The organism is Budvicia aquatica DSM 5075 = ATCC 35567, assembly GCF_000427805.1.
Lineage (GTDB): Bacteria > Pseudomonadota > Gammaproteobacteria > Enterobacterales > Enterobacteriaceae > Budvicia > Budvicia aquatica.
The window spans coordinates 115,343-173,013 of record NZ_KE386585.1; the positions used below are offsets into that span (position 1 = coordinate 115,343).

Here is a 57,671-nt window from a genome sequence, read left to right on the forward strand (position 1 = left end):
CAGCGGCGGCTTTAACCCGCTTCTCAATCACATCCCATGGGGTTAATAAGTCGCTCAGGCTGATATGACAGAAGTCATGCATTAGCGGAGCCCCTAGCAGAGCCGCGGCGGCAATGCTGGCCGTAACGCCAGATACCAGTCGCACCTCAACGTTGCGCTTTTGCTTAGTCACAATCTCTAAGATCAACCCGGCCATGCCGTAAATACCGGCGTCACCGCTGCATACCATGGCGACGTTCTTACCCTGTTCGGCTAAATCGATGGCCAAATGGCAGCGCTCAATCTCTTTACACATGCCGGTTTTAATCACTTCTTTATCGCCGACCAACGGTTTAACCAGATGGGTATAGGTTTTATACCCCACCACTACATCGGCCTCTTTTAACGCAGCAATGGCATCCTGAGTCATCATTGCTTCACTGCCGGGGCCAATACCAATCACTGTTAACATTACGCCAATACTCCTAAAGTCATGGTGACACCCTGTTGTTTCAGGGTATGTCCGGTAATATTCCCGCCGCTCAACAGCCAGGCAACCGGTTGAGAAACACAGCCGGCTCCTACCGTTTGACGGACAAAATCAGAAACCGGAAAAAGATGTTCAAGCTCAGAAAGGGCACTCACGGGGAATAGCTGAAACGGAACGCCGCTGGACCGAGCCAGTTGGTTCAGCGCGGGCTCATCTCGTTTTAAATCCACGCTGCCAATCGCTTTTAACGCCAGAGGATCAAGATCATTGTCAGCCAGATGTGCCGACAACATTTGCGCGACCAAAACGGGGTCAACGCCGCGACGACAGCCAATCCCGACAACTACCCGACGCGGCACCAGCTTGAACGTTGGCACGTTTAGCCTCAGCATTTCCCGGTGGTAGCTGATATACACCAGCCCGTCGAGTTCAGGTAAAGCGGCCAAGTCCTCTACCGGTACAAAACCGCGGGTATCAACACGCTCTTTTTGCGCAACTAATGCCGGGTGCCACCAGATGCCGACTTTTTTGCCGCTCACCAACATTTGGTTTACCGTCTTTACGCTGTCACGAAAGTTGTCTATCCGGCCGTCGATCTCTCCTGCCAGTTGGTCAAGAGCGGCCATGTTATTGACGTCAGTAGCCGTAGTAATCACCGCCTGCCCGCCGAGAATATCGGCAAGCTGCCGGGCCAGTTGATTAGCACCGCCAACGTGGCCGGACAATAAGCTAATAGCAAATTGGCCTTGTTCATCGAGTACCACAACGGCCGGATCGGTCAGTTTGTCGTGAAGTACCGGCGCCAGCACCCGAACGGTAACGCCGGTGGCCCCGATCACAATCAGTCGGTCATACTGGCCAAATGCCTGACGAAGTGCGTTGGCAAACCCGCCATCAAACGGAATAAAACCGGGTTCTATCAGCGCCGGGCTGGTAAAACAGCTCATCTTCAGATGCGGTCGTAGCCGCCGGGCCAGCGCAACGCCGCCCGGCGTCAGACAAAACAGCGCAATGGATAAATCAGGCCTGACGGTACTCATGGCTGAATCCCGCATCATAAAGTTTTGAATAGTGATACTCATCACCGAGGAACGGCCCCACCAGAATCAGCGCCGTCTTACAAATACCGGAAGCTTTTACCCGTTCAGCGATATCCGCTAAGGTAGCGCGCACAATCTGGCAGTCTTCCCATGTCGCTTTGTAAACTACCGCAACCGGTGTTTCTGGCGGATAACCGCCCGATGTGAGCTGCTTAACGACTCCGGTAATATCCTGAACCGACAGAAAAATCGCCATCGATGTTTGATGGGCAGCAAAGGATTCCAGACTCTCCTTGGGGGGCATCGGCGTTCGACCTTCAATACGCGTAATAATCAGGCTTTGCGAAACCTCCGGTACGGTATATTCCACCCCAAGCTGAGAAGCCGCCCCCAAAAATGAGCTTACCCCCGGTACAGAAACGAATGAGATTCCGTGTTCCGACAGCACTTCCCCCTGCTCACGAATAGAGCCATACAGGGATAAATCACCGGTTTGCAGACGAACCACGAGCTTGCCGGCCTTAACTCCGCCGATCATCAGGTCCGTAATTTGGTGTAACGTCAGGCTGGCACTGTCATGACATTCTGCGTCTGCAGGGCAATACTCCAACAGTTCAGTATTAATCAGCGAGCCGGCATAGATAACCACCTGAGCCTGTTGTAACAGACGGTAGCCTTTTAAGGTGATCAGGGTTTTATCCCCCGGTCCGGCGCCAACAAACCATACTTTGCTGGTATCAAAATCAAAACGTTCAGGCACGACACTCCTCCTTCAGACAGGAAATAAGATAAGCGGGATTATTCGGTTTGAAATAGTGCCCCTGCCCCAGTGAAGTCAACGCACCTATCTGAAGTTCGCAGCAGTCAAGCTGTGTCACCCGGCAGGTTTGGAGATACGCCAGTGCTTTGGTCAGGTTTTCGAGCAGAATAAAGGTCATCACCAGGCGACCGCCTGACGGTAAATGTTGCAGCGACCAGTCAACTAACTCCGTCAGTTGACCACCGGTTCCGCCAATAAAAATGGCATCAGCCGTTTCCGCAATATCGACCGGAGCCATGCCGGAGATAATCCGGATATTGTGGCAATCAAAATGCCGACAGTTTTCAGCGATCAGACTCAACGCAGACTCATTGCGCTCAATGGCAATCACGTCCAGATTCGGGTAGCGTAAAGCGGCTTCAATAGAAATACTTCCGGTGCCGGCGCCGATATCAATCAATCGCCGTGCATGGCGTAAATCCAGCCGTTCCAACGCCAGCAGCCTTACCGGCTCTTTAGTCATTGGCACCCGGTGCCCGCGCAGAAATAGTTCATCGTTCATTGAGAATCACCACTACGTTGATGTCATAGTCAGACCCAACTTCGTCGGGTTTAAGATAGGTAATTCGCTGACTTTGCTGAGATAAGTTCTCGCCAATCACCATAAATCGCTGCTGACCGCGCGCTAAAATCTGATCGGCAATTTCACGCGGACCGATGATTTTATCGGTCACCATGCCAATTTTGGGATGAGATAAAAGCCAGTCGAAATCGGGCCTGCGCCCGTGGCTGCTGGTGAGATAGATGTCATTCATATCCAGATGAATCAGCGAGCACAGATACTGAACCGCACTGATGCCGGGAAGAATGCGGATATTCTCAGGTCTGAAATATTCGGCGATCCGTTTGCCGATGCCATAGAACAGCGGATCGCCGGAAGCCAGTACCACGACGTTTTTCTGCTGGTGCAGCTCAAGCCATTTCATCAGAGAATAGATATCTGAACTAAGCCGTTTGGTCTCACCGTTAAAATGGGGAAATATCGCTAAATGGCGTTCTCCGCCGACCAGAATATCGGCCCGTGCGACGGCGTTCAGTAATGCCTGAGTGTGATGGTCCGGCGCTCCCGGGCCAACGCCGACAACGGTAATCATCGGAAGTCCTCCACGATCTCACTCACCGGGCGATTGCTGCCCAAGACCTGATTTTCAAAAGAAAACATTACCGCGTCGCACTTCGGTTTATCACTAGAGAACCGCAGCATTTGGTCGACACGGAAACAGATCTTTCGGGCTATTTGGTGATAAACCGCTTGCCAGCCGCGTTCAGCAATCAGCTCAATCGCCGCCTCGGTGGTGTCGCACCGATCTACCGCCTGAAGCAGTTCAACAGGTGCCCCCATCAGAGCCAAATGTGAGATCAAGGTTTCCATGCGACCATCAGCAATATGACTGTGGGTATGGAAAATTCCGGCGGCAATCTTCACCAGCTTACCGGGGTGCCCCACTAAAACCACATGGCGGAAACCCAGCCGGACCGTTTCCTGTAACATGTAGCCGACAAAATTGCTCATAGTGACGACATAATCGCCATCGATAGACATTTGCTGACTGACAAAGCGTTCGCCGTGGTTACCGGGCACCAAAATGATTTTCTCTAGCCCGTTGGCTCGCTTCATTTCCAGTTCAATAGACAAAGAGCGTTTCCAGCTCTCTTCTGACATAGGCGTTACAATGCCGCTGGTACCGATAATTGAAATACCGCCTTTAATACCCAGCCTGTCGTTATAGGTTTTCTTTGCCCGTTCTTCGCCTTCCGGCGCAAAAATCACAATCTCAGCCCCGCGATTAGGGCCAATAACATCGCGTACCGCCTGCTCAATGGTTTGCCGAGGGGTTTTATTAATTGCCGCACAGCCGACGGGTAAGCCGACGCCGTTGCGCGTAACCCGCCCAACGCCCTCTCCGCCTTCAAGCCGTATAACGCCGCCATCGTTGAGTGACACTCTGGCGTAAATCAGCATGCCGTGAGTCGCATCAATATCATCGCCGCCGTCTTTACGAATAGCTGCTGAGGCCTGCTGACCTTCAATCAGCGGCTGTTCAACGTTTAAAAACAGCGCGACGCCTGACGGGGTCACAATGGAAACTTGATTAATCACCTGCTGGCGTAACACCATCAGCGCCGCGACTCGCGCGGCCGCCGTTGCGCAGGAACCGGTGGTATACCCTTTGCGCAGCGCTTTGCCTTTATGCCAGACCACGCCGAGATTGGCACTGCTGTCCGGCGGGCTTATCTGATTCATACCGCCTCCGGCATCCGGTACAGGATGGCGTTAATAATGGCGGCCGCCACGTTACTCCCGCCTTTTCGTCCTTTGGCGGCAATGTAGTTTAAGTCACTGTCAATCAGCGCATCCTTTGACTCTTCGGCCCCGACAAAGCCAACCGGCACGCCCACAACGGCAGCCGGGCTGACCCGATGCTCCATCAGTCGAAACAGCGCAGTCGGCGCATTGCCGAAAACAAATATCTTTTCTTCCGGCTCCTGCAGGGCAATATCCACCGCCGCCATCGAGCGGGTAATCTGTTGGTCTTTTGCCATCTGGACCACCCGCGGGTCACTGATATAGCAACGGCACTGGCTGCCATACTGGGCAAGGCGGGTTTTATTGATACCCGAAAGCGCCATAGTGGTATCGGTATACAGGGTACAGCCGCGCTGAATAGCCTGACGGATAGTCGCGATAACATCGGGGGAGAAATGAAGAATATCCAGCCAGTCAAAGTCTGCGGTGGTATGGATAACCCGCTTAATGACCGCTTCCCGATCTTGATCGGCAAAGCGATATTCCGGCCGCGCTTCATGAATAATGTCACTGATAATACAAAAACTGTTTTCTTCTATTTGTGCGGGTTTTTGAATGTAATTCATGAAGCTGCGATCCTTATATCATCAGGTTAAACAGGCTATATAACAGCGCAAACAGCAGCAGAGCCATCACCGATGCAACCTTCATCAGCTGCGTCGTTTTAGTCATATCATCAAGGGTGATTTCACGCCGTTCGTCGCCTATCCATGGTTTTTCAACCCGTTGGTTAAAATAGGTATTTGGCCCGCCAAGGCGTACGCCTAAGGCTCCTGCTACCGTGGCTTCTGACCATCCGCTATTCGGGCTTTTGTGCTGATAGCGATCCCGCCAGCCAATATGCAACGCCTGACGGTAATCCAGCTTTAGCCACCAGGCGGCCAGTGCCAATAGCAGCCAACCGAGGCGGGCCGGGATCCAGTTAGCCACATCGTCGGCCCGGGCTGAGAACATGCCGATAGCCTGAAATTTTGGCGTTTTGTACCCCACCATCGAGTCCAGCGTATTAACCGCTTTATATGCCATCGCTAACGGAGCCCCGCCCAGCATCAGGAAAAACAGCGGGGCTATAACGCCGTCAACGGTGTTTTCTGCCACGGTTTCCGTTACCGCTCTGGCTATTTGTGGTGGCGCTAACTCAGCGGTATCTCGACCCACGATCCACGAAAGCTTCTCGCGGCTTTCTGCCAGATCGCCCTTTTTCAGCGCCTGATAAACCTGATCGGCGGCATCGCTCAGGCTTCGGGTCGCCAGAGTGGTATAAATCATCCACACTTCTACGGCGCATCCCAGCCAAAACTGGATACCAAAAGCCAGTCTGAGTACCCAATAACTGGCCAGCCAGGCCGCTCCCACCACCACCAGCCAAAGTACAATGCCGCCCAGTTGCAGGCCCGACTCCGTTTTACAGCGGCTGCGAATCATCGCTTCCGTTTTACTAATAAGTTCGCCAATCCAGCGCACCGGATGCGGCCAGCTTTGGGGGTCTCCCAATTTCAGATCTAATAGAAAAGCAATAAACCAGGTGAAAATACTCATAGATGTTCCCGCGCGATTTCAAGCCAACGGTGGAGTAAACCAGGCCGTTGAGCAAAGTGGACGTGTAAATAACTGGCCAGCGTATTACCATTTTGGTATCCGCCCTGCCAGCATTTTTCAATCACGCCATCTCGCCGTTTAGTGATATCGAAGACCGGATCAAGATCTGAGTTAAAATCGGAATAGTGAAATTCATGCCCGCGCAGGGTTTCACCTTTAGCTATCAGAGTGGTGTCGCGGTTAGCTTTAGCTTCACAATAGCCAAAGCGGGTCAGCCGCTTTTCCATATGGCTTTGGCCGGCAATCAGCCCGACCATCGTATGGCGAACGCCTTGTGCATCGGTCAGCGTTTCACCTAAATACATCAGCCCGCCGCACTCGGCGTAAATAGGAATCCCTTTCAGGTGTGCCTGTCGCAATGACTGATACATTGAGCCGTTAGCGGCCAGTTGCTCGGCATACAGTTCGGGGTATCCGCCGCCGATATACACCATCTGACATTCCGGTAGCTGGCTGTCGTAAAGCGGACTAAAGCGCTTTATCACCACGCCGGACTTTTCCAGCAATGCCAGATTGTCGGGGTAATAGAAGTTAAAGGCTGAATCTTCAGCTAAAGCCAGCGTTAACCCGTGGCCCAGTTGAGGGTCAATAAGCCCCTCAACGCTGCCGATGGGTGGTTCATTAAGCCGGACCAAATCAAGCAGCTTGTCCAGCTCAACCGTCGCTTCTATTTGTTGTGCCAGAACCTGCCAGCGCTGTTGTTGTAAGCCTTGCTCAGGTAAGCATTGCGCTGATAAGGATTGCGCTGATAAGGATTGTTCACGGGCAGGATTAAGGCCAAGATAGCGTGAAGGCAGTTCAATATCAGGCATTACCGGCATGCGTCCCAATACGGGGATGCCACAATGTTGTTCAATAGCCTGTTTGAGTAGTTGGTAATGGCTGTCACTGTTAACCCGATTGACCAGCACGCCGGCGATATTGACCGAAGGGTCAAAGTGCTGAAAGCCCATGACCGTTGCGGCTATTGAGGTGGATACTCCTTTGCCATCAACTAATAAAATAACCGGGCATCCCAGTTGTTTAGCCATGGCCGCGGTGCTGCAATAGTTCAGGCCGGTACCGTAGCCGTCATAAAGCCCCATAACGCCTTCGATCACCGCAATATCTTTATCGACTAAACATTGGTTAAACAGGCCATTAAGAATTGAGGCCGGTAGCATAAAAGCATCAAGATTACGGCTGGCAACGCCGGTAACCGCGGTATGCCAACCGCTATCGAGATAATCTGGTCCGATTTTGAAAGGTTGTATACGCATCTGGCGAGCCATTAAGGCGCGCATCACGCCAAGCGTTATGGTGGTTTTACCACAACCACTGGCAGTACCTGCAATCACAAACGCGTATTTTTGTTGCTGATGCATAACCTTTCCTAAAAATGCCAGAACCTTGTTATCAGACAAAATGAAAAACCCTGTATTCAATTAGGCAATACACAGTCCGCATACGGAAAATTTATTTTATATAACGTTTCATTAACCCAAATATATATAACAATAAATGTATCAATATTGTTATTACATTGTGAGCTTATATTTTAAATCGGCAAAAAATAAAGATCGTCTTCTTCATTTTTAAAATACACAACTTAACTTATATAAACACACTACCATTCATTTTTTGTGACAACACTCATAATTATTATTGATTAATTATATTTCCGTACAAAAAACACCCTCACATTTATAAAAAAACAAAAGAATAAATAGTAACACGCATTTTAATATATTTTTCCAAAGTCTTCATTCTTGTAAAAATTCAAATCAAAATCACATTTTATTGATTTTTAACGATATTAATTTACCAAAAATAGGAAATTTAATTCATTACATATTTTAAAGAGGTCATTCCGTAAAATGATTAAATAATGAGATCGAAGTCAAATTTATTATTATTTTATTAATGGATAATGCGACGGATTTTAAATTAGCGATAAAAGTTACTTATATAAAAATCACCAGCTACTCATTCAGAATAAATAGCAGTTAAATAGTCATATATCTTCTCAGTCATATAGGTAATCTAATGAACAAAGGAAAAGTATGGTTAGTTGGAGCGGGTCCCGGAGATCCCTCTTTGATTACAGTAAAAGGATTACACTGTATTCGGGAAGCTACAGTTATTGTTCACGATCGCTTAGTTAATCCTAAACTTATCGCTCAGGCTCCGGATACTTGCCAGATTATAAACGTCGGAAAAACGCCTAATCACCATCCGGTCCCTCAGGAACAAATTAATCAAATATTGATTGACCATGCACTGGCAGGAAAAAATGTCGTACGCCTGAAAGGCGGTGACCCGTACGTTTTTGGCCGTGGTGGTGAAGAAGCCGAAAGCCTGTCCCGACATAAAATTGCCTTTGAGATTATCCCCGGCATCAGCTCTTCAATTGGTGGCTTAGCCTATGCAGGAATTCCGGTTACCCATCGAGATTACTCTTCCAGCTTTCATGTCGTCACCGGGCATTTATGTCAGGGTAATGAGCCACAAAACTGGCATGCGTTGGCAAAAACAGAAGGCACACTGATTATTCTGATGGGAATGACCCGCCAGGAAGAGATCTGTAAGCTATTAATTGAGGGCGGAAAATCACCCGATACGCCAGCTGCGGCAGTAATGTATGCCAGTCAACCACGCCAAAAAATCGCTAAAGGCACCCTGTCTACCTTAAAACAAGAGATTGAAAATCAAAAATTACATGCCCCGGCACTAATTGTGATTGGCAACGTGGTCAATTTAAGCGAAATTCTCTCTTTCGCATCGACTCAGGTCGATATTAGCCATGAGTCTCTCCAGCTAGTAGAGGCAATGTAACAACCGAAATACAGGAAAAAACAATGAGTGAACACGGTGGAAATACGGTCGAAGTTGCCCAAAAAATGGGGATCTCTGCTGACTCATTGATTGATTTCAGTGCCAATATTAACCCGCTCGGCGCCCCCGAGCGGGTTAAAGCAGTGATTAAAAATAACCTCAGCCGTATCGAAAAATATCCGGATGTGGAATACCGCCATTTGCATCAGGTTTTGGCTAATGCCCATCAGTGTGAAAGCGCATCCGTTATGGCCGGTAACGGAGCAACTGAGTTAATTTATGCGGTAGTCCGTTATTTAAAACCCAAGCGGGCGCTGTTATTAACCCCGGGCTTTGCCGAATATCGTCGAGCACTACAGGCATTTTCTAATGGCCAAGTAGAAATAGTTGATTATCCTTTGCGGGAAGAACAAGGATTTCAGCCCGATATGCACTTGCTTGAAACGCTGGCAGAGGTTCAGCCAGACTGCCTGTTTATTGCCACGCCAAACAATCCAACCGGATTAATGCCCGACCAACTATTCTTGCAGGCGCTGGTTGATTACTGCGAACAACAGGCTATTGCCCTAATCGTCGATGAAGCATTTATTGACTTCTTACCTCAGTCTGAAAGTTTAATTGCTCGAATAAACACCACCCGCCACCTGTATATTCTACGTTCCCTGACCAAGTTCTTCGCGATTCCCGGATTACGCCTTGGTTACATGGTGAGCGGCGATAGCCATGGAATAGCCCGGATGAAGAGCCAGCAAGAGCCCTGGTCAATTAATGCCTTTGCCGCACTAGCCGGTGAAGTCCTGCTGGATGACCATCAGTATATTGCTGATACTCATCGCTGGTTAAAACAACAACAGCAGTATTTATGGACTCAGCTTTCAGCCTTTGATGCCTTGACCGTTTGGCCGCCAACGGTTAATTACCTGTTCTTTCGCTGCAACCGCCAAGGTTTTAACCTGCAGCAGGCTCTGCTGGAGCATCGAATTCTGATACGCCATTGCAAAAATTATCCCGGCCTGAATGAAAACTACTATCGGGTAGCCGTGCGCAGTAACGCAGAAAATCAGACGCTGATTAACGCGCTGCATAAGGTATTTTCTCATGGCTGATGCCCGTTGCCCGGCCTCATGCGGCGAACTGATTCAGGGCTGGATACTGGGCAGTGAAAAGCTGATCTCTTGCCCGATAGATTGGTACAGCCAAGTGTCCGTCACCGAAGGTACACCGCAACAGGATGAACGCCCGCGCATGCGCCAGATGGCCGAACGGGTACTGAATTACTTCGGTGAGCCCCCGGAGCTCTCCGCCAATTTATGCATTGAGTTTGAATCAACGATTCCGGTAGCTAAAGGCATGGCCAGCAGCACCGCAGACATTGCGGCAACGGCTAAAGCGACGGCAAAGCTGCTTGGCCAGTCACTGGATAACGATGCCATTGCCCGTTTATGCGTTCAACTCGAACCGACAGACAGCACTATTTTTGACCGGCTGACCCTGTTCGATCACCAGACGGCCCTAACGCGCATCTCTTTTTCATGGGTACCTGAGATCGATATTTTACTGCTGGAAAGCCCGCTCAGCCTGCTGACTGAAGATTACCATCGTCTTAATCGCCATCAATTACTGCTTAATCAGGCAGGCGAACTGGAAAAGTCCTGGCAACAATTTCGCTTAGCCGATGAAAAACAAGACTGCTTTCGGCTGGGTGAAGCAACAACCCTAAGTGCAGTTGCCAGCCAATCCATTTTACCCAAGCCACAGTTCCAGCAATTAATGGAGCTGGTTGAACAAAGCGGTATTTATGGTCTGAATGTCGCCCACAGTGGCAGCGTTGTCGGACTGTTACTGGACAGCAGCCGGCATGACGTTGATTACCTTAGGTGGTCACTCAGCCAAAAACAGATAATCAAGCACTACCCCCACCTTCACCTGGTCAAAATGACCTCGGGCGGCGTGCGCTAATTGAAAGGGAAACAAAAATGGATTTCATGCCTATCTTCTGTGACCTGAAAGAGAAGCTGTGCCTTGTGGTGGGAGGCGGTCAAATTGCCAGCCATAAAGCAGAATTACTATCAAGGGCACAGGCCAGACTGACTATTGTTGCTCCGACCTTTAACCATCGGCTACTGGAGTTGGGGAAGAACGCCAACGTCAGCTTAGTGCAGGAAGCCTTTAGTGAGCACTGGCTGACCGGATGCTGGCTGGTGATTGCCGCAACGGATGATCCGGTAATCAATCAGTCGATATACCACTGCGCGACTCAACGACAGATTTTCTGTAATGTCGTTGATGACCCGCTACAGACTTCGTTTATTACTCCGGCATTGATTGACCACTCTCCGATTATTATCGCCCTTTCTACCGGCGGCAACGCACCAACGCTCAGTGGGTTATTACGCCAAGAGATAGAGTCTCACCTTTCAACCGCATCGCTGGACCCGCTGTCAACGCTGGCAACCTTAGCGGGCAGCCTGCGGCAAAGGGTAAAAAACTATTTTCCGGCCGTTCATATTAAGCATCAGTTCTGGCTGAAATTTTTCACCGACAAAATGCTGATTAACGCCGTTGAACATCATGACACCTTAGCGATTAATGTGCATATCCAGCGTTTACTGACCGAGTCTGGTGCGGTATCACTTAATGAGAACCGTTCAAATTAGCTAATAACCCTATATAGCCGACGATACAAATAATAATAACTGACCAGGCAATGAAATTTCTTAAATTAAATTTACCTGAATCACTAATTGAGGAAAATAAACTCATACCACAGAAAATAATAAAACATGGCCCAGCTCACAAAATATTTTAAAAGCATAATTACTACATAGATCACAATATTTGAAAAAATAAATAACCCGGCAATTGTTAATATAATGTTTAATTAAATAAATATGATTAAAAATAAAATAACATACTGATAAATAAAGAATTAATAAAAACAAAAGCCTCAAGTTTACTTTAGGATATTTAATTAAATCATTTTTCAAGATGTCCTGAAAATATATCAATTGTGTTTGACATGTGGAGAAAGCACATTGTAAACCGACAAGTAACAACATTGAACGCCAATAAAAAATGAGTGCGGAATATAACAACCCGCCTATTTAAACTCATAATAAAAATGCATTGATTTATATCAATGTAACGCTATGGCTTAAATTTAATTTCTCGAAGCTAAAAATTAAATAAGCCCCCAGTAATTCAAGATGCGAGAAGACAGTAAGTCTGTGAGCACTCCGACTTGAAGTATCAAGGGTATATACCAACTGTAACCTACATAGAGGACTTAACATGCAAAAACCAACAATCGTTATGGGCGTAATCGGTGCAGACTGTCATGCCGTTGGTAACAAAGTTTTAGACCGCGTTTTTACGATGCATGACTTCAATGTCATTAATCTCGGCGTGATGGTCAGCCAGGATGAATATATTGATGCGGCCATTGAAACCGGTGCTCATGCCATTATCGTCTCTTCTATTTACGGACACGGCGATATCGACTGTATGGGCATGCGTGAACGCTGCATTGAACGTGGTATCGGTGATATCCCAATGTATGTAGGAGGCAATCTGGTTATCGGTAAGCATGATTTCTCAGAAATCGAAACTAAGTTCAAAGCAATGGGTTTTAATCGGGTGTTCTCTCCCGATACCGACCTTGAACTGGTTTGTTCACTAATGAAAAGCGACATTGAACAAGCCCTGCACGCTGAACCTGTCGCAGAGGCCGTGCAATGATCACCGTTTCTATCGATATCGGCTCCACTTGGACTAAAGGAGCGGTATTTGAAGTTAAGGGTGAGGCGGGAAATAACGACAGGGTCGAATTAAAAAATAGCGCCTTATTCCCCACAACGCCTCATCATTTGGCGGAAGGCTTCTTTTCAGTACTCAATAAAATACTGAATGTCTCTGATGCCAGGCCCTTACTGGCATCCGGTGAAATAAATTTGGATTACTCCTCTTCGGCAAAAGGAGGATTGGCCGTTGCGGCCTTAGGTCTGGTGCCTAATATTACGCTGGAATCAGCAAAAGTAGCCGCTCACTCCGCAGGGGCTAAAGTTTCTCAGCACTTTGCTTATAAGCTAAACAAGTCCGATATTCTGGCGCTTGAGAGCTCACCGCCGGACATTCTGTTATTTACCGGAGGGACTGACGGCGGAGACTGCGGACATGGTTTAGCCAACGCCCGCCTGCTGGCTAAGTCAGACCTTAACTGTTCGATTATCTATGCCGGAAACCGCGACCTGCAGGATGAAGTTCGTGACATCCTCGGGCACAAAGATTTAACCGTGGTTGATAACGTTTTGCCGAGCCTGGATAACCCGAATCCATTTGGTGCTCGCAAAGCGATTTGTGACATTTTTCTCAGCAAGATTGTAAAAGGAAAAGGTCTGGACGATATCGTCGAACAAACCGGCGAAGACCCCCTGCCAACCCCTTATTCCGTATTTGAACTGGTACACCAAATCCGTGAAAACATTCCTGAATGGGAAAACTTCATGTTAATCGACATGGGGGGAGCGACTACCGACGTTTACTCATCGTGCACTAACACCTTTTCACCGGATACGGTTATGCACGGGCTACCCGAACCGTTAGTTAAACGTACGGTAGAAGGTGATTTGGGGATGCGAGTTTCCGCCATTATCGCTGGTGAAACCGGTGCTCCGTTAGTGGCTCACTATTTTCATCATCAACAGCCCAAAATTGATGCTTTCCATCAATACCTGAAATACATCACCGCCTGCCCCGACTATCTGCCACAAACCGATGATGAAAAGATATTCGACCGATTACTGGCCGGAATTTGCATCGGGTATGCCACCGAGCGTCATGCCGGTACCAAAGTGCAGGTATGCACTTGCTCCGGAACCATTGACCTTCAGGTCGGGCGGGATTTAAGTCGCCTCAAGAAGGTTGTCGGCACCGGCGGATGGCTCTCCAGAGCTGACCGGTTCGATATTCATCACTGGTTGAAATACCGAGAGTTAAATGATGACGGTAAGCAGGTGCTATTGCCCGATGAGTTTGAGTACTACCGAGATACACAAGGTTTATTTCCCCTGCTAGCAAATGTCGCCCGTCGTTTCCCTAAAGCGGCTGCACAGACTGGTGTTCAGATTTTAAATAAATAGAAGGTTGGAGCCATGATGGAACTTAGAAACAAAAAAATTGCGTTAGATGAGTTTATGTCAGAGCGTAAGCAAGTCTTACAGACCTGGCACACCGGTAAAGAAGTCACTAACTTTGAGGACGGTGTTAAATACCAACAGACCATCCCGGAGTCAAAAAACTTTGCTAAGGCGCTGTTTGAAGCCGACCGTAAAGGCATTACGCTGAGCCAACCTCGGGCCGGTGTTGCACTGATTGAAGAACATATTCAGCTGTTAAAAACGCTGCAAGAAGACTGTGACTTACTGCCAACCACCATTGATGCCTACACCCGCCTTAATCGCTATGAAGAAGCCGCCGTGGGTATTCAAAGATCCATCGAGGCCGGAACCTCTAAGCTAAACGGCCTGCCGGTAGTTAACCACGGTGTAGCCGCCTGTCGTGGAATCACCGAAGTTCTGTCTAAACCATTACAAATTCGCCATGGCACACCGGATGCCCGCCTGTTGGCTGAAATCGCCATGGCCAGCGGATTTACCAGCTACGAAGGCGGCGGAATTTCTTACAACATTCCTTATGCAAAACGGGTCACGCTGGAAAAATCCATCCGCGACTGGCAGTACTGCGACCGCATGATTGGCGTATATGAAGAACACGGCATTCGAATTAACCGTGAGCCATTTGGCCCGTTAACCGGCACCCTGATCCCACCATTTATCTCCCATGCAGTCGCCATTATTGAAGGCTTATTGGCACTGGAGCAAGGGGTCAAATCCATTACGGTGGGTTACGGTCAGGTCGGCAACCTGGTTCAAGATATCGCCGCTATCCGCTCTCTGCGTGAACTGGCCCATGAGTATTTCCATGAAAACGGCTACGAAAACTATGAGTTAAGTACCGTATTCCACCAGTGGATGGGCGGATTCCCTGAAGATGAATCTCGCGCCTTCGCGGTTATTTCATGGGGTTCTGCGGTTGCCGGTATGGCCGGTGCGACCAAAGTCATCACCAAGAGCCCGCATGAGGCATACGGTATTCCTACCGCTGCCGCTAACGGTCAAGGGCTAAGAGCCTCTAACCAAATGCTGAACATGGTACGCGATCAGAAATTCCCACCTTGTCCGGAAGTCGATCGCGAAGTAGAGCTGATCAAGCTGGAAGTCCGCGCAGTAATGAAGAAGGTACTTGAGCTGGGTGAAGGTGACATTGCTATCGGTACCGTACGCGCCTTTGAAGCCGGCGTGCTGGATATTCCGTTTGCACCCGCTAACTGCAACTCAGGCAAGATGATGCCGATTCGTGATAACAACGGTGCCATCCGCGTGTTCGATGCCGGTGCGATTCCGTTACCAAAAGATATCTTAGCGCTACATCAGGGTTTCATTGCTGAACGCGCTAAAGAAGAAGGCCGCCAGCCGTCATTCCAAATGATTATCGATGACATTAACGCAGTATCCCACAGTAAATTAATAGGAAGACCATCATGAAAATTAAAAAAGCCCTATTTACCGCAGGTAACTCATCCTTCTATTTTGACGACCAGCAGGCCATCAAGAATGGCGCGGGCTTAGACGGTTTCGTCTACACCGGCGATCCGGTAACACCCGGGTTTACCTCTATTCGTCAGGCCGGTGAATGCGTTTCTGTTCAGCTGATTTTAGAAAACGGCGCTATCGCGGTGGGTGACTGTGCTGCGGTTCAGTACTCCGGTGCCGGCGGTCGTGACCCGCTGTTTTTAGCCGCCAACTTCGTTCCGTTCTTAGAGCAGCATATTAAACCGCTGCTTGAAGGTCGCGACGTGAGTGAGTTCCGCACCAATGCCCGTTTCTTCGACGAATTGTCCATTGAAGGAAAGTTACTCCACACCGCAATCCGCTACGGCCTGTCTCAGGCGCTGCTGGACGCAACCGCATTAGCTACCGGCTGCCTGAAAGCCGAAGTGGTATGTAAAGAGTGGAATCTTCCGGTCGTGGCCGAGCCTATTCCTCTGTTTGGCCAGAGCGGTGATGACCGTTATATCGCCGTCGATAAGATGATTATCAAAGGCGTTGACGTTCTGCCTCACGGCCTTATCAACAACGTTGAGCAAAAGCTGGGTTATAAGGGCGAGAAGCTGCGTGAATATGTAAGCTGGCTGGCTAAGCGCATCAGTGACTTACGGGTTGATCCTAATTATAAACCGAACCTGCATATTGACGTTTACGGCACTATCGGCCTGATTTTCGATAAAGATCCTATTCGCTGCGCTGAGTACATTGCCAGCCTGCAAGAACAGGCCGGTGAGCTTGAACTGTATATTGAAGGCCCGATTGACGCCGGAAATAAGCCAGACCAAATTCGCCTGTTAACCGAGATCACCCGCCATCTGGAAAAACTGGGCTCTAAAGTCAAAATCGTGGCCGATGAGTGGTGTAACACTTATCAGGATATTATCGATTTTACCGATGCCGGCAGCTGCCACATGGTGCAAATCAAGACTCCGGACCTGGGCAGTATCCACAATATTGTTGATGCCGTTCTCTACTGTAATAAGCACGGTATGGAAGCCTATCAGGGCGGAACCTGTAACGAAACTGACGTCAGTGCGCGGACATGTGTTCACGTTGCGGTTGCATCACGTCCTATGCGGATGTTGGTTAAACCGGGCATGGGCTTTGATGAAGGCCTGAACATTGTGTTTAACGAGATGTCACGCACCATTGCGCAACTGAATGCAAAAGGCTAACTGATATGTCTAAAACATTTAAAATTCTGTCTCCGACAGCCATTTTAGGCTACGGATTCCCTGAAGAAAGCTTTCGTAAAGCGATGGAAGAGTCGCCTGATTTAATCGCAGTCGATGCCGGATCTTCGGATCCGGGCCCGCACTATCTCGGCGCCGGTAAGCCCTTTACCGACCGTACCGGCGTAAAACGTGATTTGCGCTATATGATTACCGCCGGCGTTAAAAATAATATTCCGGTGGTTATCGGTACGGCCGGTGGTTCAGGCGCCGCGCCTCATCTTGAGTGGTGTCGTCAAATCATTTTGGAAATAGCGGCCGAAGAGAAGCTGAGCTTTACTATGGCGCTTATTCCTGCCGATATCGACAAAAAGGTGGTTCATCAGGCCCTTGACGATGGCAAAATTCAGTCACTGGACTTCGTCCCTGAATTAACCCATAGCATCATTGATGAGACCACTTATATTGTGGCGCAGATGGGCATTGAGCCTTTTCAGGAAGCGCTGGAAGCCGGCGCTCAGGTGGTGCTTGGCGGCCGGGCATATGACCCAGCCTGCTTTGCCGCCCTGCCTATCCTTAAAGGCTTTGATGAAGGCCTGGCGCTGCACTGCGGCAAAATTCTGGAATGTGCGGCCATTGCTGCTACACCAGGTTCAGGCTCAGACTGCGCCATGGGTATTCTGGATGAAACCGGCTTTACGCTAAAAACCTTTACGGAAAAGCGCCAGTTTACCGAAACCTCGGCGGCGGCTCATACCCTATATGAGAAGTCAGATCCTTACTTCTTGCCGGGCCCCGGTGGCGTATTGAATCTGAGAAACTGTAGTTTCAAAGATGCAGGCCACGGTCAGGTTCGCGTCAGCGGTTCACGCCATGAAGAGACACCGTATACCGTGAAGCTGGAAGGTGCTCGCCCTGTCGGTTACCGCACTTTGACCATCGCAGGCACTCGTGATTCCATTATGATCGCCGGCATTGACAACATTCTGGTCGAAGTTCGTAAGAGCGTTGAAAAGAACCTGAGCATTAATCCGGATGATGTAAAAATCAATTTCCATCTGTACGGTAAAAATGGCGTGATGGGGGCAATGGAACCGGAGCCGGATACCACCTCTTATGAGTTGGGTATTTTGCTGGACGTTGTCGCCCCGACTCAAGAGATCGCCGACAGTATTTGTTCACTGGCGCGCTCTACCCTGCTCCATTATGGATATGACGGACGTATTGCCACCGCGGGTAACTTAGCGTTCCCGTTCTCCCCTTCTGATATTAGAGTGGGTTTGGTGTATGAATTCTCAATCTATCACTTAATGGAATATACGCCGGACATCGCGTTTAAATTCTATCTGGAAAAAGTGACACCGGAAGGAGTTGTGGCATGAAAAGGTCAATAAGAGAGCTGGCGCGCGTCGTCAGATCTAAAAACGCCGGCCCTTATGAATTAGTTCTGGATATATTATTTAAAGACAGCGAAATATATTCCAGAATTAAAGAGTCGGAGCAATTTAATAAAGAGCTGATTGCCAAACTTTACAAAATTGAACCGGAGCGGGTTCACAGTATTGTTTGGTTCGACCCTGCTAATGCCGTGAAGGTTGTTATGCCACGCAGCATTGTTTCGGGGGCTATTGGTGACACCGATGTTTATGGTGCCCAACAGCATGCGCCCTTATTGAAAATTGAATTTAATATTTAACGGTATATTCCGTTTATTCATTATTAAATAGCCCTCAAATAATTCGAGTTGCAGTCAACGCATCTGCAACTTGAAGTATCACGGGTATAGAACATAAATTCCAAAAATCACCCGGTGCATTGTTGGCTCAACACGGCTTTGCACCGATTTAGATAAAAATAATAAAGGTACTGTTTTTCTTGTTGATATATGCCAAAAAAATATTTGGCGTTGTGCCAAGTATCAAGGGGATAACAACAATTATTGAATAAGACATTTTACTCAGCTGCCCGGGTTAAAAAACCTTGGCGCATAAGGGATAAATAATTATTGAATAATCTTAAGAAAATCATACTGACCTACTTATAAATGGAATCAATATGAAATCAAACAAATTAACCACAATGATCGTATTAGGTTTGATAATAGGTATCATTGTTGGATTTGCAGTCAATAATCTGGCCAGCCCAGAAACGGCTGCCACCTATGCGAAAGACATCTCTATTTTTACCGACATATTTCTACGCTTAATTAAGATGATCATTGCACCATTAATTATTTCAACCTTAGTGGTTGGGATTGCAAAAATGGGCGATGCAAAAACCCTTGGCCGGGTATTCTCAAAAACGCTGTTTTTATTTATCTGTGCTGCATTTATCTCCATCTTGCTGGGCCTGGTTGTCGTCAACCTGTTAGAGCCGGGTGTAGGGATTAACTTTGTTGCTGAAGCCGGTGCCACCGTTGCAGGTATCGAACCTGTTCCGTTCTCATTCAAGGTGTTTATCGCTCACGCTATTCCGACCAGTATTGTCGATGCGATGGCCCGCAATGAAATTCTACAAATTGTGGTGTTCTCTATCTTTATGGGTATCAGCCTGTCGGCAATCGGTGAAGAAAAAGCGGCTCCGATTGTTAAAGTACTTGAGTCGCTGGTCCACCTGATGCTGAAATTAACCGGCTATGTCATGCTGTTTGCACCATTAACGGTGTTTGCTGCAATCTCTGCCATGATCTCCGAACGTGGTTTAGGGGTTCTGGTCAGTGCCGGTATCTTTATGGCCGAGTTCTATATGACGCTGGCCCTGTTGTGGCTCATCCTGATCGGCTGCGGCATTATCATTATCGGCCGCTGTACGCTAAGACTGATCAGGGGTATCACTGAGCCTGCGCTGTTGGCATTTACGACATCCAGTTCAGAAGCGGCATTCCCCGGTACGCTTGAAGCCCTTGAAAAATTCGGTGTCTCAAACAAGATTGCCAGCTTCGTTCTGCCTATCGGTTACTCGTTTAACCTGGTAGGTTCAATGGCCTACTGCTCATTCGCCGTTATCTTCATTGCCCAAGCCTGTAATATCGAGCTGAGCATGGGTGAACAGGTCACCATGTTGCTGATTCTGATGCTGACATCAAAAGGCATGGCCGGTGTTCCTCGTGCCTCGCTGGTGGTTATCGCAGCAACGCTGAACCAGTTCAATATTCCTGAAGCCGGATTAATTCTGCTGATGGGTGTCGATCCGTTCCTCGATATGGGCCGCTCAGCCACTAACGTCATGAGTAATGCCATCGGTGCAGCTCTGGTTGGTCGCTGGGAAGGTGAGCACTACGGCGACGGCTGCCGCGGAAGTGCTAAAGAATGCAACCAAGCGGAAGAGGTTAAAGACGTTAAAGACGCTCGAGGTAGCAAAGGAGTTGAGGAAGACGACAGAATTCCTCAGTTCGTTACCGAAGCGGAAGCGAAGTAAAAGCCCTGCCGGATTTTTGGTTTGGCTTTAGCGTAAAAACGTAAGGCGTATAACTTTGGTTATGCGCCTTACATATAAATAACGGAGTGAATTTTGAGCGCGGTAATAATTTAATCATTCTTAATTAAATTATTATTTAGTGTTATTTAATTAGCTTAGTAGAATCGATAAATTAACCACTCAGACACATAACTCCCCCACCATTTTAAATCCTCATGCAATAAAAATTGGTTTTTGATAAGTTTTTTGTATTTTCACCATCGATTTATCATGCAAAAAGAAGCTTCTTATAACCTGTAAAATATACCAGTAAAAAATATTTTAAAATCAAAATAACCCATTGAACAAAAAGACCAAAATCAGACAAAAAACAGATCAACCAGAGTAAATAAACCACAAAGCCAGTTTAAAATACCAATAAAATTTAAATAAAAAAATTAAACACCGGTTTATTTTTCGTGGAATTAAATGAAAGAAACAAAAAAAACATAATTATGGAAACTATCGATCGAAATTATTTTCTTAAACCACTTAAATACTCATGGACAATAAATAATCTCTTCTATATTTTACGCGCATTAAAACTAGAGTCGCCATGGAAGAGCTATGCCAATCAGACTAGGACCTCATTTATTTAATAATAATGATTACAAGAAACAGTTAACCACATCCTTATTATTCTTTATACCTATTATGGGGTATTCCGCATCAGATCTTAATCAGATTAGCGATCGGCAAATTATTCATCAGCAAGAACGCCAAAAGGCATTAGAAGAACAGCTATCGCCGGAAACACCGGATATCAGAATTAAGTTGCCTTCAGGTAGTTCTGACATTGATGAATTTCCGGTAGAAACCCCGTGCTTTCCTATCGACAAAGTTGAACTCAGCGGCAGCAAATTTTTAACAGACTGGTTATTACTTAAAAACATTGCCAAGCAGGGAAATAATCAGTGTTTAGGTGGAGAGGGAATTAACCTGCTGATGAGTGCGGTGCAAAACCGCATTATTGAGCGCGGTTATGTGACCACTCGCGTACTCGCGCCACCTCAAGATCTATCCTCAGGTATATTAAAACTTCAGATCCTTGAAGGACGCGTCAGTAACATTACTTTGACTCCCGATAGCGATACCTATATCAGAATGTTTAATACCCTTCCCAGCGCTGAAGGCGATCGCCTGAACCTGAGAGATATTGAGCAAGGGCTAGAAAACCTAAAGCGCATTCCTACCGCTCAGGCTGATATTCAGCTTGTTCCCGGTGAACAGCCGGGAGAGACCGAGCTGGCAGTAAGTTGGAAACAGGCACGCCACTGGCGATTAGGTGCCTCGTTAGACGACTCTGGTACGGTGAGTACCGGTCGCTATCAGGGCGGAGTTACCCTGTATTTGGATAACCCACTTTCCATCAACGATACATTTTATATTTCCGGTGGTCATGACCTACAGGGAAGAGGCGAACGCGGAACCAGAAACTACACCGCCCACTACTCTATTCCTTATGAATACTGGACTTTTGGCGTAACCACCAGCTCTTATAACTATCATCAAACGGTAGCCGGCCTGATTGAAAACTATAAGTACAGCGGTGACAGCAATAACCTGACCTTAAGCGCCAGTCGTTTAATTCATCGCAATGCGACACAAAAAACCACCCTGACCTATGACGTCTTAATCAAAGACTCAAAAAACTACATTAACGATACCGAAATCAACGTTCAGCGCAGAAATACTTCAGCATGGCGTTTAGGCTTACAGCATCGCCACTATATTAGTACTGCAACGCTGGACGCAGGAATTACCTATCAACAAGGTACCCGCTGGTTTGGTGCCCAACCGGCACCGGAAGAGTACACAGGCCAGGCGACAGCGCTGAGCAAAATAACCCAACTTTCAGCAAATCTGGACGTTCCGTTCAGCCTGCTCGGCCAACAGTTTAGCTATCGGACCCAATACCAACGCCAGCTCTCTTCATCTACCGCCCTGACCTCTCAAGACCGTTTTTCTATCGGCGGGCGTTGGTCAGTCAGAGGCTATGACGGTGAGCTTAGCTTATCGGCAGACAGAGGCTGGTATACCCGCAATGAACTGGCGTGGAAGATGCCGGAACCCGTACAAAATCACGAATTCTATCTTGGGCTGGATTACGGAGAAGTCGGCGGAAGAGGCAGCGATTATATATTGGGTAAACATTTGGCCGGCGCGGTCACCGGTTTCAGAGGCTACGTGTTTAACACCAGCTATGACGTATTCGCCGGTATTCCGACTTCAAAACCGGATGGGTTCCAGACCGACCCGGTTACGCTTGGGTTTAATCTTAACTGGCAGTATTAAGCCTCCGAAATCAGTCATTTCGGCAGGCTAACTTAACTAAAACAACTAAAAACAAATAACCTATTTTAGAAATGGATATCACATGAATAAGAACCTCTATCGCATCGTATTCAATAAAGCCCGCGGCATGATGATGGTTGTACCTGAAATTGCAGGTACTCACTGTACGGGTTCAACGACCGCCGGTAGCGGGCATAGGTTAAGCCAACTGATAGCCGGTATTTCTCCGTTGACGCTATTCACCAGTCTGGCTCTGGGGTTAATGAGCGTAAGCTTACCCGCTAATGCAAATATTATTGCTGACAAAAATGCCCCCGGCAATCAGCAGCCGACGGTTATCAACAGCGGTAATGGCACGCCACAGGTCAATATACAAACGCCGAGCGCCGGTGGTGTATCTCGTAATACCTACTCTCAGTTTGATGTCGACCAGCGCGGTGCCATTCTGAATAACGCCAATGCGCCGACCAATACCCAACTTGGCGGATATGTGGCAGGTAACCCTTGGCTGGCCAAAGGCGAAGCCAAAATTATTCTCAATGAAGTTAATTCACGAGATCCCAGTAAATTAAACGGATATATTGAAGTTGCGGGCAAAAAAGCACAGGTCGTTATTGCTAACCCGGCAGGCATTACCTGCGATGGCTGCGGATTTATCAATGCCAATCGCGCCACCCTGACCACAGGTACACCCGTTATCAATAACGGCAATCTGGAAGGTTATACCGTCCAGCAGGGAAAAATTATTGTTCAGGGCAAAGGATTAGACAGCAGCCAACAGGACTATACCGATCTGATAGCCCGTTCAGTTGATGTCAATGCCGGTATCTGGGCTAACGAACTCAAGGTTGTGACAGGTAAAAATAAGGTTAGCGCCGATGCCAAACAGATTGAAAAACTGGGCAATAGTGATGCTGACAGCCCGCAGTTTTCAGTTGACGTTGCCGCCCTTGGCGGCATGTATGCCAACAGTATCCATCTGATCGGTACTGAAAACGGTGTCGGAGTTCGTAATGCCGGAACTATTGGTACTCAGGCCGGCTCAGTGGTAGTGACCGCTGACGGGCGCATTGTCAATAGTGGTACGATAAGCAGTGCGCAAAACTTGCAAATCACTACCGCTCAAGACCTGTCTAATAACGGTACGCTGTACGGTAAAAATGATATCCAGATCAATGCTCAGGGCGATATCGCCAATCTTGGTGCTGGACAAATTGGAGCCAACGGTCATATCAATGTAACAGCTCAGGGTGGTCTGACTAATCAAGGTACCCTTGCCGCCGATGGCAAAACGTCGGTTACCAGTCGCCGCGGTATGAATAACAGCGGTACGATATCTTCCGGGCAAAACCTGACGCTTTCGGCCAGCAGCATAGATAACAGTGGCGCATTACAAAGCAAGGGCCCTACGACCATCAATACACCGGGGTACTTTAACAGTACCGCTGGTTCTAAAATTATCAGCAGTGGTTTTTTAAGTATAGACAGCGGTGATTGGCTGACCAGTTACGCCACCGTCTATTCGACTAACGGTGCCACATTCAGTAGCAAAAATGCCCTGTTTAACGGCGGGGCTATCGATGCCGGTTTAGGGGTATCCTTGACGGCCAGCCATATCACCAACGCTGGCTCAATTTACGGCGGTGGTGACACCCAACTGCTGAGCCAAAGCGATCTTATTAATAGCGGAACCATCGGCTCTGACGGCAATATCACGCTGAGCACTCCCGGCAATTTTTCCAGCAGCAATACTATTCACGGTAAAGGCCAACTTTGGCTTAACGCTGGCGGTAATGTCACCAATGGCGGAACCTTGGCAGCAGACAGTGGATTGACGCTCACCACGCCGGGCACGCTAAACAACACCGGTACGTTGTACAGCAAAGGAGGCCTATGGGTGACAGCAAATAGTGCCGTCACCAACTATGGTTCAATGGGGGCTGACGGCGAACTGAGCCTGAGTACTTATGGCTCGTTGTTTAACAACCAGACTCTCTACGGCACTGGCCAAACTACGATTACCGCCAACGGTGAGATCACCAATAACGGCGTGATCGGCACTGACAGTAATCTAACCCTGACCACGCAAAATGCACTGCAAAACGGCAGTACGATTTATGCCAAAGGAAATATAACCATTAGCGCCAGCGGTGCAGTGACCAACGGCGGGACTATCGGAGCAGATCGTGACCTGTCGCTGACCACCGGAGGCAATTTGCTGAATAATGGCACCCTATATAGCCAGGGTGCAGGAAAATACCGCACTGACGGTAGCTTCATCAATAACAACTTACTGCGCAGTGAAAATACATTACTGATCGATGCTCAGGGCAATATCCTAAACGAAGCAGATATCTTCGCCTTAGCGGGGCTTAACCTGAGCTCAGGGCAGAATATCGATAATCATGCACAATTGTACAGCGGTGCCACTTTCAGTCTGTATGCCACCGGAAATATCACCAATACCGCCACGCTCGCTTCATTAAGTAATATGATCCTGTCAGCGAACAGTTTTAGTCACGCCAATAGCGCATTGTTAGCCGCCGGTGTACAAAGCAACGGTCAGTTGGCACCAAGCGGTGGCATCACTATCAACGTTGCACAGTCGGCCAGCTTATTGGGCCAAACCATCGCAGCTGGCGAACTGAATGTTGATGCGAACGGTATTAATCTGGCCGATGCACAGGTTAGTACCGGAGCCATGAGCTTGCAGGCCCACGGTGGCGGTGTAAACGCTGACCGTAGTCAGATCTACGTTAATAACGTCCTAAACGCCAATACCACCAGCCACTGGAGCAATCTCGGCGGCAAAGTGTATGCAGGTGAAATCAATCTAAATGCGGCATCGCTCACCAATGATGCCGCTGGTGAAATCAGCGCACAGTCCACAAAAATTACGCTTAGCAATACCCTGAGCAACCGCGGGCTGATTGATGGCCAACTGACCCGACTACAGGCCGCTCAAATCGATAACTACGGCACCGGTCGCATTTACGGTACATGGTTGGGGCTACAGGCCGATACCATTAATAACCGAGAAGAGAATGGCACCGCCGCGACCATTGCCGGGCGTGAAACGCTGGATATTGGCGCTGGCGTGCTGAATAACTACACCCACTCGCTGATATTCAGCGGTGGCAATATGTCGATTGGCCGGTGGCTGGATGATAACGGCAACGCCACCGGGATGGGTTCTGTGTTGAATAACCATAGTGCGACGATTGAAGCGCTGGGCAATCTACAGCTGTCGACAAGGCTGATTAATAACGTCAATGACCACTTTTTGACCGAGTTTAGGGTAGTGTCGCAGGAAAGCATTCTTGAATATGGAATGAATGCCCGCGCTCAGCATTATTCTCCTGACGAAGTGAGCTTTACTTACTATGGCAATGATATCTCCGTACTGCATACGCCTGACGGTGTGAGCGATGACTACTACACGTTCAACTATGTCCGAACCACGCAGGAAAACGTCATCACCGAAACCGACCCAGCGAAAATTTTATCCGGCGGTAATCTGCTTATCACCGCAGACACGGTGAATAACGATAAAAGCCAAATCGTGGCCGGCAACACGTTGAATATTGTCGCCAACACACTGAATAACACCGAAATCACCGGCACCCGCATCATTAGTGAGCGGGGGCCGATGATACATTATTATCCAACGCCGATTGGAGGCAAAAAGGTTCAAGGGCATCACGAATATTATTATTCTCCGGCGGATGTCTATCAAAACATCACGCTAAAAGCCTCTGAAACCGTGGGCAACACCCAGCCTAATGGCAGCGGTGCGTCCATTGCCGAGCGCCAGGAAGGTAACCTGCCGAGCGGTGGTACTAATGGGATCAGTATTGACCGGGTCAATATTCAGCTACCGGGCATGACCGACGTTAGTGTGGTCACTCGCCCACCGAGTATGAATATCGCCTTACCTAATGCCAGCCTGTACAAAATCAATCCGGCGGTAGGCGGCCAGTATCTGGTTGAAACCGATCCGAAATTTACAAATTACAAAAAGTGGCTGGGCTCGGACTATATGACCAGTCTGGTGAAGTCTGACCCGAATAACGTCTTTAAACGTTTAGGTGATGGTTTTTATGAACAACAGCTTATTCGCGACCAGATTATCAGTCTGACCGGACAGCGTTACCTCAGTGGTTATGCCGACGATGAAGAACAGTTCAAAGCCTTGATGAACAACGGCGTGGCCTTTGCTGAAAAATACAACCTGTCGCTGGGCGTTGCCCTCACGTCAGAGCAGATGGCTAATTTAACCAGTGATATTGTCTGGATGGTCAGTCGTGAAGTGACGTTGGCCGACGGCTCCAAGCAAACCGTTCTGGTGCCGCAGGTTTACGCCATGATTAAACCGCAGGATATTGACAGCAACGGTGCTCTGCTGGCCGGTAAGCAAGTCGGGCTGCAATTAACCGGTGATATGGTCAATCAGGGGCGTATTCTAGCGGGTGATAAGCTAAGCGTGCTGGCGCAGAATATCCAGAATCTGGGCGGCAATATCAGCGGTGCCAATGTGATGCTGGCAGCCCATAACGATATCAATAATATCGGCGGGCTAATGCAGGCCAACGATAGCCTGAGCCTAAAGGCCGGGCACGATATTAATATCACCACCACCACTAACCACAATGAAAAAGGCGGAACCAACAGTTCGTCCCATACCAATATTAATCAGGTCGGTGTGCTGTCAGTGATTAACGATAACGGTAGCCTGTCGCTCTCATCGGGTAACGATATTAATCTGACAGCCGCGCTGATTTCTAACGCGGGCAAAAACAGTGATACCACCCTCTCGGCCGGTAACGACCTGAATATGAATACAGTGACCACTGCCCAGCAGCGGGACTATATCACGGCCAGTAAAAACGGCTCGCGTAAAGAGGCCAGTTCGCAGGATATCGGTACTCAGATTAGCGGTGGCGGCAATGTCACTCTGGTGGCGAAAAACGATATCAATGCCAAAGCCGCCCACGTGGTGGCTGAAGGTCAGTTGGCGGTGGTCGCCGGTAACGATATTAATATTACCGCCGGTCAGTCGACCGACTATGTGGACAGTACCAGTAAATCCACCAGCCGCAGCGGTATGACCAAGACCGTCACCGAAAAACGCGTGGTGCATGATGTCACTTCAGCAGAAAGCAGCAACTTCAGCGGTGATACCGTGCTGATGAATGCCGGGCACGACCTGCGCGTTGAAGGCAGTCAGGTGACCAGCACCAATGATATGGCTCTGCATGCCGGTAACGATCTGGCGCTGACCTCAGCTGAAGAGCATCAATATGATATGGAAATGGTGCGCAAGAAAAAGACCGGTCTAATGAGCTCCGGTGGTATCGGCGTGACCTATGGCAAGATAGATGAAAAATCGACCAATACCACTCACCGTACTACCCAGTTGGCCAGTACGGTAGGCAGTACTGAGGGTAACGTAACCTTAAGTGCCGGTAATAATCTGGCCATTAAAGGCGCAGATGTTATTGCACAAAACGATATCAGCCTCACCGGCAAGAACGTATCGGTAGAGTCGGTTGAAAACCAAACCAATATGAAAGATCTGTATGAGCGCAAGCAGAGCGGTGTAACGGTCGCCCTTTCCGGTGCGGCAGGCAGCGCGTTAAATGCCGCGGTCACTCAGGCCAAGCAGGCTCAGGAAAGCAACGATAGTAAAGTTAAAGCTCTGCAAGAGATCAAAGCTGCCCTGTCGGTAGTTCAGGCCATTCAGGCAATGAATATGGTGCCGGATGGTAATGACGGCTATGTGGGTATCAGTATTTCCGGCGGTACGCAGGTTACTAAGTCAGAAACCAATACTGATATCAGGGCAGCGCAGAGCTCAACGCTGTCTGCCGGTAATAATATATCCATTAAGGCTACCGGCTCCGGCGAAAAAGGCGTAGACGGCGACATCTTTATCAAAGGCAGTGCTATTAATGCCGGCAATGACATCACGTTGGATGCTAACCGCGACGTGACTATTATCGCCGCTGCCAATACCCAACAAACCGACAGTGAAAGCAAAAGCTACGGCGGTAATGCCGGGATCAGCTTTGGCTGGGGAGGTGGTAAAAATGGTCTTCGCTTCTTTGCCGATGCCAACTTCTCGCAGAGTAATATGAATGCTGACGGCCTTTATTGGACTGAAAGCACCCTGGATGCCGGTAATAAGCTGAGTATCATCAGCGGACGAGATACCAGCCTGATTGGCGCTCAGGCCAGCGGCGATTCGATATTTATGGACGTTGGTCGCGACCTGACCCTTAAGTCATTGCAGGATACTGACGACTATAGCTATGAGAGCTTCTCGCTGAATATCAGCGGCAGCTATGGTACTGGCTTTGATGCCAGCCTCGGTATGACCATGGACAAAATGGACAGTACCTGGGCCAGCGTCAATGAGCAGACCGGAATTTCGGCAGGGAAAGGTGGCTATGATATCACCGTGGGTAACCATACCCAGCTCGACGGGGCAATCATTGCCTCTGAAGCCACGGCGGATAAAAACAACCTCGATACCGGTACGCTGGGCTGGAACGATATTAAGAACAAGGCTGAATTCGACGTTAGCCATGTCTCTATGAGTATCGGTTCGGGCGGCGGTGCACCTATGGGCTTCCCGGGCGTTCCGGGGGTGCCAATTATTGTGGCCTATGGTGAGAAAGACTCCAGCACCACCCACTCGGCGATTGCTGAAGGTAATATCACTATTCGTGATAAAGATAACCAGAAGCAGGATGTCGCGTCTATCAGCAACGATACCCAGAATGCCAATAACGTACTGGATAAAATCTTCGATGCAGAGAAGGAACAGAACAGGCTGGAGGCAATTTCACTGGCCGGTGAAATTGGGCAGCAGGTTACGACTATTGCCAACAACATTGGCGTAAAAGCTGCGCAGGATGAGGCGACAACCAAAGCCGATGCACTGAAAGATGCGGCATCCAAAGATCCCGTAACAATTGCACAGGCCCGAGCCGATCTGGCCAAAGACGGTAACATTAATCCGACGCAAGAACAGCTGAATCAGGCAACCTATGATGTGATATACAAAGCCGCATATGACGTAGCCTATGAAAGAGAGATGAAAGACTACGGCACGGGCAGTAACGTAGGTCGGGCGATTCAGGCGGCAGGCGCTGCGCTGGCCGTTGCTATGGGCGGTGGTTCAGCAGGAAATGCGGCGGCGGCGGCTTCAGCGCCGTATTTAGCAAATGGAATAAAACAGTTCGCTGATGCTAATTTCCCGATTGATAAAGATCATCCGGATAATGCCAATCTGATAGCCAAAGTGATTGGTCATGCGGTGGTCGGTATGGTGGTTGCCGAAGGTTCAGGTAATAGCGGTCTGTCCGGTGCGCTAGGTGCGGTCAGCGGTGAACTGATTGCGAAAACTATTGCGGAAGAGCTTTACAATAAAAATCCTGAAAATCTGACAGAAGCCGAACGTAAGTTTATTTTGGATTTAACCACCATAGCTACCGGTATGGCGACTGGGATAGTGTCTGACAGTATGGCTGATGCGGCGACGGGTGCAGCGGCGGGAAGGAATGCAGCCGAGAATAATACGCTGGCCACTGATATTATTATAAAAGGGGGCGGTAAAGTTTGTCTGAATAATCCAGTCTGTCGGACAGAACTTGTCGAAGTTAGCCTAGGGCTTTTAATCAAAGCTGGCGTTTCAGATGAGGTTGCTCGCAGAGTTTCAGAAAACATGTCTGAAGAAGATGCCAATGTCTTAGCGTCTACACTAATGGGAGACGCTAATGGTGCTATAAGGTATCTGACCCTGAAGGCCCTTGAGTATTCAGTAGCCGAGGCAGACCCTCAAGGTACTAAACTAGTTAATCCAATCCCCGATCAACAGGGTGGAACAACACTAATTAATCCAATCCCTGACCAGCAAGGTGGGACGGTGTTGATTAATCCGGATAAGAGCGGGGAGCAAGGGGCTAGTAATACAGGGAATCAGGAAGACGCACCGGATGTTGGTGGAAATAGCTTAGTTAATCCAATACCTGATGGACAAACTAAAGATGATTGGATTTATATTTCTGAAAATGGGGATGCTGGAAAGGGGACCGCACAGGCTGGAAATACGGCTAATAAATTAACACCAGATTCCTTTGTAAATGATGTTACGTTACACAATAGTCAAATAGGAGTGTTGAACCGAAAACAAGGAACTATCTCTGGCGCACATAAGCAAGATGCATTCTTAGAATCGGTAGAGATTACTGGAGCTAAAATTAACCTTAAAGTTACAGATAAAAGTTATCCTGGATTAGTTGAATATAACTATCAAATACCATCTATAGCAGGAAATGGGCCAAATGCCGGAAAAGTTGTTGGGTATAAGGATGTACAGACAAAAACAACTTATGATCCAAATATACTCCCTGATTCAAAAGTTGCAGATATGTCAAATAAAGCCGCTCAACAAGCTGAAAGTTACTTCAAATCCAATCCAGACAATAGGCAGTATTCTGTAAAAGTTGATGGCTATTGGTTTCAAGTAACTAGGGATGCTAAAACTGGTCAGATAAATAATGCGTTTATAACAATGCCTCCAAGAGGATCAAAATGAGTAACACAAGTGCGGGTTGGTTGAGTGAAGTCAAAGATTATCTTTATCAAAATGATGGAAGAGATTTATATGATATTGTTCATCAAGTCTTGTCTTTAGATAAAATGAGTTACACCTCCTTTCTAAAAATGGCGAGTGAAGGGTATGGATGTTCCCCCTCCGAGGGGTGTGGTTACGCATTAGACCAAAATTGGGACGACCCCGAAGAATTTGATGAAGTAAGTTTCATGTTTGGCGACTATGAAAGCTCAACAATATCACCACAGCACTTTGCTGAGCTTATGCAGGTGATATCAGATGGTTACATTAATGCTAATCCTAAAGATAAGGCATCAATAGAGCATTATATGGGTAAGTTAAGAGAGCGTTATTCGTAAGTAGTGGGATGCTCTCAGCCTAAAAACTGGGAGTTTCACTTGTCTATGTTACCGCTGAAAACATAAGGAAATAATATATTATTAATAATGTTAGCTATCTTTTCGATAAGCATTATTTTCTTAAAGAAAAATTCCGTATTGAATAAGTGGATAATTTACTCTGTATTAAATCTCCTAAACGAACTCGTATTAATCTGTGTTCGCGGAAATAATGACCAGCTTGCTAACATGAGGGGTGTAGTGGTCAACAAATAACTGTTTATCTAGGAAAACCAAAAACATGGGCTGTTCAAGAATTCCCTTCCACTGCTAAATCACATGGTTTTAATGACATTATCGATAATTATGCAGGTCAAGCTACAAAAACAACCTTGAATAATGGGGCAACACTACATCAATTAGAAGGAAGCCTGAATGGTGTTTCCGGCAGATTTGAATGGATAGTAGATCCTAAGTTAGGAGGTGTAAGTCATCGTATGTTTGTACCAAATGGAACAATTAATGGGATCCCATCTAAACCATGATAAATAAAATATTTAATGAACTTGAAAAGTTCAAAATAGTTGACTGGGGAATGCTCTATTTAGGCTGTAAAGGCCTCCCTATAGGCACATTATCACCAAATAATGTTAGTGATTTTGCATGCGAACAGTTAGCTATTATAGAGTTGAATGATGCTTCTTTTATATCCGTTTCTGAATTGTCTTTTTGTACAGAAATAAACGATGAGGTCATTGATATAATTAGTAAGCTTTGTGATTTGAATAATGTCGATTTAACTCTTTCAAAGAAAAAATGGGTTGTATTTTCCATAAAAGAATTCATGAATCATTTACCAGAAGATAGTTTGTATGGGCCATTGGAGCTAAACAATTTTTGGAATGAATGGGGTGAACCCAATAATAGCCAAAATGTAATTCAAGGTGTTAATAATTCCATGACTCCAAACGAGTACTATTCTGATAAAAACTATCTAAAAATTATATCAGATCATAATTTATGGATAAAAAAAGAATTAAATGAGTTAGGAATTTAATTTAACCCCACCTTAAACAGTGGGAATCTTTTACCTATCTTTAGATCTATATCGCAAGTTCAATAATCAACTTGTTCTGCTCTATTTTAATGACCACTGGCAGCCCGGCATAAAAACCTATCTGCTCCAGCCAGCACCCCTTAATGGTGAGCTGGGGTCTTGGGTTGCTGGACCCGCCGTTCGGCGTGTAACCCGCGATGTAAAACCGCTCAGTGGGTGGAGGTGCAGGTTCTTTGCCTGTGATTAATTTTAGCTTAGAATATGCCTTAGCCATAGCTAACTCCTCGATAGTTAGTTGTGGTTACGCGGCTCGCAGGCTCACCACTTCGCGTTAGTTAAGTCCCGCTGAGAGGCTGACCCCCGCTATCGCCAACATCCTGTTGGCTCACAGGTCAACAACTCTTACCCTAGTATCAGGAAAGCTAAACAAAACACAACTTTACAAAAAGTAAATAAAAGTGTCAGGGTTCAAATGAAAGCAATCTTTGAAGCTGTGAAAGATATCGATAGATCTGTATATTATCACTTTGAAGGTCAACCATCTCAATCCGCCATCAATAAACTAAATGAGTACAGTTAGCGATATTGTATAAAAGTTGTTATAAATACAAAACCTCTTAACTCTAAATAATAAGGTAGTAAAATGGTTGAATTCTATGGTTGGATATCATTGAGCAACTCAACATACGAAAGTGATGACCATGAAATGAGCCTAATTTTAAATAAATTATCTTCATTTATCTCAAAACATGGCATAGGGGAATCATCAGGGTTAATCAAAATACACGAAGTCAATGGTTCAAATCAATTATTGGTTAGTGGCAATACAAACCATCTATCTCAAGATGTTATAAATATTGTTGCTCTTTATGATTACGTAGCTAGCCTAGCAAAAGGCTCCTATGGGCTACTTTATATTAAAAATGATGAGTTACCGGAGGTTTTTAATGAATTTGAGGTTTTTGTTTTAGCTCGAGGAAAGATAAAAAAGGAAAAAGATTACTTTCTATCACCCTGCATACCTGTCATTGAGGATGAAGAATAAATTACAGATGATAACCCTGATGATTCATTTAGTGATGACATCAAAATCTGATGCATGACCAATATCAATACTTAATTTAAAGTAGCCCCAAGCTCCGAGTGTATTAAAGAATTACTATAATTATTTTATAGCAAACTAAAATTAAAACCCTAATTAACTTTGCATGTGGTATTAAACATGAAAAAATTAGAAATCAACGAACTAAAATACCCTTGGATGCGTGATGAATTAATAATCTATCTACATGGTTTATCTGATGAAAAATACCAAAGCAAAGCATGGATTGAAGATGACCACCCTAATGGCGGTCATGATGAGCTAGACTATACAATCCATTTTTTGTATGACGATACAGATCTTGCTAATGATCCGCTATCATTAATTGGTTGGATCTTAAGAGATACTATTGAAGCCAATGCTATTGCAGCTTTGATAGATAAGTTAAATATTCTGTTTGAAATGTACGGAACTGATTTATCGGACAAAGAATATTTAGCAAAAACAGAATGGAAAGATGTTGTTAAGGCAGCTAAATTAGCAGAAATGGCTCTTCGAACTTAATGCTCTACTCGTATGGCGGCAGCACAAACTTAAATAAAGTCCATAATGAAATTATTACTATATAAATCATGAGAATAAGAGTGAATCCAAATAATAAAAAATGGTTTTTAATGCTAATTTACCTGCTAATTTCGTTCATAATAGCAGTAACGCTACTAATGTTATTAGCAAAGTTGATAGCACATTTACTTTATTTTTATCAAAGTGGAATTTTTTATTTTCCAATTAGTGATTTAATATTGAGTATAAAAGTAGGTATTATGGGTGGAAGCGTTGGTGGTATCGGTGTGTGGGTTGTATATCGTGTTAATCTGTGTTCGCGGAAATAATTACCAATTTGCTAACATGAGAGGAAGATAGTAATTCCCTCCTCTCATTTATGTAAATTGTAGTTGCAATACCAGATCCTTGGGGCAAGTAATATTTTAGCTCTGTAAGTACATTTGAAAAGAATTTCACAGGGAACGTTGTCGTTCTTAAGGGATAACAGAAATGATTCTACATATAGAATTTCCAAATAATTTAGTTACAGGTTCTTTAACTAAGCAAAAAAATATACCCTGTACTATTCAAATTTCCGATAAATTTGAAATTATTTTTTCAGTTGTTTTTCCGCAGACTATAGGTAATGTTTTATTGTGGGATAGAAAAATACTAGAGGAGCGAGCTATAGCTCGAGCTAGTGGTGCATATACACATAATGAACCAGCACTGATAACACTAAGCGAAAATTCAGAAAATTGTTATGAAATAACTAATTTATCTGTTTTTTATAATGACTTTGGATGGTGCCCAATAATCGATAACAGTGAATATGCTATGCCAACCCAGTTCTGGGACAGTAACGATGATGATCCCGGCTATCTTCCATTAAAATAACTTATAAGTAATTACGTTATAAATAGTTATTTTAGACGGGTCAATACTGGTCGATGTTATATGTAGTTCGCGCTGAAAATATTGTGGTATCAGGAGTTACTCAAATTATTGGTAATAATGCAAATAAATCATTAGACAAAAACTCTGATGAGTTAATGAAGTAAATGTGGGATACACACATGGATATATAGGAAAACACCATAAACTAGAAGAAATAATTATTATTTTATATTTTTCAGCTCACTATTAACGCTTGCTTACCATGTGATTTTTTGCATAGTATCAATGAACATATGCTACTAACTTTTACTTTATTTAGGCTTATTGTAATTAGTGGTTTTAATATATCATTAGAGAAGATAATTAATATTACAAAAGCAAGTGTGATAGTAGGTCTTATTGCCATTGTAATTACGATATCTGCAGAATTATTAGAATTAACATTTAAAAAAACAAACAACAAATAACACACTCAACTCATCGTAGAATAACGAGATAAGACTAAAGTTAAACTTTCTAAAAAATACGTTATTTCCCAAAAAATAGAGTGATAAAAAAGAATATTTTTAGTAGAATTAACAGGGGGAATATCCCTCTTTAGTTTCTAAAAATAATGGAATATTATGAATATAATTAATGTGATTGCCCCCTATAAATATCTAGACATGTGGGTTTTTGATGATGAAAAGGTCGGTTTAGTACAAGAGCCTTTCGTTTCAGGTGCAGACCTTATGATTGACCGAATCGTTGAATTTATTCCTAATGCGGAGAAAGGATTTATCATGATTTTTTCGGGTGAAAAGTTCCCCGAGGCCGATATTTGTCTTGAATGGAGAGGACCTGAAAGCTCTGGTAATCAATATTACTCAAAAGAACTAGATATGGAAGGTTGGCTTTGTCCTGCATTATTAAAGTATTTTACAGATGCGCCAGAAAAAATTTATATAAAAATAAAAGAAAAAAAATAATCGATGTGCATCTAGAAACCCACCTTTAGTTGCAGACTGTTACTATCTATTTATGAGAGGACGCTCCCATATGTAAACTAGTAGAAGATTCACTGTTAACTGAGCAAGAACTAGCCGAACAGTGCCTTGCCCTTCTCTCTGCAATGATTAAGCTTGAAGACGTTTCCGTAAAGGAGTCGCTACAGTTTATTCTGTACGAAAAAATGACAGCTTTATTATAGGAAAGGTTAATTATGGGACTGCAAGCTAGTATTGATATACATTTCGCTCAAGAATACTCGCCAAAAGAGTTAATACCTTTACTAATTGCTTCTGGGTGGGCTATTGATTTTGAAAAAAAAGTTAGCTACTTACTATCATCAGATATTGATGATTATGATTGGCAAGATAGCAGCATAAAGGATTTTAACATTAATCAATTCCTTAACACCCACAAATCAATGGATCGAATTGGCATTGCCATGGTAGCAAAAGAGTCAGGTGGTAATTTATTAATTTATCCTAACTATTTATTATTATCATTGTCTATTAATAGACGATACTTATCTGAAATAGATAGAATACCTGATTTTAGTTGGTATATAAAAAGACTAGCTAACCTTCTAAATAACATTAAAGTTTCGAAAATTCAATGCGATGCATATTATTAATTAGCTAGTACCCTATACATAACTTACTTATTGAATAAAATAGTAATTATCAATATTCAAAACATTCCCAACGTTCGCCACCCGCAAACGCAGGTGGCTTACCCTATAAGCTAACTGCTGTTAGAAATTATATTTCACACCCAGCATCACACCCGTGTCGCTGTAGCCTTGATTACCCATTTGCTGGCCTACATTACCCCAGATATTGACGCTGTTACTGAGTTGCCCTTCTATACCCAGCTTTAGCTCACCAATATTTTGCGCACCGCCCTGTTTCACTTCAACACCGTTCATCGTTGTAGCGAAATCTTTAGTGTTGTGGATCCAACTCGCTTCCACAAACGGCTGGAACGTCTGGCCTTTGTTATTTTGCCCTTCCATATAAGTTCGGACGCCCAAACGAGTTTGAAGATTGCCATCACCCTGCCCGCTGACCCGAGTACCATTGGCTTCACGATGACCGTCTAGGTTAGCAGCGCCTTCGGCTGAATAAAATCATATAAAAATTATCACTCGAACACACAATTGTTAGCTACTCTTAGAGGGCATCAGACACCTTAAACAAAAGTGAGTGATTGCTTAAATTGCCCTTTGAGATAAAACAATAAAAAATGCAGGGTATCCCCGTAGACAGACAAGGAACTACATCCAATGAAAAAAGATAATTTTTCATTCTCTCGGCTGCTATTAACCTTACTTATGTATGTTCTGGGCTGTGCACTCGTGCTGGTTGTCTGCTATTTAGCTATTTTTTCAGTGATTTTTTTAGTCAGCGGTGAATTTAATATTACCTTAGAGGAAGTCATTGGCTGCCTGAAGATAGGCGCAATTGGTGGACTGGTAGGCGGTGTAGGGATAGAAATAAGAAAATTAGTTCATTCTCTTTTCCAGAGGCCAAGATAAAGCCCCCGATCGATAAAGCCGCTCGCACTCAACAGTAACGAGTGAGTTCAGGCTTGTATCAATAACCAAAGCATCAATAGACGCAGGTATCAGCGTCTATTATCTGAGTAAGGGTAATAACATCAGCTACCCTTTACGGCTACTTCACTGCTGCGAATAATATTTTTTACATACCTGATAGCGTCATTCGCATCGGCCGGGTAAACCTTGCCTCGATGCTGGATTTTATTGGTGGTCAGATAAAAACAGACCGCACCATCCGACGTATCAAAAATGATAGATTCATTGATGTTGTACTGTCGATAAGGGATATGATGCTTATCGATTATTGCCATATTGGCCGCTTTATTGTCAGACTTCTGTTTTAGTAAGGCTTTCATTTCATCATTTGTCATTCGGTACCTGCCAGCATCCTGATTGCATTGGTAATAGGAATCATAAGCCGCAAACTATGATTGAGGCCCCCGCACATCCATGGTTATTTCCTGCGTAGAACCGTTGCTACTTATCAGCGTTTATTGGTTCAAACTCTTTATCGCCCTCTGACTTCACCGCTATTATTATCAGGCTGCTCGGCCATCTTCCGATAGATTCATCACCAGCATTAAATTATGTAAACAATAAAAACTAACGCCAATATACTGATAAAATAGATAATTATCATTAGTCATTCAACTAACTTCAGATTAACTGAAGCTTCTAACAAGTACTTCAAAGCGTTATTGAATATCAGCCAACCCTCCATATAAATAGTTGTCATTACATCTAGTTAACGCTTCGGAACCATCCTAAAAAATAGTTCAGAAAGAAATAAAAAGGAAAAATCAGATTTAACTGCCCATAAGACAATATAAAACTTCAGCATTGGGCTGCGTTAAAAGAGTGCCTCACCGTGTCAGTTTTTACTGCTCAATCACTTATAACAGAATGATATATAATATCTTTATTTTATATATCAACAGATATATAAAACAGTAGTGCTGAACCGGTTAATTGAATACAGTAGCTATCGATAATAATTTACCGATAAAAAACAGAAGGAAGCGTGCGTCATGGTTAATCGTTACATCAAAGGCATTTTCTTATTACTACTGATATTCACCGGCGTTAATGCCTATGCCGGCCAGTGGGAAAAGCATGAATATAAGTCAGGTGATTTTACGCTGCCTTACCAGCTGTTTACCCCAACCGATACTAAATCAACCCTGCCCTTAGTGATTGTACTTCACGGCAGTTATGAAGCCGGTACTGATAATCAGCAGCATATGCTTAAAGGGACTAATATTGGCCCGGACTATTTTGCCAGCGCCAAGGTGCAAAACCTCAAGCAGGCCTATGTCATCGCGCCACAAACGCCGGTCGATATCCGTTGGGCGAGTACCGCTATCGCACCCTATGATTTGGCCACTACGCCGATTACACCCTCTATGGATGCGCTGTTAAAGCTGATTGATGAAACAGTAAAGAATTCACCGGTTGATGCCAGTCGTATCTATATCGCTGGCTTATCCCGCGGCGGTCAGGGGGTGTGGAATGCCGCCTTTCACCGCCCGGAGCTATTCGCTGCGATTGCACCGATTGCCGGTTCCGGTAGTCCAAAAGACGCTGAACGTTTAATTAAGCTTCCGATTTGGGCCTTCCACGGTAATCAAGATGAAATTACCAAAGTGGAATATACCCGCGAAATGATAGATTCGATTATCAAAGCAGGCGGAACTACCGCTCTGGTACGCTATACCGAGCTTGAGGGTGGTAACCACGCCGATTCATGGCTCACGGCTTATCACGGCACTGAGCTATGGCAGTGGATGTTGAATCAGCATAAAAACTGATTAGCCTATTCAGATGAATGCAAAAACGCCCGTTCCCGGGCGTTTTCTTTTATCACTTCGAGGTGGCGTTTATGATGACTAACCGCACTCTTTAAATAACCTCGATTGGCATAATCAGAAGTTATACTTCATCCCAAAAATCACGGCGGTATCGCTATATCCGGCATCACCAACCTGTACACCGACGTTACCCCACAAATTCACATTTTTATTCCACTGGCTTTCAATCCCCACTTTCAGTTCACCAATATTTTTGGTCCCGTTCTGTGTGAATTGATTTCCATTAATAGCCGAACCAAAATCATGGGTATGATGGATCCAATTAGCCTCGATAAAGGGCTCAAACTCACGATCTTTATCGTTATCAATAGTGCTATGACCATGCCGATAAGCGCGTAATCCAAGGCGAGTTTGAATATTGCCATCACCGCTACCGGTTACTCTGGCACCTTGTGACTCCCTATGATCGTCGGCCTCAATTCCCATCCAAATAACCTGAGCTTTAGGCTGAATAAAGTAGCTGACTTGGTCTTCAGTTCGCGTCCCCAGTTTATAGGTATAGCCAGCCTCAATAGAGGTTGTAACACCGCTTGACTTGTACTCTTCAGAGTTCAGCCCGTCCCCTTTCACCGTGTTATTAAACCAACTGTACTGAGCCCAGATATCGACATAGGTACCATTGTTATCTATATCGTTGGCATACCATGTACCATAAAGGCCCACGTTATATCCATCAACCGTTCCTCTCGAACCGGCATCAAAACGATGAGAATTCGTATTGCTATGACTATTACCATAGCCAGCCATCAGCCCTAAATGGTAGCGGTCAAGATTATCAGAGCTCCATTGAGCAATATCTCCGCCTAGCTGAACCACATAACGATTACTTTGAGTTTTCAACTGGCCGCTGCTATCCCGAGATCGGGTATGTCCACCAATCTGGCGCAGCCATAGGCTAGTCACTTTCTTTTCACCGGTAAGTGCATCGATATATTGTGTTTCGCCTAATCTGTCGTGCAACCGAGTCACAAACATGGTGTTTGCGGTCGCTAGATTAGCAATGTAGCTCCCTAATTCAGGGCGAATAATAGGATCAATCGTACCCTCAGGCTCGGCCGGTTCAGTTGGCTTTCCAGGATCGGTCGGCCCTACAGGAACGATTTCGCTGACCAAATACCAATTTTTATTTTCAGTATTATTACCCTGTTTTAAAAAGTATTCATAAGCACCGCCAATAATACGCCCTTCTTTAACAAATTGGCCGTCCGATGCACCACCAACCTGAATCAACTCAATACCGTTAGTGGTTAGCGCTCCTTCTCCGCCGACATTATTCACCCTAACCTTGGTTGTGCCTGATGTATCCCCCATAATGGTCAAATGGTCGGTTAGCGAAATATCATCCCCCAGCACCGTATCAAAAGAGATCGAACCGTTATTCCCCGTGTAATTACCGGTTACCGTCATTAAATCTCCGGCCATATTATTCGAGCTGAGGATAACATTCCCCTCATTATTCAAATTGCCGTATATCGTGCGGTCGATTGCAGGCATACCATTCTGGTGTAACAAACTGGATGTATTATTAATAGTCAGAGTACGGTTGCGATCTTCTGTTGATTCAAACAGATCGCCTGATAGCGTTAATGAGGCACCGTCATTCAGCGTAATAGAATCCCAATTCGCGTAATTAGTCCCTTGATTATTATTGCCCGCAAGAGAGGTATAGCCGATAAAGTGAAGTCCATTAGCCTGAATTTGATTAATTTCATCATCAGCCTGGCTGTACATCGGATCATTGCCATTAGCTTTAACTAACTGAGTAATGTCGATCCCGGGATTGAGGATAAGCGTATCGCTTCCACGCCCCATAACGATCTCACCGTCAATCATGCCACGATTTGCGGTCAGAATGTCATCACCTTTACCAAGGTTGATCGCCCCATACACGCTCCCCCCCTCAAGAGTCACCCGTTCAATGCCATTACCATTGCCAAGAATCGCCGTTCCGTTACGCACATCCACCGTACCTTTAACAATAATGTCACTGAGGGTTGTAGCAGTACCTCCCGTGATTCTTATTCCGGTAGCATCGCTGAGGTTGTTTTTTACGCTAGCATTTGCGCCAATGTTAACCAGCGTGTGGCTTCGGTTATTCAGTTGTTCATCAATAATATTTTGACTTTCGCCAAAACTAATTAACCCCTTAGATATATCGCTTGTATTAACGTTTAAAACGACATCTTTACCACTGTTAATGATTGTTTTACCGGTAGAGATAATAGCCGAATCATGATTAACACTCATATCCATGTTGTAACCGGATGAACTGAACTCCAACTCATTAAAAGATAATAGTGAAGTTCCATGCATCAATATTGCCGTGGATGCTTCGGACTTATTAATAATTTCGGTTTTACCGCCAAAATTAAGTTTAGCATCTGATAATGTGGGCCCGGCGACAATAATGGCGCCCCCGAAAGAGGGGTCCATAATAGAAAGCTTCGTATTTCCATTAACATTAAGCGATCCACCTAAGGCATTAATCAGTGATCCAGCTGCATTTCCGGATATTAAGAGGTCTTTTTCGACATAAACGCTACCGCTGTCCTGCAACAAAATACCGTAATTTTGGCTCGGTGCAACGCCACTCATTAATACACTCAAATTTCCTGAAAAATTGACAGCTGAGGTATTTTTAGCACTGATATTCTTACCATTACTACCTATATTATTAATAAGATAGACGTTATCATCAGTAAAATTCACCTTAGTATTGGTTCCTGATGCATTCACCATTATGGAAACTGTGTCGGTCGATAGGTTCTCCATCGTTCCATTGTTTAACGAAACCTCGCACTGACTGCCACCGTTAGCAACCAGACCCCCTATACCACTGCCGGCACCCGCGCTTTGGGTACAGGCTGCCTGGCTATTAAATGATAATCCTAATGCTCCAATAACTAATAGGGTGATGGAATTAAGGCCAAAGACTTGAGTTGAGGGGATCCGTTGATTCATATACGCTCCATATATATGTATTTTACAATAACGTTGATAAATAATTTATAATATCATCTTACATTCTCATTAAATTTTATCAAAACACTCATTTGAATTTTTTACAGCATACCATTCACACACTAAAAATATAACAAACCCATTTATAATTAAGCTAACTCACAATAAAAAACAAATACCTATTGATAATATCAGGTGCCATCAACTAACGATTAATAATGAAATATAGACTAATAACAACCCGTGATTATTAATACCTGTTATTTATATAATGGAATAAATTATCAATAACATTGTCATATATACGTCTTACTTTCCGAATCAAGATTCTCCGCCTTAATCTTACCTATTCGCTGGCCAGAATCTTGCTAATCGCCGCTTCTTATGTTCAGAACGTTCAGATACGCAAACAGTCGATTATCATTGCCACGGCATTTTTCACTGACGTAACCAAACTGACGTAACCAATTAGTATATGTTTAGCCTGCCCTTCAGAATTGCTCTAGGTTTAGCTTGATTGAATTGATGAATACCGTCTTCTAATGCGCCGTAAGCCTTTTAGACCGCACTATTATCACTATCCCACCCCCAACAGACACCTAACCTCACCAGAGGCTTGTTATAAGGCCAGGTTCCCGTTCAGGATAAAAACCTTTAGCGACAATCTTTGCTGTTAAGCATAATGCTTAAAGCATTGTTCATCACCTATCATAAGATCGGTATTACCGACCCGGGTGTCACAGCATTTACCGGCTTTGGTTGTGCCACTTTCTCATCATCAACCCGTCTTTATAGAAAAATCGTGGATAGAAAATGAAAGTATTATTTAACTCTCACGCCAAGGCGATATTCATTACACAAAATTGATTAGCTATAGGGAATGGATAATAAGATAACGATTTGATTGGCAAGCAAGAAGAAAGAAAATATTGAGAAGATTTGAACTTGATGACTTAAGGAAATTAGAAGGAGTTAAAGAAGAATGGTGCACCAGAGAGGATTCGAACCTCTGACCGCTCGGTTCGTAGCCGAGTACTCTATCCAGCTGAGCTACTGATGCGTTTTGATTCCTGACTCAGATGCTGCTTCTGCATCTGATTTGATATCGTTAACAGAACGATACTTAATAATATGGTGCACCAGAGAGGATTCGAACCTCTGACCGCTCGGTTCGTAGCCGAGTACTCTATCCAGCTGAGCTACTGGTGCGTTTTAATTCCTGGCTCAGACGCTGCTTTTGCATCTGATTTGATACCGTTGAGAGAACGATACTTGATAATATGGTGCACCAGAGAGGATTCGAACCTCTGACCGCTCGGTTCGTAGCCGAGTACTCTATCCAGCTGAGCTACTGGTGCAAAATGGCGGTGAGGGAGGGATTCGAACCCTCGATGCAGCTTTTGACCGCATACTCCCTTAGCAGGGGAGCGCCTTCAGCCTCTCGGCCACCTCACCACGTTACTGCTTGTTGCTGCACTGATATTTAAACGACTTATCGGCACTGCGTGGCGCACATATTACTTTCCCGCACTTATAAGTCAAATACTTTTTCTAATGTTGCGTTCGTTTGTGCACTAAGCAAACAACAAGCACATTTTGACAGCGAAAAAAGAGGCTTTATTGAGTGAAATAAACCAAATGGGCCAATTCTGACGGCCAATAAAAAAAGAGTCATGGGGAAAGAAAATTCGAAATAAAAATTAACATCATGAAAATCAAGAGGGGTTAACGCGCCTCACTTCAGTAAGCAAGACGCGCTAATGACTTAAAAAGTCGACTGTTGTGACTTCTCAGCCTGAATTCGTTGGTAGATCTCTTCACGATGAACAGATACTTCTTTAGGCGCGTTCACACCGATACGAACCTGATTACCCTTTACGCCCAGAACGGTCACAGTAACTTCATCACCGATCATCAACGTTTCACCAACTCGACGAGTTAGAATAAGCATTCTTTGCTCCTTGAAAGATTAAAAGACAATTGCCCCTTTTTTATATCCTCACCATTATCCACGATATACCCAAAGAACGTAAGCTATTATATCCATTGACTAAGGCTATTAAGACCTACACATTCAAAGGTTATTAAGGGTAAGGACACCTATATACCTAAATTTAGCCAACTTTTTTAGTTTATGCTACTTAGTACGCAACTAAAAATATTCACTAAACTCACACGCCCGACGGTCTGAAAGGCCATGACTGTTCAAGCGTGTGTTACTTCATATCTTACAGTTTAGCTGATACCCAGCTTTCTACCGTTGCAAGCGCTGCAGGCAACGCCGCTGTATCCGTACCACCAGCCTGAGCCATATCAGGACGGCCACCGCCTTTACCGCCAACCATCTGCGCTACAGGCCCGATAAGTTCACCGGCTTTTACCCGATCAACTAAATCTTTCGTTACACCTGCAATCAAGCTGACTTTATCATCATGTACCGTTGCCAGTACGATAATGCCTGAACCAAGCTGATTTTTGATGTCATCAACCATAGTACGCAACATTTTTGGTTCAACGTTGTTTAAATGGCTAACCAACAGTTTGACGCCTTTCACATCGATAGCCTTGTTCACTAACGATGAGCTTTCTTGCGCTGCCTGCTGATCTTTAAGCTGTTGCAGCTCTTTCTCTACTGACTTAGCGTGGTCCAGCAGGCCTTTAACTTTCTCAATCAGGCTCGTGCTGTCACTTTTGACTAAGCTGGCAACTTCATTCAGCATATCGCTTTGCTGATGCATAATAGCAATCGCATTTTCACCGGTAACGGCTTCTATACGACGAATGCCCGCAGCGATACCAGACTCAGAGGTGATGCGGAATAAACCGATATTGCCGGTCGCATCAGTGTGCGTTCCTCCGCAAAGCTCAGTGGAGAAATCCCCCATTGAAAGTACCCGCACCTTGTCATCATACTTCTCGCCAAACAGCGCCATGGCGCCTTTAGATTTGGCTTCATCCAGATCCATAACCTGAGTTTCTACCGGCAGGTTACGACGAATCTGTTGATTAACCAGATCCTCAACGGCGCGCAGTTGTTCAGGCTTCATGGCTTCAAAATGAGAGAAGTCAAAACGCAGGTATTTATCATTAACTAATGAGCCTTTCTGAGCAACATGATCGCCCAGAATCTGACGTAAAGCCGCATGCAGTAAGTGAGTCGCTGAGTGGTTCAACCGAATACGACCACGACGCTCAGCGTCGACAATCGCGTCCAGAGCGTCATTAATGCGTAATTCACCTTCAACTAAACGGCCTACGTGGCCGATAGCCTGACCATATTTTTGTGTGTCTTGCACATCAAACAGTGCTTTGCCCGACTTGAGTGACCCCAAGTCGCCGACTTGACCGCCTGACTCAGCGTAAAACGGCGTGCTGTCCAGAATAACTACCGCATCCTGACCGGCATGCACTTCATTTACCGGCTGACCATCAAGGAACAGGCCAATCACCTTAGATGACTGAGCTAAACGCTCATAGCCGCTGAACTCAGTCGCATCGTCAACGCGGATGATATTGCTATAATCAACGCTAAAACCGCTGGATTCACGGGCACGACGGCGCTGCTCTTCCATCGCCTGCTCAAAGCCTTGCTCATCGACTTTCAGATTACGCTCACGACAGACGTCAGCGGTCAGATCCAGTGGGAATCCGTAAGTGTCATACAGGCGGAAAGCGGTTTCACCGTTAAGGGTATCACCGCTTAGCTGACTTAACTCATCATCAAGCAGAGCAAGACCGCGTTCTAAAGTGCGGGCAAATTGCTCTTCTTCCGTTTTAAGCAGTTGTTCAACCATCGCCTGCTGGCGGGCTAACTCATCGGCTGCGCTGCCCATAACGGAAATTAGTGGTTTCACTAACTTGTAGAAGAATGTCTCAGTCGCACCAAGCATATGTCCATGACGGACTGCACGGCGGATAATACGGCGTAAAACATAGCCCCGCCCTTCATTTGACGGAACAACGCCGTCAGAAATCAGGAAGGCGCATGAGCGGATATGATCGGCAATAACCCGTAGTGACTTGCTGTCCGGATCGGTAGCCTGCGTCACTTTTGCCGCTGCTGCAATTAAAGTACGGAACAGGTCAATCTCATAGTTAGAGTGAACGTGTTGCAGCACTGCGGCAATACGCTCTAATCCCATGCCGGTATCTACCGATGGTTTTGGCAGAGGTAACATTGTGCCGTCTTGCTGACGGTTAAACTGCATAAACACAATGTTCCAAATCTCAATATAGCGGTCACCGTCTTCTTCTGGCGATCCCGGAGGACCACCCCAAATATGGTCACCGTGGTCAAAGAAAATTTCAGTACAAGGACCACAAGGGCCAGTGTCGCCCATTTGCCAGAAGTTATCTGAAGCAAAAGCGCCGCCTTTGTTATCACCGATACGAATAATTCTTTCGCGGGGAACACCGATCTCATCCGCCCAAATGCTATAGGCTTCATCATCGGTCTCGTAAACGGTTACCCACAGTTTTTCTTTAGGCAGATTAAACCACTCTGCGCCGGTCAGTAATTCCCAGGCGAAGTTGATAGCATCATGCTTAAAGTAATCACCAAAGCTAAAGTTACCCAGCATTTCAAAGAACGTGTGGTGACGGGCGGTATAGCCTACGTTTTCTAAATCATTATGCTTACCACCGGCACGAACACAGCGTTGGGAAGTTGTAGCCCGCGTGTATGAACGTTTATCAAGCCCAAGAAAAACATCCTTAAACTGATTCATCCCTGCATTAGTAAAAAGCAGCGTTGGGTCATTATTAGGTACCAAAGAGCTGCTGGAGACAACTTGGTGACCTTTACTATTAAAGAAATCGAGAAACGCTTGACGGATCTCAGCGGTGCTCTTGCTCATATGAATTCCGATATCTGGCTAATAAAAAGGAGGCTATTCGTAAGTTAGTAAACGCCGGATTTATCGCAAAACGGGTGGCTTACGAATTAAAAGTAGCCATAAGATAAAATTTCTTTGATGGGAAGTAAATCAGCGAAGGCTTTATTCTTCAGAATCTGTAAAAACATATTGGATTTCGTCCTGCATAAACCCGCGATATGACAGGTAACGCTGAACTTTAGATTTTTCTTTCCATTCTGTCGGCAACGGCGAACCAAAGCGACGAACGGCTAATTCTTTGGCCAGTTCAAACCAGTCAACCTCACATTCAACAATTGCCCGACGGATATCATCCCGATCGATACCTTTTTGCTGGAGTTCAGCTTGAATTCGCTGAGGACCATAGCCCTTACGGCTGCGGCTGACAATAAAGCGTTGAGTAAATTGAACGTCGTTCAACCAGTTATGCTGATAGCAATACTCAATAACTTGGTCGATAGATTCGGGTGATATGAGGGGTTTATCGGTAGAGCGGTCAAACGGAGAATGCGCCGCAAGCTTACGGCGCATCTCATGTTCACTATAATCACGCTGAGAGAGTAATCTCATTGCCCGTGGTAATAGTGAATTCATTAATATAGCTTCCTAGTCAAAGGGCTGTAATTAAAGCTCTTCTTCCGGTAACTCGGCATCGTCATCTTCGGTTTCAGTAACAACGATTGGATTATTTCCCAGCAACAGATCGCGCAGGCGCTTTTCTAAATCAGCTGAAATCGCAGGATTTTCCTGTAGGAACTTCATTGAGTTAGATTTACCTTGGCCAATTTTATCGCCGTTATAGGCATACCATGCGCCCGCTTTATCAACCAGCTTATGTTTTACGCCAAGGTCGATCAGCTCGCTTTCTTTAGAAATACCGGCACCGTACAGAATTTGGAAATCGGCCTGACGGAAAGGTGCTGCAATTTTGTTTTTAACCACTTTAACGCGGGTTTCGTTACCAACAACTTCATCACCGTCTTTGATTGCGCCTACGCGGCGAATATCTAAACGTACCGATGAGTAGAATTTCAGGGCGTTACCGCCGGTCGTGGTTTCTGGGTTACCGAACATAACGCCGATCTTCATACGAATTTGGTTGATAAAGATAACCAGACAGTTTGCGTTTTTAATGTTTCCGGTTAGTTTACGTAGGGCCTGAGACATCAGACGCGCCTGTAAACCCACGTGAGAGTCACCCATTTCGCCTTCGATTTCAGCTTTAGGGGTTAGAGCCGCTACGGAGTCGATAATGATAACGTCAACAGCGCCGGAGCGAACTAATGCGTCACAAATTTCAAGGGCTTGCTCACCGGTATCCGGCTGAGAAATCAGCAGGTCATCGATTTGAACGCCTAGCTTAGAAGCATAGATCGGGTCTAAAGCATGCTCAGCATCGATAAACGCACAGGTTTTTCCGTCGCGCTGGGCTTGAGCAATAACCGATAAGGTCAGGGTTGTTTTACCTGATGATTCAGGCCCGAAGATTTCAACTACGCGGCCCATTGGTAAACCACCAATGCCTAATGCGATATCCAGACTCAGGGAGCCGGTTGAAACAGACTCAACGTCAAGAGATTGGGTATCACCCAAACGCATGATTGAACCTTTACCAAACTGCTTTTCAATCTGCCCTAGTGCAGCGGCAAGAGCTCTTTTTTTGTTGTCATCCATTTTGCGACTCCATGGTCATAAAGTAATACGGGACTTTAGTGTCTAAAGCGATAAAAAGATTATACTGTATAATCATACAGTATCAAGTGAGTTTTACAGAAATTTTTCTAACACCACCGATAAGGCATAGCAGACCGCCTGTTGGCGCACCTGTTGGCGATCACCGGCAAAAACTTTCTTGTCGGCTAGTACTCTGCCATCGCGGCTGGCCCAACCAAACCATACGGTACCCACCGGTTTATCCGGTGTTCCACCTTCCGGTCCGGCAATACCGCTAACGGAGACCGCAATATCGGCATTCGCCATTTTTAAGGCACCGACGGCCATTTCACGAACGGTGGGTTCACTTACTGCCCCCCACTGTTCCAGAGTCTGTCGTTTAACCCCCAGTAAATCATGTTTGGATTGATTACTGTAAGTCACAAAGCCACGGTCAAAATAGGCAGAACTCCCGGCCACATCAGTAATAGAGCCGGCAATAAGCCCTCCGGTACAAGATTCAGCGCAGGTCAGCCATTGATGAGTTTCACTCAGCCGCTTACCGATTTGTTGATTCAGCGCGTAGATTTTCTTATCCAATCTGCCCTCTCTGTTTCTGCTTCTATTAACTGCCTATAGATAGCTGATATCACAATAGCCGTTCATTTAAATAATCGCAGCCTGAAGGTTCACCCTTATGCTCAGACGACATTAATCATAAACCCTGACTATTGTTTTAGACTAGCGAAAACCTAAGAGGCAGATCAAGCCGGCTAACCTGAGTTTGCAAAGCCTATTCCATTTTCCCGCACCGACCTGAAAATCAAAACGGCCCCGGAATTTTATTGCCGACCAACGCATTAGCATGCCACAGCCTCAGCCAGTTTTCTATTATCAAGATAACCGGATAATCGCGTCATCAGCAGTGCCAGCACCACAATAATAGCGCCAATCCACGGAGTATCCATCAAACTCATATCGGCCACCACATGCCCGCCGAGCCATGCTCCGATGGCAATGCCAATATTGAAAGCAGCGATATTCAGCCCTGATGCCACATCCACTGCCTCTGGGGTATATTCTTTGGCCAGTTGAACCACATACACCTGTAGGCCCGGCACATTACCAAAGGCAAAAGCGCCCCAAACAAAGACGGTTAGTAGTGCGCCAATCTGGCTGGACGCAGTGAAAGTAAACACCAGCAAGACTAACGCCAGAGCAGCAAAAATAATATTCAGCGCTTTAACAGGACCCATTTTGTCAGCCAGTTTACCGCCCCATATATTACCAATAGTGACAGATACCCCATACACCAGCATGATTCCGGCAATCGCACTGGATTGAAAGCCCGATACCTGCTGCAAAATGGGCGCTAAAAAGGTAAAAGCAATAAAGGTTCCGCCATACCCTACCGCCGTAATGCCATAAACCAACAGTAAACGCGGCTGGGTTAATACCTTTAGCTGAACTGAAATACGGGCCGGAGCGGCCTGTTTAAGGTTTGAAGGCACCAGCAAAGCGCTACCGATTAAAGCAATAACCCCCAGAACTGAAACCACCAAAAACGTGGCTCTCCAGCCAAAATGTTGACCAATCCATGTCCCTAACGGCACCCCGGTCACCAGCGCCACGGTCAGTCCGGTAAACATAATCGCAATAGCGCTGGCCTGCTTATCTTTATCAACCAAGCTGGTTGCAATGGTTGAACCAATAGAGAAGAACACGCCGTGGGCCAGCCCGGTCAAAACCCGAGCTACAATCAGAGTTTCATATCCCGGCGCCATCCAGGCCATCACATTACCGACAATAAAAAAGGCCATCAGAATTATTAATACGGCTTTACGGTTCCAGCGACCGGTCAGCGCGGTCAGAACCGGTGCCCCTATAGCAACGCCCAACGCATATAAACTAACCAATAGCCCGGCAGAAGAAAGAGAAACATTAAGGTCGTTAGCGATAGTCGGCACCAGCCCGACAATAACGAATTCAGTGGTACCAATGGCGAACGCACTCAGCGTTAGCGCCCACAGAGCAAGCGGCATTTTTGACATAACTAGATTCCTGCAGATTAACTTGACAGGCGCCATTGTGCTGAGAGATTCTTTTTCAATAAATACCACCAATAGCAAAACATTTTATCATTTATGACAATAATAAGCCGTTCGGAAGATCTGACCATATTGATTGCCGTAGCTGATTCCGGTGGGTTTTCTGCCGCCGCACAACAGTTAAATATTCAGGTTGCTAAAGTGTCCCGCGCGGTTGCCAGAGTCGAAGAACAGCTGAATACCAGCATCTTTAACCGAACCACCCGCCGGGTAGAGCTGACCGAAGAAGGCCGTATCTTTATAGAAAAAGCCCGCGAAGGGTTAGAAAAGCTCTCCGAGGCCGAAGAGTGGTTAAAGGTCCGACATCAAAAGCCGGCCGGTCGGCTGCGTATTGATTCAGCCAGCCCGTTTGTACTTCATCAGTTAACACCACATATCAAAGCGTTCACTCAATTACATCCTGAAATTAAGCTCGAATTGAGCTCCAGCGATGGCATCATTAACCTGCTGGAGAAGCGCACTGATGTTGCTATCCGTATTGGCAAACTGGAAGACTCCACGCTGCACGCCAGAACCTTAGGTCAGTCTAAGCTGCATTTAGTTGCCAGCCCTGACTACTTGAAAAAGCAGGGGGAACCCCAAACGGTAGAACAACTATTGGATTGCCATCTGCTGGGCTTTATTCCCCCTTCTGTACTGAATATTTGGTCAGTCGGCATGGGGGTTGAAATTACCCCGTGGATTTCTGTCAGCAGTGGTGAAGTGCTGCGCCAGCTCTGTCTGGCTGGGAATGGCATCGCCTGTCTGTCGAATTTTATGGTGCAACAAGATATTGAAAAGGGTGACTTAGTGACAGTAATGGGCGAGCAGATGCAAAGCCCACACCCGCGAGAATTGGTGCAGGCTGTTTATTACCGTAATACCGCGTTGTCTAGCCGAATTAAGGTATTTATTGATTTTATTGAGCAGCGGATAAAGCTTTAGCCTTAGAGTGATGACAAGGTAGTTTAATTTGATCTCAATATAAGTTTGTCCGGATAAAGCTTTCACTTCACTTCAGTGAATCAGGTGAAACTATGGTTATCTCAGCAAAGGCCAAATGATGCATAAACTCCCGCAAAATTAATAACCGGGCGGCAAATGATGCATCTTCTGGTATTCCCTCCCGTGCAGCCGGTCTTCCCAGCATCACGGCGGCTAAGCGGTCAAAGGTTCTTTCCATCGCATCAAGGGATAAGCTTATCACCCGCTGATCTGCAACTCCGGCAAGCAGAGCAATATGGTGAATCTCTTCATCGACGGTCAATAACCGACCGTTGGCCGGAATCTGGGCCCAGATAGCCATAATCCGATCTTCAACCGCCATAATGGCATTTTCCATTTCATCCGCTTTGGGAATGGAATGGCTAAAATAGTCGGCCGCCGTCTTATTCGCCCCCAAGGGCAGTGTCAGAACCGACGACTCAGAGATCATGACTAAGGTCTGCTGGCTGCCTATATGTAAAAGCGCCACCGGGCTCTGTGCCGCCAGCGTAGCGCCGATATCATGATATTGCTGCTGTAGCCATTTTGATTGCTGATTCATGCCATCTCCTTAGTTAAACATAGCTTAATAGCGCAGAAGATCGTGTGGTTCGAGTATCCCGCACCCCGGCTGAATAAGTATTATCTGGTGTAAATAATCTTATTATTTTAATACCTTCATCGCCGGTTTCTTATAAAACGCCTATTTAATTATAATTCAATCACTAACATCACTTCTTTCTTAAACAAAAAAATCATAATAATATGATATTTAATTGATAATTTTAAATTCACCTCATTTTTGTTTCCATTAGCATGATTTATTTCCAATAGTTTTCTTTAAATCGGAGCTGGATCTAGTTCACAGATCCGGTTTGCTTTTCTTGATACTGTCCGGAACATAACCTATCTGTTTTATCGCAAGTTAATCGACATTCATAAGGATATTATGCGATTAGTCAGTTTTTTTAAGCATCTACCCCTACGCTTACAGATCATCATTCTGGTTGTGGTGGTATTAGCGCTGCCGCTGATTGCTGCAAATATTCAGATTACCCGTGATATTGATGACCAGATTCACGATCAGGCCGGTGAAAAAGCGGAAGAAATCTCGAATATCATCGTATCGTCACCGGTAGTGATTAACGGCCTGAAAAATTTAGACGCTATCAGCCTGCAGGAAATTCAAGAATACACGCAAACCATAAAAAAAATCGCAGGCGTTGAGTTTATCGTGGTAATTGATATGAAAGGTATTCGGGTATCTCACCCGGATACCGCTAAGATAGGCAAACCGATGGTTGGCGGAGACGAAGTTCGGGTATTAAACGGGCAGACTTATATCTCCTCCGCACAGGGTTCTCTCGGTCTCTCTCTACGGGCATTTAAACCTATTTTTGATGACAAGCATCAGCAGGTGGGTGCCGTGGTCGTAGGCATTATGTCATCCAGCATTGATCAGGCCGTGGCAAGAGTGAATCAGCCCATTATGTCAGCCCTGACTCTGGCGCTATTGATCGGCATCGTGCTGGCGGTGATCCTGGCGAACAGTATTAAAAAGATTTTATTTGGCCTTGAACCGGTTGCCATTGCCCGACTGCTGGGAGAACGTAATGCCATTTTAGAATCTGTTCGTGAGGGTATTATCGCTATCGATCGGGAATCAAGACTGACGGTGGTTAACTCGGAAGCCAAACGAATTTTAGGAATGGCGGGCATTCACGGCGACATTATTGGTGAAAAAGTCGATAAAAGTATTCCCCACACTCGCCTTTCTGAAGTGCTACGTTCAGGCGAACTTGAGTTTGACCGCGAACAGGATCTGAATGGCATCACTATTTTAACCAACCGGGTTCCGCTGTATGCCGATGGGGTCATTGTCGGTGCCATCGCCACCTTCCGAGATATGTCTGAAGTCAGCAAACTTGCTGAAGAGCTCACCGGGGTAAACCGTTATGTTGAAGCGCTGCGCTCATCGGCCCATGAGTTCCTGAATAAACTCCATGTGATTAACGGCTTGGCCAGAAGTGATAACCGTCAGGTTCTAGCTGAATACCTCGCCGATATTATTAATGAAAATCAGCAGGAGCTTGAATTTATTGATGATGCGATCAAAGACCCTATTTTGGCGGCATTCCTGACCGGAAAATTTAGCCGGGCCAGAGAGCTGGGGGTCGATCTGTTTATTGATATCGACGAAGTTATTCCCCATATTTCCGACCCGAAAGTGACCCACAGCCTGGTCACGCTGCTGGGGAACCTGATTGATAACGGGTTGGATGCGGTTCAACAGGCGGAAATAAAAGAGCTCAATATCCGCTTTTCACTACTCAACCATATGCTGGAAATTGAAATTGATGATACAGGCCCCGGAATGCCGGTAGAAAAAATAGCCCAAATGTTCCAGCGCGGTTACTCAACCAAAGGTAAAAACCGCGGTATTGGCCTGTTTTTAGTTTCCGCAGCGCTGGATAAATTAAACGGCACCATGGACGTTTCAAGTAATCCCGGCGATGGCATGAATTTCCTGATTCGAATCCCGCTCACGGTTATTAAAGGAAGTAATGATGATTAAGGTATTAGTCGTTGAAGATGACCCGATGGTCGCTGAGCTCAACAAAGGTTACTTGAAAAGAATAGACGGCTTCGAACTGGTTGGCGTTCTGCATAACGGGGTTGATGCGCTGGAGTTTATGGACAAACATCCGGTATCTCTGCTTTTGCTGGACGTCTTTATGCCAAAGCTGGATGGCCTGAGTTTATTACAGACGGTGAGAACCCGTTATCCCAGCGTTGATGTCATTATGGTAACCGCTGCCAGAAGCAGTAGCGATATTCAAACCGCTCTGCGTCAGGGAGCAATAGACTACATTGTTAAACCTTTTGTGTTTGAACGCTTTCAGTCTGCGCTGATGAACTATCGGGAGCGGATGAACCTGTTATCTGATGAAACTGAGCTGAGCCAGGCCGCCATTGATGGCCGGATTTTTGCCAAAGGTATGCGCACCAGTAAAGTGCCGAAAGGCATTGAAAATGAGACGTTGCAGCGTATCCGTAGCATAGTCAAACAGCAGTCAAAGCCGTTTGACGTACAGGAATTAGTCCCGCTGATCGGGCTTTCACGTATTTCATTGAAGAAGTATCTGGATTATATGGTGGAAATCGGTGAGCTCTACAGCGAACTGGCCTATCGCGGACAAGGCCGACCGGTAACGCTCTATCGTTATTCTCGCTAATCACTGAATGTGATCGAATTAACGTTATAAGTGTATTTTAGATTTTTTATGAGACATAGCTCACGCAAAATAGGCTAGTCGCGCTTTTTCATGCGTTCACCATCACATAAATTTATTTTTTATTTATTCCAAATCAGTCGGTTACATAAGTTTCATAAAGGTTAGATAAGTTTCAGATTAATGACTGAGAAAGCCCTTTAACACCAGAATGACTCCTGAATAACCAAGGAGTCTATTATGCAAAATGATGTTCAAATCAAGACCGGAAGCAGTAGTTTTAAATTCTGGCAAATCAAAATAGGACCGCTACCTCTACCGCTATATCTGATTATTGCGTCCATTGTTATCGCGGCATCAATATTCGGCAAACTACCGGCTGACATGCTGGGCGGCATAGCCGTTATGATGGTCATCGGCATGCTGCTCGGTGATATAGGCATGAAGGTTCCTATCCTAAAGGATATCGGTGGCCCGGCCATTCTTTCGATCTTTATTCCATCCATACTGGTGTTTTATAACTTACTCAATCCGTCAGCCGTGGCGGCGATTAAGTCATTTACTAAAACCTCTAACTTCCTCTACTTCTACATTGCCTGTCTGGTTTCAGGCAGTATTTTAGGCATGGTGCGTTCAGTTCTGATTCAGGGCTTTCTGCGCATGTTTATCCCGCTGGTTATCGGTACCATCTTTAGCTGTATCGCCGGCGTTGCCGTCGGGTCATTAACCGGATTGGGTGCATACCATTCATTCTTCTTTGTTGTTATCCCTATCCTGTCAGGTGGTATCGGTGAAGGCATTTTGCCACTATCGGTCGCTTACTCAGAAATCCTTAGCCAGTCACCGGATAAATTTATCGGCATGCTAGTTCCGGCAGCCATGTTGGGAAATCTGTTTGCCATTATGTCAGCCGGTTATCTGCGCCATCTTGGCGTGAAGAAACCACACTTAACCGGCAACGGCACGCTGGTTCGCTCCGGTGATATTGACCTGAGTGCTAAAGGCGAAAATCAACCTATCGACTTCGGCCTGATGGGCGCAGGTCTGATTATTGCCTGTAGCTTCTACCTGTTTGGCATGTTGGCGAATCATTTCATCCCGATCCCTGCCCCTATCATTATGATTCTGTCTGCTGCCCTGGTGAAAACCCTTGGCATCATGCCTCACCAAATGGAGCAAGGCGCTTATCAGCTTTATCGCTTTGTCGCCTCTAACCTGACCTGGGCTCTGTTGGTCGGCGTTGGCGTGCTGTATACCCCGTGGAATGAAGTTGTCGCTGCAATTACCCCTGCTTATATCGCAACAGTAGCCGCTACCGTTCTGGCGATGGTTGCCAGCGGCTTCTTTGTTGGCCGTTACCTCAATATGTACCCGATTGAAGCAGCCATGGTAACCGGTTGTCATAGCGGACTGGGCGGCACGGGCGATGTGGCGATTCTCTCGGCGGGTAACCGTATGGAATTAATGCCATTTGCCCAGATAGCGACTCGTTTGGGCGGGGCTTGCGTAGTGGTGCTGGCCGCCATTATTTTGCGAGTTATCAGTTAATTAGCCGGCAGGTATTGAAGAATACCTGCCTGAAACCTCTTTATTTCAACCTTAATGGGGAGTCACCAACATGCTCAATCGAAAAGGTCATGCGGGAACGCTCGAATCGAACGATATCTTGGTCACCATAGAAGAACAGAATCCCGGCTACGGAATTCAAATAGAACTCACCAGCATTGTCGAAGCACAGTTCGGCAATGCTATCCGCCGCACGTTAACCAACCGTGCCGTTAACGCCGGCTTCACTGATTTATCGATTAAAGCCGTAGATAAGGGCGCGTTGGATTGCACCATTCAGGCTCGTATGGATACCGCTATTCATCGGGCTATTGCTATTCATCAGACCATCACCACAGCGACGGGAGGCAACTAATTATGGATTTGCTCAGAACGCTTCTTTTCTTACCGGGTAATAACCCGGGAATGTTGCAAAACGGCGGCGTATTCGGCTCCGATGCCGTTATTTTAGATCTGGAAGATGCAGTATCACCGCAGGAAAAAGATGCGGCCCGCTATTTGATCGGTTATGCACTACGCCATATTAACTACCGAAAAAGTAAACGCGTTGTCAGAATCAATCCCCTCGACTGCGGCGGCGCTGACGACATTGCGGCAATGGTTCCCTGCGGACCGGATGCCCTGATGTTACCGAAAATTGATACCGCTGAAGAACTACGCCAAATCATTGAATTAATCGAACGGGCCGAACAGCCGGGCCAAACACCGGTCAGAGTCATTCCCCTGCTGGAAACCCCGCAGAGTATTATTCATGCCTACGAT

47 protein-coding genes, 4 tRNA genes and 1 pseudogene (2 of these 52 running past the window's edge) are annotated in these 57,671 nt (G+C 45.8%); 28 read left to right on the top strand and 24 right to left on the bottom strand.

Annotated elements, in window-relative coordinates; all coding sequences use genetic code 11:
* The 9 genes in view from YWE_RS0122545 to YWE_RS0122585 are tightly spaced (at most 13 nt apart) and all read right to left on the bottom strand, a layout consistent with a single transcriptional unit that may run on beyond the window.
* On the bottom strand, positions 1–451 hold the 5' portion of the coding sequence (locus YWE_RS0122545) for a precorrin-3B C(17)-methyltransferase (protein WP_029096492.1). It extends 275 nt beyond the left edge of the window; only the first 451 of its 726 coding nucleotides appear in the window; the start codon lies at positions 449–451; its stop codon lies beyond the left edge, outside the window.
* Complete coding sequence (gene cbiG / locus YWE_RS0122550) at positions 451–1,509, bottom strand: cobalt-precorrin 5A hydrolase (RefSeq protein ID WP_029096493.1); 1,059 nt, start codon at positions 1,507–1,509, stop codon at positions 451–453. Before cbiG ends, YWE_RS0122545 begins: the two co-directional genes overlap by 1 nt.
* A complete protein-coding gene (locus tag YWE_RS0122555) occupies positions 1,490–2,269 on the bottom strand; it encodes a cobalt-precorrin-4 methyltransferase (RefSeq protein WP_029096494.1) in 780 nt (259 codons plus the stop codon). Before YWE_RS0122555 ends, cbiG begins: the two co-directional genes overlap by 20 nt.
* Positions 2,262–2,831, bottom strand: a complete 570-nt coding sequence (locus YWE_RS0122560) for a decarboxylating cobalt-precorrin-6B (C(15))-methyltransferase (protein ID WP_029096495.1) — start codon at positions 2,829–2,831, stop codon at positions 2,262–2,264. The genes YWE_RS0122555 and YWE_RS0122560 overlap by 8 nt, the downstream gene beginning before the upstream one ends.
* On the bottom strand, positions 2,821–3,423 hold the full coding sequence (locus YWE_RS0122565; protein WP_029096496.1) for a cobalt-precorrin-7 (C(5))-methyltransferase: 603 nt from the start codon (positions 3,421–3,423) through the stop codon (positions 2,821–2,823). The genes YWE_RS0122560 and YWE_RS0122565 overlap by 11 nt, the downstream gene beginning before the upstream one ends.
* Positions 3,420–4,574, bottom strand: coding sequence for a cobalt-precorrin-5B (C(1))-methyltransferase CbiD (cbiD, locus tag YWE_RS0122570; RefSeq protein WP_029096497.1), 1,155 nt, complete (start codon positions 4,572–4,574; stop codon positions 3,420–3,422). The genes YWE_RS0122565 and cbiD overlap by 4 nt, the downstream gene beginning before the upstream one ends.
* The gene (locus YWE_RS0122575) at positions 4,571–5,203 is read right to left on the bottom strand and encodes a cobalt-precorrin-8 methylmutase (RefSeq protein WP_029096498.1); all 633 of its coding nucleotides are present in this window, start codon (positions 5,201–5,203) and stop codon (positions 4,571–4,573) included. Before YWE_RS0122575 ends, cbiD begins: the two co-directional genes overlap by 4 nt.
* A 13-nt stretch (positions 5,204–5,216) precedes the next feature.
* On the bottom strand, positions 5,217–6,176 hold the full coding sequence (gene cbiB / locus YWE_RS0122580) for an adenosylcobinamide-phosphate synthase CbiB (protein WP_029096499.1): 960 nt from the start codon (positions 6,174–6,176) through the stop codon (positions 5,217–5,219).
* Positions 6,173–7,600, bottom strand: coding sequence for a cobyrinic acid a,c-diamide synthase CobB (locus YWE_RS0122585; RefSeq protein ID WP_029096500.1), 1,428 nt, complete (start codon positions 7,598–7,600; stop codon positions 6,173–6,175). The genes cbiB and YWE_RS0122585 overlap by 4 nt, the downstream gene beginning before the upstream one ends.
* A 661-nt stretch (positions 7,601–8,261) precedes the next feature.
* On the opposite strand from YWE_RS0122585, the gene cobA reads away from it, so the two are divergent.
* The 15 genes from cobA to YWE_RS0122665 all read left to right on the top strand — a co-directional run bounded on the left by cobA (position 8,262) and on the right by YWE_RS0122665 (position 32,653).
* Positions 8,262–9,050, top strand: coding sequence for a uroporphyrinogen-III C-methyltransferase (gene cobA, locus YWE_RS0122590; RefSeq protein ID WP_029096501.1), 789 nt, complete (start codon positions 8,262–8,264; stop codon positions 9,048–9,050).
* A 23-nt stretch (positions 9,051–9,073) separates the two neighbouring features.
* Positions 9,074–10,156, top strand: a complete 1,083-nt coding sequence (gene cobD, locus YWE_RS0122595) for a threonine-phosphate decarboxylase CobD (protein ID WP_029096502.1) — start codon at positions 9,074–9,076, stop codon at positions 10,154–10,156.
* The gene (locus YWE_RS0122600; protein ID WP_029096503.1) at positions 10,149–11,009 is read left to right on the top strand and encodes a GHMP family kinase ATP-binding protein; all 861 of its coding nucleotides are present in this window, start codon (positions 10,149–10,151) and stop codon (positions 11,007–11,009) included. The genes cobD and YWE_RS0122600 overlap by 8 nt, the downstream gene beginning before the upstream one ends.
* 17 nt (positions 11,010–11,026) lie before the next feature.
* Complete coding sequence (locus YWE_RS28425; protein ID WP_051323529.1) at positions 11,027–11,707, top strand: precorrin-2 dehydrogenase/sirohydrochlorin ferrochelatase family protein; 681 nt, start codon at positions 11,027–11,029, stop codon at positions 11,705–11,707.
* A gap of 634 nt (positions 11,708–12,341) precedes the next feature.
* Complete coding sequence (gene glmS / locus YWE_RS0122610; protein WP_029096504.1) at positions 12,342–12,788, top strand: methylaspartate mutase subunit S; 447 nt, start codon at positions 12,342–12,344, stop codon at positions 12,786–12,788.
* Positions 12,785–14,188 (top strand): methylaspartate mutase accessory protein GlmL, encoded by a 1,404-nt coding sequence (gene glmL, locus YWE_RS0122615; protein ID WP_029096505.1) that lies wholly within the window; start codon positions 12,785–12,787, stop codon positions 14,186–14,188. The genes glmS and glmL overlap by 4 nt, the downstream gene beginning before the upstream one ends.
* A gap of 15 nt (positions 14,189–14,203) precedes the next feature.
* The gene (locus YWE_RS0122620) at positions 14,204–15,652 is read left to right on the top strand and encodes a methylaspartate mutase subunit E (RefSeq protein WP_029096506.1); all 1,449 of its coding nucleotides are present in this window, start codon (positions 14,204–14,206) and stop codon (positions 15,650–15,652) included.
* Complete coding sequence (locus YWE_RS0122625; RefSeq protein WP_029096507.1) at positions 15,649–16,890, top strand: methylaspartate ammonia-lyase; 1,242 nt, start codon at positions 15,649–15,651, stop codon at positions 16,888–16,890. Before YWE_RS0122620 ends, YWE_RS0122625 begins: the two co-directional genes overlap by 4 nt.
* 5 nt (positions 16,891–16,895) lie before the next feature.
* Positions 16,896–18,269: an acyclic terpene utilization AtuA family protein gene (locus tag YWE_RS0122630; RefSeq protein ID WP_029096508.1), complete on the top strand. Its 1,374-nt coding sequence runs from the start codon at positions 16,896–16,898 to the stop codon at positions 18,267–18,269.
* On the top strand, positions 18,266–18,583 hold the full coding sequence (locus YWE_RS0122635) for a DUF4387 domain-containing protein (protein WP_029096509.1): 318 nt from the start codon (positions 18,266–18,268) through the stop codon (positions 18,581–18,583). Before YWE_RS0122630 ends, YWE_RS0122635 begins: the two co-directional genes overlap by 4 nt.
* Before the next feature lie 359 nt (positions 18,584–18,942).
* A complete protein-coding gene (locus YWE_RS28430) occupies positions 18,943–20,304 on the top strand; it encodes a dicarboxylate/amino acid:cation symporter (RefSeq protein ID WP_084167177.1) in 1,362 nt (453 codons plus the stop codon).
* Positions 20,305–20,997: 693 nt separating this feature from the next.
* Positions 20,998–22,638: a ShlB/FhaC/HecB family hemolysin secretion/activation protein gene (locus YWE_RS0122645; protein WP_099044340.1), complete on the top strand. Its 1,641-nt coding sequence runs from the start codon at positions 20,998–21,000 to the stop codon at positions 22,636–22,638.
* 82 nt (positions 22,639–22,720) lie between these two features.
* A complete protein-coding gene (locus YWE_RS28435; protein ID WP_051323530.1) occupies positions 22,721–31,240 on the top strand; it encodes a two-partner secretion domain-containing protein in 8,520 nt (2,839 codons plus the stop codon).
* Positions 31,237–31,617 carry a hypothetical protein gene (locus YWE_RS0122655; protein WP_036016925.1) on the top strand — a complete coding sequence of 127 codons (381 nt, stop codon included), beginning with the start codon at positions 31,237–31,239 and terminating at the stop codon, positions 31,615–31,617. The genes YWE_RS28435 and YWE_RS0122655 overlap by 4 nt, the downstream gene beginning before the upstream one ends.
* A 520-nt stretch (positions 31,618–32,137) precedes the next feature.
* Positions 32,138–32,653, top strand: a complete 516-nt coding sequence (locus YWE_RS0122665) for a DUF2247 family protein (RefSeq protein ID WP_029096512.1) — start codon at positions 32,138–32,140, stop codon at positions 32,651–32,653.
* 46 nt (positions 32,654–32,699) lie between these two features.
* On the opposite strand, the gene YWE_RS0122670 is transcribed toward YWE_RS0122665, so the two are convergent.
* Positions 32,700–32,927: a SymE family type I addiction module toxin gene (locus tag YWE_RS0122670; RefSeq protein ID WP_029096513.1), complete on the bottom strand. Its 228-nt coding sequence runs from the start codon at positions 32,925–32,927 to the stop codon at positions 32,700–32,702.
* A gap of 369 nt (positions 32,928–33,296) precedes the next feature.
* Between YWE_RS0122670 and YWE_RS0122675 the strand changes: the two genes are divergently transcribed.
* From YWE_RS0122675 to YWE_RS0122705, 5 genes are all read left to right on the top strand, one after another.
* A complete protein-coding gene (locus YWE_RS0122675; RefSeq protein ID WP_029096514.1) occupies positions 33,297–33,698 on the top strand; it encodes an Imm7 family immunity protein in 402 nt (133 codons plus the stop codon).
* A 177-nt stretch (positions 33,699–33,875) separates the two neighbouring features.
* The gene (locus tag YWE_RS0122680; protein ID WP_029096515.1) at positions 33,876–34,259 is read left to right on the top strand and encodes an SCO4402 family protein; all 384 of its coding nucleotides are present in this window, start codon (positions 33,876–33,878) and stop codon (positions 34,257–34,259) included.
* A gap of 492 nt (positions 34,260–34,751) precedes the next feature.
* On the top strand, positions 34,752–35,138 hold the full coding sequence (locus YWE_RS28440; protein ID WP_051323531.1) for a hypothetical protein: 387 nt from the start codon (positions 34,752–34,754) through the stop codon (positions 35,136–35,138).
* A gap of 623 nt (positions 35,139–35,761) precedes the next feature.
* Entirely contained in the window at positions 35,762–36,106 is a 345-nt protein-coding gene (locus YWE_RS0122700) for a DUF6717 family protein (protein ID WP_174768725.1), read from the top strand.
* Between the two features lie 233 nt (positions 36,107–36,339).
* Positions 36,340–36,756, top strand: coding sequence for a hypothetical protein (locus YWE_RS0122705; protein ID WP_029096517.1), 417 nt, complete (start codon positions 36,340–36,342; stop codon positions 36,754–36,756).
* A 120-nt stretch (positions 36,757–36,876) separates the two neighbouring features.
* Here YWE_RS0122705 and YWE_RS0122710 read toward each other — a convergent pair.
* A pseudogene (locus YWE_RS0122710) lies at positions 36,877–37,221 on the bottom strand (autotransporter outer membrane beta-barrel domain-containing protein); the annotation flags it as partial.
* A gap of 186 nt (positions 37,222–37,407) precedes the next feature.
* Here YWE_RS0122710 and YWE_RS0122715 point away from each other — a divergent pair.
* Complete coding sequence (locus tag YWE_RS0122715) at positions 37,408–37,659, top strand: hypothetical protein (RefSeq protein ID WP_029096519.1); 252 nt, start codon at positions 37,408–37,410, stop codon at positions 37,657–37,659.
* Positions 37,660–37,781: 122 nt separating this feature from the next.
* On the opposite strand, the gene YWE_RS0122720 is transcribed toward YWE_RS0122715, so the two are convergent.
* Complete coding sequence (locus tag YWE_RS0122720) at positions 37,782–38,054, bottom strand: hypothetical protein (protein WP_029096520.1); 273 nt, start codon at positions 38,052–38,054, stop codon at positions 37,782–37,784.
* A 657-nt stretch (positions 38,055–38,711) separates the two neighbouring features.
* Between YWE_RS0122720 and YWE_RS0122725 the strand changes: the two genes are divergently transcribed.
* Complete coding sequence (locus YWE_RS0122725) at positions 38,712–39,491, top strand: carboxylesterase family protein (protein WP_036016929.1); 780 nt, start codon at positions 38,712–38,714, stop codon at positions 39,489–39,491.
* 114 nt (positions 39,492–39,605) lie between these two features.
* Here the strand turns inward: YWE_RS0122725 and YWE_RS29260 are convergent, their stop codons facing one another.
* The 11 genes from YWE_RS29260 to YWE_RS0122780 form a co-directional block, all read right to left on the bottom strand.
* Entirely contained in the window at positions 39,606–42,512 is a 2,907-nt protein-coding gene (locus YWE_RS29260; protein WP_051323532.1) for an autotransporter outer membrane beta-barrel domain-containing protein, read from the bottom strand.
* A 983-nt stretch (positions 42,513–43,495) separates the two neighbouring features.
* Positions 43,496–43,572, bottom strand: a tRNA-Arg gene (locus YWE_RS0122735).
* Positions 43,573–43,644: 72 nt separating this feature from the next.
* Positions 43,645–43,721, bottom strand: a tRNA-Arg gene (locus YWE_RS0122740).
* 72 nt (positions 43,722–43,793) lie between these two features.
* A tRNA-Arg gene (locus YWE_RS0122745) sits at positions 43,794–43,870 on the bottom strand.
* A gap of 4 nt (positions 43,871–43,874) precedes the next feature.
* Positions 43,875–43,967: transfer RNA gene (locus tag YWE_RS0122750), tRNA-Ser, on the bottom strand.
* Positions 43,968–44,277: 310 nt separating this feature from the next.
* Positions 44,278–44,463, bottom strand: a complete 186-nt coding sequence (csrA, locus tag YWE_RS0122755) for a carbon storage regulator CsrA (protein ID WP_027275176.1) — start codon at positions 44,461–44,463, stop codon at positions 44,278–44,280.
* Positions 44,464–44,740: 277 nt separating this feature from the next.
* Positions 44,741–47,368, bottom strand: a complete 2,628-nt coding sequence (gene alaS, locus YWE_RS0122760) for an alanine--tRNA ligase (protein ID WP_029096522.1) — start codon at positions 47,366–47,368, stop codon at positions 44,741–44,743.
* A gap of 141 nt (positions 47,369–47,509) precedes the next feature.
* Entirely contained in the window at positions 47,510–47,980 is a 471-nt protein-coding gene (locus tag YWE_RS0122765) for a regulatory protein RecX (RefSeq protein WP_029096523.1), read from the bottom strand.
* Positions 47,981–48,010: 30 nt separating this feature from the next.
* Entirely contained in the window at positions 48,011–49,060 is a 1,050-nt protein-coding gene (recA, locus tag YWE_RS0122770; protein ID WP_029096524.1) for a recombinase RecA, read from the bottom strand.
* A 93-nt stretch (positions 49,061–49,153) separates the two neighbouring features.
* Positions 49,154–49,639, bottom strand: coding sequence for a nicotinamide-nucleotide amidase (gene pncC / locus YWE_RS0122775; RefSeq protein ID WP_029096525.1), 486 nt, complete (start codon positions 49,637–49,639; stop codon positions 49,154–49,156).
* 260 nt (positions 49,640–49,899) lie between these two features.
* Positions 49,900–51,081 (bottom strand): MFS transporter, encoded by a 1,182-nt coding sequence (locus tag YWE_RS0122780; RefSeq protein ID WP_029096526.1) that lies wholly within the window; start codon positions 51,079–51,081, stop codon positions 49,900–49,902.
* A 102-nt stretch (positions 51,082–51,183) separates the two neighbouring features.
* Between YWE_RS0122780 and YWE_RS0122785 the strand changes: the two genes are divergently transcribed.
* Positions 51,184–52,071 carry a LysR family transcriptional regulator gene (locus YWE_RS0122785; protein WP_227659933.1) on the top strand — a complete coding sequence of 296 codons (888 nt, stop codon included), beginning with the start codon at positions 51,184–51,186 and terminating at the stop codon, positions 52,069–52,071.
* Between the two features lie 67 nt (positions 52,072–52,138).
* On the opposite strand, the gene YWE_RS0122790 is transcribed toward YWE_RS0122785, so the two are convergent.
* Positions 52,139–52,672, bottom strand: coding sequence for a hypothetical protein (locus YWE_RS0122790; protein ID WP_407641175.1), 534 nt, complete (start codon positions 52,670–52,672; stop codon positions 52,139–52,141).
* Between the two features lie 387 nt (positions 52,673–53,059).
* Between YWE_RS0122790 and dcuS the strand changes: the two genes are divergently transcribed.
* The 5 genes from dcuS to YWE_RS0122820 all read left to right on the top strand — a co-directional run.
* Positions 53,060–54,685: a DcuS/MalK family sensor histidine kinase gene (dcuS, locus tag YWE_RS28450; protein WP_036016931.1), complete on the top strand. Its 1,626-nt coding sequence runs from the start codon at positions 53,060–53,062 to the stop codon at positions 54,683–54,685.
* Positions 54,678–55,346 (top strand): response regulator, encoded by a 669-nt coding sequence (locus YWE_RS0122805; RefSeq protein WP_029096529.1) that lies wholly within the window; start codon positions 54,678–54,680, stop codon positions 55,344–55,346. The genes dcuS and YWE_RS0122805 overlap by 8 nt, the downstream gene beginning before the upstream one ends.
* Positions 55,347–55,583: 237 nt before the next feature.
* Positions 55,584–56,891 carry a 2-hydroxycarboxylate transporter family protein gene (locus tag YWE_RS0122810; RefSeq protein ID WP_029096530.1) on the top strand — a complete coding sequence of 436 codons (1,308 nt, stop codon included), beginning with the start codon at positions 55,584–55,586 and terminating at the stop codon, positions 56,889–56,891.
* A 70-nt stretch (positions 56,892–56,961) separates the two neighbouring features.
* Entirely contained in the window at positions 56,962–57,264 is a 303-nt protein-coding gene (gene citD / locus YWE_RS28455; protein ID WP_036016934.1) for a citrate lyase acyl carrier protein, read from the top strand.
* Positions 57,265–57,266: 2 nt separating this feature from the next.
* Positions 57,267–57,671: the start of an HpcH/HpaI aldolase/citrate lyase family protein gene (locus YWE_RS0122820; protein ID WP_029096531.1), read on the top strand. The gene runs 471 nt beyond the window's last position; 405 of the gene's 876 nt are visible here — the first part of the coding sequence; it begins with the start codon at positions 57,267–57,269; the stop codon falls past the right edge of the window.

Bases quoted from the DNA above. Each gene is read 5' to 3' on its own strand.
- YWE_RS0122665 (WP_029096512.1), top strand. From the start codon at position 32,138: ATGATAAATAAAATATTTAATGAACTTGAAAAGTTCAAAATAGTTGAC.
- YWE_RS28435 (WP_051323530.1), top strand. From the start codon at position 22,721: ATGAATAAGAACCTCTATCGCATCGTATTCAATAAAGCCCGCGGCATG.
- YWE_RS28425 (WP_051323529.1), top strand. From the start codon at position 11,027: ATGGATTTCATGCCTATCTTCTGTGACCTGAAAGAGAAGCTGTGCCTT.
- YWE_RS0122790 (WP_407641175.1), bottom strand. From the start codon at position 52,672: ATGAATCAGCAATCAAAATGGCTACAGCAGCAATATCATGATATCGGC.
- cobA (WP_029096501.1), top strand. From the start codon at position 8,262: ATGAACAAAGGAAAAGTATGGTTAGTTGGAGCGGGTCCCGGAGATCCC.
- YWE_RS0122720 (WP_029096520.1), bottom strand. From the start codon at position 38,054: ATGACAAATGATGAAATGAAAGCCTTACTAAAACAGAAGTCTGACAAT.
- YWE_RS0122560 (WP_029096495.1), bottom strand. From the start codon at position 2,831: ATGAACGATGAACTATTTCTGCGCGGGCACCGGGTGCCAATGACTAAA.
- glmS (WP_029096504.1), top strand. From the start codon at position 12,342: ATGCAAAAACCAACAATCGTTATGGGCGTAATCGGTGCAGACTGTCAT.
- YWE_RS0122680 (WP_029096515.1), top strand. From the start codon at position 33,876: ATGAAAAAATTAGAAATCAACGAACTAAAATACCCTTGGATGCGTGAT.
- YWE_RS0122805 (WP_029096529.1), top strand. From the start codon at position 54,678: ATGATTAAGGTATTAGTCGTTGAAGATGACCCGATGGTCGCTGAGCTC.
- alaS (WP_029096522.1), bottom strand. From the start codon at position 47,368: ATGAGCAAGAGCACCGCTGAGATCCGTCAAGCGTTTCTCGATTTCTTT.
- recA (WP_029096524.1), bottom strand. From the start codon at position 49,060: ATGGATGACAACAAAAAAAGAGCTCTTGCCGCTGCACTAGGGCAGATT.
- YWE_RS0122715 (WP_029096519.1), top strand. From the start codon at position 37,408: ATGAAAAAAGATAATTTTTCATTCTCTCGGCTGCTATTAACCTTACTT.
- YWE_RS0122620 (WP_029096506.1), top strand. From the start codon at position 14,204: ATGGAACTTAGAAACAAAAAAATTGCGTTAGATGAGTTTATGTCAGAG.
- YWE_RS29260 (WP_051323532.1), bottom strand. From the start codon at position 42,512: ATGAATCAACGGATCCCCTCAACTCAAGTCTTTGGCCTTAATTCCATC.
- YWE_RS0122780 (WP_029096526.1), bottom strand. From the start codon at position 51,081: ATGCCGCTTGCTCTGTGGGCGCTAACGCTGAGTGCGTTCGCCATTGGT.
- citD (WP_036016934.1), top strand. From the start codon at position 56,962: ATGCTCAATCGAAAAGGTCATGCGGGAACGCTCGAATCGAACGATATC.
- YWE_RS0122600 (WP_029096503.1), top strand. From the start codon at position 10,149: ATGGCTGATGCCCGTTGCCCGGCCTCATGCGGCGAACTGATTCAGGGC.
- glmL (WP_029096505.1), top strand. From the start codon at position 12,785: ATGATCACCGTTTCTATCGATATCGGCTCCACTTGGACTAAAGGAGCG.
- YWE_RS0122700 (WP_174768725.1), top strand. From the start codon at position 35,762: ATGAATATAATTAATGTGATTGCCCCCTATAAATATCTAGACATGTGG.
- YWE_RS0122670 (WP_029096513.1), bottom strand. From the start codon at position 32,927: ATGGCTAAGGCATATTCTAAGCTAAAATTAATCACAGGCAAAGAACCT.
- YWE_RS0122765 (WP_029096523.1), bottom strand. From the start codon at position 47,980: ATGAATTCACTATTACCACGGGCAATGAGATTACTCTCTCAGCGTGAT.
- YWE_RS0122635 (WP_029096509.1), top strand. From the start codon at position 18,266: ATGAAAAGGTCAATAAGAGAGCTGGCGCGCGTCGTCAGATCTAAAAAC.
- YWE_RS0122725 (WP_036016929.1), top strand. From the start codon at position 38,712: ATGGTTAATCGTTACATCAAAGGCATTTTCTTATTACTACTGATATTC.
- YWE_RS0122705 (WP_029096517.1), top strand. From the start codon at position 36,340: ATGGGACTGCAAGCTAGTATTGATATACATTTCGCTCAAGAATACTCG.
- cbiG (WP_029096493.1), bottom strand. From the start codon at position 1,509: ATGAGTACCGTCAGGCCTGATTTATCCATTGCGCTGTTTTGTCTGACG.
- YWE_RS0122575 (WP_029096498.1), bottom strand. From the start codon at position 5,203: ATGAATTACATTCAAAAACCCGCACAAATAGAAGAAAACAGTTTTTGT.
- YWE_RS0122785 (WP_227659933.1), top strand. From the start codon at position 51,184: ATGACAATAATAAGCCGTTCGGAAGATCTGACCATATTGATTGCCGTA.
- YWE_RS28430 (WP_084167177.1), top strand. From the start codon at position 18,943: ATGAAATCAAACAAATTAACCACAATGATCGTATTAGGTTTGATAATA.
- cobD (WP_029096502.1), top strand. From the start codon at position 9,074: ATGAGTGAACACGGTGGAAATACGGTCGAAGTTGCCCAAAAAATGGGG.
- YWE_RS0122585 (WP_029096500.1), bottom strand. From the start codon at position 7,600: ATGCATCAGCAACAAAAATACGCGTTTGTGATTGCAGGTACTGCCAGT.
- YWE_RS0122655 (WP_036016925.1), top strand. From the start codon at position 31,237: ATGAGTAACACAAGTGCGGGTTGGTTGAGTGAAGTCAAAGATTATCTT.
- YWE_RS0122630 (WP_029096508.1), top strand. From the start codon at position 16,896: ATGTCTAAAACATTTAAAATTCTGTCTCCGACAGCCATTTTAGGCTAC.
- YWE_RS0122645 (WP_099044340.1), top strand. From the start codon at position 20,998: ATGGGGTATTCCGCATCAGATCTTAATCAGATTAGCGATCGGCAAATT.
- YWE_RS28440 (WP_051323531.1), top strand. From the start codon at position 34,752: ATGATTCTACATATAGAATTTCCAAATAATTTAGTTACAGGTTCTTTA.
- YWE_RS0122625 (WP_029096507.1), top strand. From the start codon at position 15,649: ATGAAAATTAAAAAAGCCCTATTTACCGCAGGTAACTCATCCTTCTAT.
- dcuS (WP_036016931.1), top strand. From the start codon at position 53,060: ATGCGATTAGTCAGTTTTTTTAAGCATCTACCCCTACGCTTACAGATC.
- YWE_RS0122675 (WP_029096514.1), top strand. From the start codon at position 33,297: ATGGTTGAATTCTATGGTTGGATATCATTGAGCAACTCAACATACGAA.
- cbiB (WP_029096499.1), bottom strand. From the start codon at position 6,176: ATGAGTATTTTCACCTGGTTTATTGCTTTTCTATTAGATCTGAAATTG.
- cbiD (WP_029096497.1), bottom strand. From the start codon at position 4,574: ATGAATCAGATAAGCCCGCCGGACAGCAGTGCCAATCTCGGCGTGGTC.
- YWE_RS0122565 (WP_029096496.1), bottom strand. From the start codon at position 3,423: ATGATTACCGTTGTCGGCGTTGGCCCGGGAGCGCCGGACCATCACACT.
- csrA (WP_027275176.1), bottom strand. From the start codon at position 44,463: ATGCTTATTCTAACTCGTCGAGTTGGTGAAACGTTGATGATCGGTGAT.
- YWE_RS0122810 (WP_029096530.1), top strand. From the start codon at position 55,584: ATGCAAAATGATGTTCAAATCAAGACCGGAAGCAGTAGTTTTAAATTC.